The organism is Porphyrobacter sp. TH134, from assembly GCF_002855495.1.
Classification (GTDB): Bacteria; Pseudomonadota; Alphaproteobacteria; order Sphingomonadales; family Sphingomonadaceae; genus Erythrobacter.
This window is the reverse complement of sequence record NZ_PKRO01000008.1, coordinates 1-54,669: the sequence shown is the minus strand read 5'-3', so window position 1 is coordinate 54,669 and position 54,669 is coordinate 1. Positions and strand designations below refer to the sequence as shown.

60 protein-coding genes and 1 tRNA gene (1 of these 61 only partly in view) are annotated in these 54,669 nt (G+C 63.5%); 26 read left to right on the top strand and 35 right to left on the bottom strand.

Annotated elements, in window-relative coordinates; translation table 11 throughout:
* Positions 1-857 carry the 5' end (the start) of a glycoside hydrolase family 3 N-terminal domain-containing protein gene (locus C0V72_RS05660; protein ID WP_101792249.1) on the bottom strand. The gene continues 1,552 nt to the left of window position 1, outside the view, so only the first 857 of its 2,409 coding nucleotides appear in the window; its start codon is at positions 855-857; its stop codon lies beyond the left edge, outside the window.
* A 59-nt stretch (positions 858-916) separates the two neighbouring features.
* Between C0V72_RS05660 and C0V72_RS05655 the strand changes: the two genes are divergently transcribed.
* The 4 genes from C0V72_RS05655 (at position 917) to C0V72_RS05640 (ending at position 6,945) form a co-directional block, all read left to right on the top strand.
* On the top strand, positions 917-3,007 hold the full coding sequence (locus tag C0V72_RS05655) for an alpha-glucuronidase (protein ID WP_101792248.1): 2,091 nt from the start codon (positions 917-919) through the stop codon (positions 3,005-3,007).
* 67 nt (positions 3,008-3,074) lie between these two features.
* Complete coding sequence (locus tag C0V72_RS05650; protein WP_101792247.1) at positions 3,075-4,187, top strand: LacI family DNA-binding transcriptional regulator; 1,113 nt, start codon at positions 3,075-3,077, stop codon at positions 4,185-4,187.
* Entirely contained in the window at positions 4,184-5,968 is a 1,785-nt protein-coding gene (locus tag C0V72_RS05645; RefSeq protein ID WP_101792246.1) for an IlvD/Edd family dehydratase, read from the top strand. Before C0V72_RS05650 ends, C0V72_RS05645 begins: the two co-directional genes overlap by 4 nt.
* Positions 5,968-6,945, top strand: coding sequence for a glycoside hydrolase family 43 protein (locus C0V72_RS05640; RefSeq protein WP_101792245.1), 978 nt, complete (start codon positions 5,968-5,970; stop codon positions 6,943-6,945). The genes C0V72_RS05645 and C0V72_RS05640 overlap by 1 nt, the downstream gene beginning before the upstream one ends.
* On the opposite strand, the gene C0V72_RS05635 is transcribed toward C0V72_RS05640, so the two are convergent.
* From C0V72_RS05635 to C0V72_RS05615, 5 genes are all read right to left on the bottom strand, one after another.
* Positions 6,942-7,793 (bottom strand): aldose 1-epimerase, encoded by an 852-nt coding sequence (locus C0V72_RS05635; RefSeq protein WP_101792244.1) that lies wholly within the window; start codon positions 7,791-7,793, stop codon positions 6,942-6,944. The two genes, C0V72_RS05640 and C0V72_RS05635, sit on opposite strands and share 4 nt — an antisense overlap.
* A 207-nt stretch (positions 7,794-8,000) precedes the next feature.
* Positions 8,001-9,914: a sialate O-acetylesterase gene (locus C0V72_RS05630; RefSeq protein ID WP_101792243.1), complete on the bottom strand. Its 1,914-nt coding sequence runs from the start codon at positions 9,912-9,914 to the stop codon at positions 8,001-8,003.
* Positions 9,915-10,799 (bottom strand): SMP-30/gluconolactonase/LRE family protein, encoded by an 885-nt coding sequence (locus C0V72_RS05625; RefSeq protein ID WP_101792242.1) that lies wholly within the window; start codon positions 10,797-10,799, stop codon positions 9,915-9,917.
* Positions 10,790-11,548: an SDR family NAD(P)-dependent oxidoreductase gene (locus tag C0V72_RS05620; RefSeq protein WP_101792286.1), complete on the bottom strand. Its 759-nt coding sequence runs from the start codon at positions 11,546-11,548 to the stop codon at positions 10,790-10,792. The genes C0V72_RS05625 and C0V72_RS05620 overlap by 10 nt, the downstream gene beginning before the upstream one ends.
* A 102-nt stretch (positions 11,549-11,650) precedes the next feature.
* Positions 11,651-12,775 (bottom strand): fumarylacetoacetate hydrolase family protein, encoded by a 1,125-nt coding sequence (locus C0V72_RS05615; RefSeq protein ID WP_101792241.1) that lies wholly within the window; start codon positions 12,773-12,775, stop codon positions 11,651-11,653.
* A gap of 98 nt (positions 12,776-12,873) precedes the next feature.
* Here C0V72_RS05615 and C0V72_RS05610 point away from each other — a divergent pair, with 98 nt between their 5' ends.
* Entirely contained in the window at positions 12,874-14,523 is a 1,650-nt protein-coding gene (locus C0V72_RS05610; RefSeq protein ID WP_233999794.1) for a glycoside hydrolase family 43 protein, read from the top strand.
* A 9-nt stretch (positions 14,524-14,532) separates the two neighbouring features.
* Here the strand turns inward: C0V72_RS05610 and C0V72_RS05605 are convergent, their stop codons facing one another.
* From C0V72_RS05605 to leuC, 11 genes are all read right to left on the bottom strand, one after another.
* On the bottom strand, positions 14,533-15,660 hold the full coding sequence (locus tag C0V72_RS05605; RefSeq protein ID WP_101792240.1) for a hypothetical protein: 1,128 nt from the start codon (positions 15,658-15,660) through the stop codon (positions 14,533-14,535).
* 19 nt (positions 15,661-15,679) lie between these two features.
* On the bottom strand, positions 15,680-16,711 hold the full coding sequence (locus C0V72_RS05600) for a glycoside hydrolase family 5 protein (protein WP_233999793.1): 1,032 nt from the start codon (positions 16,709-16,711) through the stop codon (positions 15,680-15,682).
* Between the two features lie 56 nt (positions 16,712-16,767).
* Positions 16,768-19,281 carry a glycoside hydrolase family 3 protein gene (locus C0V72_RS05595; protein ID WP_101792239.1) on the bottom strand — a complete coding sequence of 838 codons (2,514 nt, stop codon included), beginning with the start codon at positions 19,279-19,281 and terminating at the stop codon, positions 16,768-16,770.
* A 258-nt stretch (positions 19,282-19,539) separates the two neighbouring features.
* Positions 19,540-20,334, bottom strand: a complete 795-nt coding sequence (locus C0V72_RS05590) for an NUDIX hydrolase (RefSeq protein WP_101792238.1) — start codon at positions 20,332-20,334, stop codon at positions 19,540-19,542.
* Between the two features lie 390 nt (positions 20,335-20,724).
* Positions 20,725-21,054 carry a Grx4 family monothiol glutaredoxin gene (gene grxD / locus C0V72_RS05585; RefSeq protein WP_101792237.1) on the bottom strand — a complete coding sequence of 110 codons (330 nt, stop codon included), beginning with the start codon at positions 21,052-21,054 and terminating at the stop codon, positions 20,725-20,727.
* 42 nt (positions 21,055-21,096) lie between these two features.
* Positions 21,097-21,330, bottom strand: coding sequence for a BolA/IbaG family iron-sulfur metabolism protein (locus C0V72_RS05580; RefSeq protein WP_101792236.1), 234 nt, complete (start codon positions 21,328-21,330; stop codon positions 21,097-21,099).
* A 3-nt stretch (positions 21,331-21,333) separates the two neighbouring features.
* Positions 21,334-21,657, bottom strand: coding sequence for a DUF1476 domain-containing protein (locus C0V72_RS05575; protein ID WP_101792235.1), 324 nt, complete (start codon positions 21,655-21,657; stop codon positions 21,334-21,336).
* Positions 21,658-21,755: 98 nt separating this feature from the next.
* On the bottom strand, positions 21,756-22,754 hold the full coding sequence (locus C0V72_RS05570; protein ID WP_101792283.1) for an NADPH:quinone oxidoreductase family protein: 999 nt from the start codon (positions 22,752-22,754) through the stop codon (positions 21,756-21,758).
* Between the two features lie 25 nt (positions 22,755-22,779).
* Positions 22,780-23,382 carry a 3-isopropylmalate dehydratase small subunit gene (gene leuD, locus C0V72_RS05565; RefSeq protein ID WP_101792234.1) on the bottom strand — a complete coding sequence of 201 codons (603 nt, stop codon included), beginning with the start codon at positions 23,380-23,382 and terminating at the stop codon, positions 22,780-22,782.
* Between the two features lie 12 nt (positions 23,383-23,394).
* A complete protein-coding gene (locus C0V72_RS05560; protein ID WP_101792233.1) occupies positions 23,395-23,571 on the bottom strand; it encodes an LPXTG cell wall anchor domain-containing protein in 177 nt (58 codons plus the stop codon).
* Positions 23,572-23,615: 44 nt separating this feature from the next.
* Positions 23,616-25,046, bottom strand: coding sequence for a 3-isopropylmalate dehydratase large subunit (leuC, locus tag C0V72_RS05555; protein WP_101792282.1), 1,431 nt, complete (start codon positions 25,044-25,046; stop codon positions 23,616-23,618).
* A 129-nt stretch (positions 25,047-25,175) separates the two neighbouring features.
* On the opposite strand from leuC, the gene C0V72_RS05550 reads away from it, so the two are divergent.
* Positions 25,176-25,592, top strand: coding sequence for an acyl-CoA thioesterase (locus C0V72_RS05550; protein ID WP_101792232.1), 417 nt, complete (start codon positions 25,176-25,178; stop codon positions 25,590-25,592).
* A gap of 22 nt (positions 25,593-25,614) precedes the next feature.
* Here the strand turns inward: C0V72_RS05550 and C0V72_RS05545 are convergent, their stop codons facing one another.
* On the bottom strand, positions 25,615-26,709 hold the full coding sequence (locus C0V72_RS05545; RefSeq protein WP_101792231.1) for a hypothetical protein: 1,095 nt from the start codon (positions 26,707-26,709) through the stop codon (positions 25,615-25,617).
* Positions 26,710-26,972: 263 nt separating this feature from the next.
* On the opposite strand from C0V72_RS05545, the gene C0V72_RS05540 reads away from it, so the two are divergent.
* The 3 genes from C0V72_RS05540 to C0V72_RS05530 all read left to right on the top strand — a co-directional run bounded on the left by C0V72_RS05540 (position 26,973) and on the right by C0V72_RS05530 (position 29,835).
* Positions 26,973-27,758, top strand: a complete 786-nt coding sequence (locus C0V72_RS05540; RefSeq protein ID WP_101792230.1) for a fatty acid desaturase — start codon at positions 26,973-26,975, stop codon at positions 27,756-27,758.
* Positions 27,755-28,258, top strand: coding sequence for a sterol desaturase family protein (locus C0V72_RS05535; protein WP_101792229.1), 504 nt, complete (start codon positions 27,755-27,757; stop codon positions 28,256-28,258). Before C0V72_RS05540 ends, C0V72_RS05535 begins: the two co-directional genes overlap by 4 nt.
* Positions 28,259-28,611: 353 nt before the next feature.
* On the top strand, positions 28,612-29,835 hold the full coding sequence (locus C0V72_RS05530) for a right-handed parallel beta-helix repeat-containing protein (protein WP_172438921.1): 1,224 nt from the start codon (positions 28,612-28,614) through the stop codon (positions 29,833-29,835).
* On the opposite strand, the gene C0V72_RS05525 is transcribed toward C0V72_RS05530, so the two are convergent.
* The 10 genes from C0V72_RS05525 to C0V72_RS05485 form a co-directional block, all read right to left on the bottom strand.
* A complete protein-coding gene (locus C0V72_RS05525) occupies positions 29,801-30,211 on the bottom strand; it encodes a SufE family protein (RefSeq protein ID WP_101792227.1) in 411 nt (136 codons plus the stop codon). The genes C0V72_RS05530 and C0V72_RS05525 overlap by 35 nt on opposite strands.
* 43 nt (positions 30,212-30,254) lie before the next feature.
* Positions 30,255-30,431 (bottom strand): hypothetical protein, encoded by a 177-nt coding sequence (locus C0V72_RS16355; protein ID WP_172438920.1) that lies wholly within the window; start codon positions 30,429-30,431, stop codon positions 30,255-30,257.
* A complete protein-coding gene (locus tag C0V72_RS05520) occupies positions 30,428-30,679 on the bottom strand; it encodes a hypothetical protein (RefSeq protein ID WP_101792226.1) in 252 nt (83 codons plus the stop codon). The genes C0V72_RS16355 and C0V72_RS05520 overlap by 4 nt, the downstream gene beginning before the upstream one ends.
* Positions 30,676-30,999, bottom strand: coding sequence for a hypothetical protein (locus C0V72_RS05515; protein WP_101792225.1), 324 nt, complete (start codon positions 30,997-30,999; stop codon positions 30,676-30,678). Before C0V72_RS05515 ends, C0V72_RS05520 begins: the two co-directional genes overlap by 4 nt.
* On the bottom strand, positions 30,999-31,355 hold the full coding sequence (locus C0V72_RS05510; protein WP_101792224.1) for a hypothetical protein: 357 nt from the start codon (positions 31,353-31,355) through the stop codon (positions 30,999-31,001). The genes C0V72_RS05515 and C0V72_RS05510 overlap by 1 nt, the downstream gene beginning before the upstream one ends.
* Positions 31,355-31,663 (bottom strand): hypothetical protein, encoded by a 309-nt coding sequence (locus C0V72_RS05505; RefSeq protein WP_101792223.1) that lies wholly within the window; start codon positions 31,661-31,663, stop codon positions 31,355-31,357. The genes C0V72_RS05510 and C0V72_RS05505 overlap by 1 nt, the downstream gene beginning before the upstream one ends.
* A gap of 31 nt (positions 31,664-31,694) precedes the next feature.
* Positions 31,695-32,072 carry an envelope stress response membrane protein PspC gene (gene pspC, locus C0V72_RS05500; RefSeq protein ID WP_101792222.1) on the bottom strand — a complete coding sequence of 126 codons (378 nt, stop codon included), beginning with the start codon at positions 32,070-32,072 and terminating at the stop codon, positions 31,695-31,697.
* The gene (gene pspB / locus C0V72_RS05495) at positions 32,069-32,377 is read right to left on the bottom strand and encodes an envelope stress response membrane protein PspB (protein ID WP_101792221.1); all 309 of its coding nucleotides are present in this window, start codon (positions 32,375-32,377) and stop codon (positions 32,069-32,071) included. The genes pspC and pspB overlap by 4 nt, the downstream gene beginning before the upstream one ends.
* A gap of 3 nt (positions 32,378-32,380) precedes the next feature.
* A complete protein-coding gene (pspA, locus tag C0V72_RS05490) occupies positions 32,381-33,226 on the bottom strand; it encodes a phage shock protein PspA (protein WP_442792555.1) in 846 nt (281 codons plus the stop codon).
* A 130-nt stretch (positions 33,227-33,356) separates the two neighbouring features.
* The gene (locus C0V72_RS05485) at positions 33,357-33,542 is read right to left on the bottom strand and encodes a hypothetical protein (protein ID WP_101792220.1); all 186 of its coding nucleotides are present in this window, start codon (positions 33,540-33,542) and stop codon (positions 33,357-33,359) included.
* A gap of 158 nt (positions 33,543-33,700) precedes the next feature.
* On the opposite strand from C0V72_RS05485, the gene pspF reads away from it, so the two are divergent.
* Entirely contained in the window at positions 33,701-34,756 is a 1,056-nt protein-coding gene (gene pspF / locus C0V72_RS05480; RefSeq protein ID WP_101792219.1) for a phage shock protein operon transcriptional activator, read from the top strand.
* Positions 34,757-34,777: 21 nt separating this feature from the next.
* On the opposite strand, the gene C0V72_RS05475 is transcribed toward pspF, so the two are convergent.
* On the bottom strand, positions 34,778-34,960 hold the full coding sequence (locus tag C0V72_RS05475; protein ID WP_101792218.1) for a hypothetical protein: 183 nt from the start codon (positions 34,958-34,960) through the stop codon (positions 34,778-34,780).
* 20 nt (positions 34,961-34,980) lie between these two features.
* Between C0V72_RS05475 and C0V72_RS05470 the strand changes: the two genes are divergently transcribed.
* From C0V72_RS05470 to rbfA, 7 genes are all read left to right on the top strand, one after another.
* Entirely contained in the window at positions 34,981-35,454 is a 474-nt protein-coding gene (locus C0V72_RS05470; protein WP_101792217.1) for a PilZ domain-containing protein, read from the top strand.
* A gap of 162 nt (positions 35,455-35,616) precedes the next feature.
* On the top strand, positions 35,617-36,183 hold the full coding sequence (gene rimP, locus C0V72_RS05465) for a ribosome maturation protein RimP (RefSeq protein ID WP_101792216.1): 567 nt from the start codon (positions 35,617-35,619) through the stop codon (positions 36,181-36,183).
* Positions 36,180-37,820 carry a transcription termination factor NusA gene (nusA, locus tag C0V72_RS05460; protein ID WP_101792215.1) on the top strand — a complete coding sequence of 547 codons (1,641 nt, stop codon included), beginning with the start codon at positions 36,180-36,182 and terminating at the stop codon, positions 37,818-37,820. Before rimP ends, nusA begins: the two co-directional genes overlap by 4 nt.
* Entirely contained in the window at positions 37,801-38,580 is a 780-nt protein-coding gene (locus C0V72_RS05455) for a DUF448 domain-containing protein (RefSeq protein ID WP_101792214.1), read from the top strand. Before nusA ends, C0V72_RS05455 begins: the two co-directional genes overlap by 20 nt.
* A 9-nt stretch (positions 38,581-38,589) precedes the next feature.
* Positions 38,590-41,160 carry a translation initiation factor IF-2 gene (gene infB, locus C0V72_RS05450; RefSeq protein WP_101792213.1) on the top strand — a complete coding sequence of 857 codons (2,571 nt, stop codon included), beginning with the start codon at positions 38,590-38,592 and terminating at the stop codon, positions 41,158-41,160.
* A complete protein-coding gene (locus tag C0V72_RS05445; RefSeq protein ID WP_101792212.1) occupies positions 41,157-41,600 on the top strand; it encodes a PaaI family thioesterase in 444 nt (147 codons plus the stop codon). Before infB ends, C0V72_RS05445 begins: the two co-directional genes overlap by 4 nt.
* Complete coding sequence (gene rbfA / locus C0V72_RS05440) at positions 41,600-42,004, top strand: 30S ribosome-binding factor RbfA (RefSeq protein ID WP_101792211.1); 405 nt, start codon at positions 41,600-41,602, stop codon at positions 42,002-42,004. The genes C0V72_RS05445 and rbfA overlap by 1 nt, the downstream gene beginning before the upstream one ends.
* Positions 42,005-42,007: 3 nt before the next feature.
* Here the strand turns inward: rbfA and C0V72_RS05435 are convergent, their stop codons facing one another.
* Positions 42,008-42,604: a YceI family protein gene (locus C0V72_RS05435; protein WP_101792210.1), complete on the bottom strand. Its 597-nt coding sequence runs from the start codon at positions 42,602-42,604 to the stop codon at positions 42,008-42,010.
* A gap of 80 nt (positions 42,605-42,684) precedes the next feature.
* On the opposite strand from C0V72_RS05435, the gene C0V72_RS05430 reads away from it, so the two are divergent.
* The 5 genes from C0V72_RS05430 (at position 42,685) to C0V72_RS05410 (ending at position 47,879) form a co-directional block, all read left to right on the top strand.
* The gene (locus tag C0V72_RS05430; protein ID WP_101792209.1) at positions 42,685-43,260 is read left to right on the top strand and encodes a thymidine kinase; all 576 of its coding nucleotides are present in this window, start codon (positions 42,685-42,687) and stop codon (positions 43,258-43,260) included.
* Positions 43,257-44,249: a tRNA pseudouridine(55) synthase TruB gene (truB, locus tag C0V72_RS05425; protein ID WP_101792208.1), complete on the top strand. Its 993-nt coding sequence runs from the start codon at positions 43,257-43,259 to the stop codon at positions 44,247-44,249. Before C0V72_RS05430 ends, truB begins: the two co-directional genes overlap by 4 nt.
* A gap of 14 nt (positions 44,250-44,263) precedes the next feature.
* A complete protein-coding gene (rpsO, locus tag C0V72_RS05420; protein WP_086608857.1) occupies positions 44,264-44,533 on the top strand; it encodes a 30S ribosomal protein S15 in 270 nt (89 codons plus the stop codon).
* Between the two features lie 173 nt (positions 44,534-44,706).
* Positions 44,707-47,013 carry a polyribonucleotide nucleotidyltransferase gene (gene pnp, locus C0V72_RS05415; RefSeq protein ID WP_101792207.1) on the top strand — a complete coding sequence of 769 codons (2,307 nt, stop codon included), beginning with the start codon at positions 44,707-44,709 and terminating at the stop codon, positions 47,011-47,013.
* Between the two features lie 170 nt (positions 47,014-47,183).
* On the top strand, positions 47,184-47,879 hold the full coding sequence (locus C0V72_RS05410) for a spermidine synthase (protein WP_101792206.1): 696 nt from the start codon (positions 47,184-47,186) through the stop codon (positions 47,877-47,879).
* Here C0V72_RS05410 and C0V72_RS05405 read toward each other — a convergent pair.
* Together C0V72_RS05405 and C0V72_RS05400 are read right to left on the bottom strand one after the other, a co-directional pair.
* Positions 47,867-48,826 carry a DUF481 domain-containing protein gene (locus tag C0V72_RS05405; RefSeq protein ID WP_101792205.1) on the bottom strand — a complete coding sequence of 320 codons (960 nt, stop codon included), beginning with the start codon at positions 48,824-48,826 and terminating at the stop codon, positions 47,867-47,869. The two genes, C0V72_RS05410 and C0V72_RS05405, sit on opposite strands and share 13 nt — an antisense overlap.
* Before the next feature lie 102 nt (positions 48,827-48,928).
* Complete coding sequence (locus C0V72_RS05400; RefSeq protein ID WP_101792204.1) at positions 48,929-49,657, bottom strand: GcrA family cell cycle regulator; 729 nt, start codon at positions 49,655-49,657, stop codon at positions 48,929-48,931.
* A 139-nt stretch (positions 49,658-49,796) separates the two neighbouring features.
* Between C0V72_RS05400 and C0V72_RS05395 the strand changes: the two genes are divergently transcribed.
* Positions 49,797-50,645: an ABC transporter permease gene (locus tag C0V72_RS05395; protein WP_101792280.1), complete on the top strand. Its 849-nt coding sequence runs from the start codon at positions 49,797-49,799 to the stop codon at positions 50,643-50,645.
* A gap of 58 nt (positions 50,646-50,703) precedes the next feature.
* Here C0V72_RS05395 and hspQ read toward each other — a convergent pair whose 3' ends face one another.
* Positions 50,704-51,084, bottom strand: coding sequence for a heat shock protein HspQ (hspQ, locus tag C0V72_RS05390; protein ID WP_101792203.1), 381 nt, complete (start codon positions 51,082-51,084; stop codon positions 50,704-50,706).
* A 181-nt stretch (positions 51,085-51,265) separates the two neighbouring features.
* Between hspQ and C0V72_RS05385 the strand changes: the two genes are divergently transcribed.
* Together C0V72_RS05385 and C0V72_RS05380 are read left to right on the top strand one after the other, a co-directional pair.
* Positions 51,266-51,355: transfer RNA gene (locus C0V72_RS05385), tRNA-Ser, on the top strand.
* A gap of 157 nt (positions 51,356-51,512) precedes the next feature.
* Complete coding sequence (locus C0V72_RS05380; protein WP_101792202.1) at positions 51,513-52,799, top strand: tyrosine-type recombinase/integrase; 1,287 nt, start codon at positions 51,513-51,515, stop codon at positions 52,797-52,799.
* Here C0V72_RS05380 and C0V72_RS05375 read toward each other — a convergent pair.
* The gene (locus tag C0V72_RS05375; RefSeq protein WP_143704533.1) at positions 52,796-52,993 is read right to left on the bottom strand and encodes a DUF5818 domain-containing protein; all 198 of its coding nucleotides are present in this window, start codon (positions 52,991-52,993) and stop codon (positions 52,796-52,798) included. The genes C0V72_RS05380 and C0V72_RS05375 overlap by 4 nt on opposite strands.
* Before the next feature lie 17 nt (positions 52,994-53,010).
* Positions 53,011-53,673, bottom strand: coding sequence for a lytic transglycosylase domain-containing protein (locus tag C0V72_RS05370; RefSeq protein ID WP_101792200.1), 663 nt, complete (start codon positions 53,671-53,673; stop codon positions 53,011-53,013).
* A 123-nt stretch (positions 53,674-53,796) separates the two neighbouring features.
* On the opposite strand from C0V72_RS05370, the gene C0V72_RS05365 reads away from it, so the two are divergent.
* Positions 53,797-54,639, top strand: a complete 843-nt coding sequence (locus C0V72_RS05365; protein ID WP_233999792.1) for a DUF7146 domain-containing protein — start codon at positions 53,797-53,799, stop codon at positions 54,637-54,639.
* The last annotated feature ends 30 nt before the right edge of the window (positions 54,640-54,669 follow it).

Sequence of the window (54,669 nt, the reverse complement as noted above, 5' to 3'; positions counted from 1 at the left end):
GGCGGGAAGAACATTTCGCGCAACGTGCGCTCGCTGATCTGGGCGGGGCCCACGTTGGTGCCGCTTTCGGGCTGGCCGTGGCCGGTCATGTGCTTCAGCGTTGCCATCACCTTGCCCGGCGCCAGCTTGCGATCCGTGCCGGTGCCCATCAGCCCTTCGACCGAGGCGACGCCCATTTCGCCGACGAGGAACGGGTCTTCCCCGAACGTCTCCTCGATCCGGCCCCAGCGCGGGTCGCGCGCGACATCCACCACGGGAGAGAGCACCGAGTGGACGCCGCGCGCGTGGGTCTCGTCAGCTATAAGGGCATTGATCTCACGGATCAAAGAGGGGTCCCAGGTGCTGGCAAGACCGATGGCCTGCGGGAAAGCGGTCGCGTCCTTGGCGGCGAGACCGTGAAGCGATTCTTCGTGAAACAGGACAGGGATGCCGAGCCGGGTGTTCTGCATCGCCCAGCGCTGCGCATCGATCACATATTGGATGCTGGCTTCGATGCTGCGGCGCGGGACTGTGCGCGGGGAGGATGGCCCGGCGCGGTCGGACGGGCGGGCGATCTGGCCGATCCCGTGCGGGAATTTGGCCGCGGCCTTGGCAGGATCGAAATCATCGCCTGCGCCCTGGATCTGGCCCTTGCTGTCCCAGATGGTGATGATCTGCGCGACCTTTTCGTCCAGCGTCATGCGCGCCAGCAGGTCTTCGACGCGTTGTTCGGTCGGCAGCTTGGCGTTCCAGTATGGCGCGTCCTTCATCGCCCGCTCAATCGCCACCGGTTGCGCCAGCACCGCCGGCGCTGCGACCATGCCGAACGCCGCCAGACATACGCCAGCCGCCAGCGCGGCCCGCTTGATCCCCTTCATGTGATGTCCCTCTCCTGCCACGGCGGCTTGACTGACCGCCTCTTTGTGGTAGCGCTACCATGATGAGAGGGAAAGGCATTGTCAACCGGCTTGCTGCGATTGCAGCTGCGCTGCTTGTGGCGGGGCCGCTGCATGCCGAGGACGGCTATGCCCTGTGGTTGCGACACGCGCCGCCGGAGGGTGAGGGGCGATCGCGGCTGGCCAGATTGGGCGGGCTGATTGTCGCCAATAACCCGGACCACCCGACTGTCGCGCTGGCGATGCGCGAACTTGATGACGGACTGGCCCAGCTGCGGGGCGGGGCAGCGGCGGCAGACGGGGCTGCTACCGGCATTCGCTTCGATTGCCACGATCCCGCAGTGGCGCGTGGCGGGGCGTTCCGGGTCATGGCGGACAAGGCCAGCCTGCGCATCGCGGCTGGTGAGCCGGTGGGATGCCTCTACGCCGCTTATGCTATCCTGCGCGAATTGGGGCAGGGCGTTGATCCTGCGAAGCTCGCCCTTGATGAAGCGCCCGCCATGCCGCTCAGGATGCTCAACCACTGGGACAACCCTGATGGCCATGTGGAACGCGGCTATTCTGGGCGGTCGATCTTCGATTGGTGGCACCTGCCCGAAAAGCTCGGTCCCCGGATGATCGATTATGCCCGCGCCAATGCGTCGCTGGGCATCAACGCGGTGGTGGTGAACAACGTCAACGCCCGCGCCTTTATGCTGGAGCCGCGCTATATCGCGAAGCTTGCGCGGCTGGCCGATGCATGGCGGCCCTATGGCATCCGGGTGTTCCTGTCCGCCCGCTTCAGTGCGCCCAAGGACATCGGTGGGCTAGCCACGGCGGACCCGCTCGACCCGCAGGTGCAAGCGTGGTGGCGCGCCAAAGCTGATGAAATCTATGCCGCCATCCCCGATTTCGGCGGGTTCCTCGTCAAGGCCAACTCCGAAGGCCAGCCCGGCCCGCAGGACTATGGCCGCACCCATGCCGACGGCGCGAATATGCTCGCCGCCGCGCTGGGCATGCGTGGCACGGTGATCTGGCGCGCTTTCGTCTACCAAGCTGAAGACACCACCGACCGCACGATGCAGGCCTATGCCGAGTTCCAGCCGCTGGATGGGCAGTTCGCTGACAATGTCATCGTGCAGATCAAGAACGGCCCGCTCGATTTCCAGCCGCGCGAGCCGTTCCACCCCCTGTTCGGAGCCATGCCCAAGACGCGCCTGATGCTGGAGACGCAGATCACCCGCGAATATCTGGGGCAGGCGACCGGCATCGCGTACCTTGCGCCCTTGTGGAAAGAGGTGCTGGATGCCGACACCGGGCGGGGCGGCCCAAAGCCAAAAACCGTTGCGCAGATCGTCAGCCCGGTGGGCATGGCGGGGGTCGCCAACACCGGAAGCGACCGCAATTGGACCGGCACGCATTTCGATCAGGCCAACTGGTACGCCTTCGGGCGGCTGGCGTGGAATCCTTCGCTGACCAGCGAAGACATCGCCCGCGAATGGACCGCGCAGACCTTCACCCGCGACACGGAAACGGTCAGGCGCATTGCCGCGATGATGCTGGGGAGCCGCGATCTTGTAGCCCAATACACCGCGCCGCTCGGTCTTGCGCACCTGATGGGGACCGGCCACCACTATGGCCCCTCGCCATGGGTGTGCGATCTCGAACGGCCCGACTGGAACCCCTGCTATTACCACCGTGCCGACAAGGACGGGATCGGCTTCGACCGCACGGCCAAGGGTTCGGGCGCGCTCGCTCAATATGCGCCGAGTATCGCTGCACAATGGGCCGATGCGGCGACAATCGACGAAAAGTACCTCCTGTGGTTCCACCGCGTCCGCTGGGACCATCGCATCAAGGGCGGCGACACGCTTTGGGAACGCCTCGCCGCTGAATACGCCTGGGCCGAAATCGGGTTGCGGGGGCGCATTCAGAGCTGGGAGGGCTTGCGCCCCCACATCGATGCCGAACGCCACGCCGCCATCGCCGCTGACATGGCACGGGAGCTGAAAGACGCGCGTTGGTGGCGCGACGCATCGATGGCCTATTGGCAATCGGTGAACGGCCTGCCGCTGCCTGCCGGCGCGCGGCCGATCCCCGAAAGCCTCGAAGCCTATCGGGCGCGGACCTTCCCGGAAGCGCCGGGCCAATGAGTGGGCCAATGATAGCGCATTTCATCGCGCTTGCTGACACTCGGGCGCACGCAGTATGGCGGCGCCTATGAACAAGCACGCCGAACCCGCCGCCCCCAGCCGCAAACGCGCCGCCCGGCGCAGCAATGCCGCGCCCACGATCACCGACGTCGCCCGCGAGGCGGCCTGTTCGCCGATGACCGTCAGCCGCGTCATCAATGGCGAGGAGAATGTGCGCGAGGACACCAAGCAAAAGGTGCTGAGCGCGATTGCAAAGCTCAACTACGTCCCCAACCGCGCGGCCCGCTCGCTCGCGGCGGGATCGCAGCTGCGCATCGCTCTGCTGTTCGACAACCCTTCCGCCTCCTACCTCAGCGAATTCCTGATGGGCGCGCTGGAAGAGGCCAGTCGCCGCGACATCTATCTGGTGGTGCAGGCCTGCGAGAACACGGCCGAGGCGCAAAAGGTGATCCGCAAGCTGCTCGATGGCGGGATCGAGGGTTTCATTCTGCCGCCACCGCTGTGCGATGACCAGAGCGTGCTTGACCTGATCCGTTCATCCGGCGGCATTGCGGTCGCGGTCGGTCCGGGGCGGGCGAGCGGTAGCCACGGCGCGGTGCTGATCGACGAGTTTCAGGCCGCTTACGACATGACGAAGCACATCATCGGCCTTGGCCATGAACGCATCGGCTTCATCATCGGCAACCCTGAACAGGTGGCCTCCGGGCGGCGTCTGCTGGGATATCGTTCGGCGATGAAGGATGCCGGGCTGGCGATTGACGAAGGCCTGATTGCGCAGGGACAATTCACCTATCGTTCGGGCATGGTCGCAGCGGAAAAGCTGCTCAGCGCGGCCCACACGCCAACGGCGATCTTTGCCTCCAACGATGACATGGCCGCCGCCACCGTCGCCATGGCGCACCGGCGGCATCTGGATGTGCCGAACGACATCACCGTGTGCGGTTTCGACGATACCGAACTTGCCAGCTCGATCTGGCCGGAACTGACCACCATCCGCCAGCCGATCCGCGAAATGACCGCCGAGGCGGTGGCGATGATCGCGCGGGTGCACAAGCAGAAGCCGCGTGCGAGCCGCGCCAAGGCCGAACAGCTGACGCTGGCCTACCAGCTGATCCGCCGCAATTCCGATGCGGGGCCCAGCCTTGCGTCCTCCTTCAGCAAACCCCCCGGGAGCCCATGACCAAACAAGCCTCACCCCGCCGCCTGCGCTCGCGCGACTGGTTCGACAACCGCGAACGCATGGACATGACGGCGCTCTATCTCGAACGTTTCATGAATTACGGGGTGACGCCCGAGGAGCTGCGAAGCGGCAAGCCGATCATCGGCATTGCGCAATCCGGCAGCGACCTTTCCCCCTGCAACCGCATCCACGTCGATCTGGCCAAGCGCACCCGCGATGGCATCCGCGATGCGGGCGGCATTCCCATCGAATTTCCCGTCCACCCGATCTTCGAGAACTGCCGCAGGCCGACGGCGGCGCTGGACCGCAACCTGCTCTATCTCGGGCTGGTGGAACTGCTGAACGGCTATCCGCTGGACGGCGTGGTGCTGACCACGGGGTGCGACAAGACCACGCCGAGCCAGATCATGGCGGCGAGCACGGTGGATATTCCCGCGATCGTGCTGAGCGGCGGCCCGATGCTCGACGGATGGCATGAAGGCGAGCTGGTCGGCAGTGGCACGGTGATCTGGCGCAGCCGCAGGAAGCTCGCTGCGGGCGAGATCGACGAGGACGAGTTCCTGGACCGCGCCACCAGCAGCGCGCCGTCTGCGGGCCACTGCAATTCGATGGGCACCGCCAGCACGATGAACGCGGTGGCGGAGGCGCTGGGCCTGTCGCTCACCGGTTGCGCGGCGATCCCCGCGCCCTATCGCGAGCGCGGGCAGATGGCCTATCGCACCGGGCGTCGGATCGTAGAGATGGTGCTCGAAGATCTGAAACCATCGGACATCCTGACGCGCGAAGCGTTCGAGAACGCAATTGCCTGCGTCAGCGTTATCGGCGGCAGCTCCAACGCGCAGCCGCACATCATGGCGATGGCCGCGCACGCCGGGGTGAGGCTCGAAACCGATGTGTGGCAGGGGCATGGCTACGACCTGCCGCTGCTCGTCAACATGCAGCCTGCCGGGCAATATCTGGGCGAGCGCTTCCACCGTGCGGGCGGTGTGCCTGCGGCCTTGTGGGAATTGCTCAACGCTGGGAAGCTGCACGGCAATGTCGTCACCTGCACCGGCAAGATGATGGCGGAAAACCTCGCGGGCGCGGAAACCCGCGATCGCGAGATGATCCGGCCTTTCGCCGACCCGCTGATCGACAAGGCGGGCTTCATGGTACTGTCGGGCAACCTGTTCGATTTCGCGATCCTCAAGACATCCGTGATCGGCCCCGCCTTCCGCGCGCGCTACCTCTCGCGTCCCGGCTCCGAAGGCGTGTTCGAGGCGCGCGCCATCGTGTTCGACGGGTCGGACGATTACCACCACCGCATCAACGATCCCGCGCTCGCGATCGACGAGGACTGCATTCTCGTCATCCGCGGCTCGGGCGTGATCGGGTGGCCGGGGAGCGCCGAGGTGGTCAATATGCAGCCGCCAGACGCGATGATCCGCGCCGGCAAGCCGTGGCTGCCGACTCTGGGCGACGGGCGCCAATCGGGGACGAGCGACAGCCCCTCGATCCTTAACGTCAGCCCCGAAAGCGCAGTTGGCGGGGGCCTCAGCTGGCTGCGGACGGGCGACATCATCCGTGTCGATCTCAACGCAAGGCGCTGCGATGCGCTGGTCGACGAAGCAGAGATCGCGCGCCGCCGCGCGGAGGAGACCTGCCCGCCGGTCCCCGAAAGCCAGACCCCGTGGGAGGAACTCTACCGCGAAAAGACCGGGCAGCTGGCCGAAGGCGGCGTGATGGACTTTGCGCTCAAGTACCGCGGTACGGCCCGCAAGCTGCCACGGCATAATCACTGATGCGCTGGCTTGCCTTCACCGTGCTGCTGGCGGTGAGCCCACTGGCAGCCGAAGAACCCGTGCCCGGATCGAACCCGATTATCCGCGACCGCTTCACCGCCGACCCCGCGCCGCTGGTGATCGGCGACACGCTGTGGCTCTACACCAGCCACGACGAAGTGGCGGACGGCGAAATGTTCAATATGAAGGAATGGCTCGCCTACTCGACCACCGACATGCGCGAATGGACGTTTCATGGGTCGGTGATGAACATCAAGGGCTTTGCGTGGGCATCGCACGATGCGTGGGCGGTGCAGGTGATCGAAAAGCACGGGCGGTACTGGCTGTACGCCCCCGTTGAACATGACGCGACCAAGCCGGGCAAGGCGATTGGCGTTGCAGTGTCGGACCGACCGGAAGGCCCCTTCGTGGACGCCAAGGGCGCAGCGCTCATCAGCAACGACATGACCCCCAAAGGCACGCACAGCTGGGAAGATATCGATCCCACCGTCTTCACTGACGATGAGGGCACCACCTGGATCGCTTGGGGCAACCGCCAATGCTATATCGCCAAGCTCGGCGACGACATGATCAGCATCGACGGGCCGATTACCGAAATCACTCCGCCGCATTTTGAGGAAGGCCCGTGGCTGCACAAGCGAGGCGGGCTCTACTACCTCACCTATGCCTCATTAGACCGCAGCGATCACAAGGATGAGCGTGTGTCCTATGCCACCGCCACCACGCCGCTGGGGCCGTGGACATACCGGGGCGAACTGACCGGATCAGGGGAGGGCAGCTTTACTATCCACCCGGGCATCGCTGAGTTCAAAGGCCAGTGGTATCTGTTCCTCCACAACGCGGCGCTCACCATCGGCGACCGGAAAGGCGCGCTGGGGCGGCGGGCGGTGACGGTGGAACACCTTAGCTACGATGCGGACGGATTGATGCGGCCGGTGATCCAGACGGCCGCAGGCATCACCGCGCCCCCGCCTTAGGCGACCCCGATCCGCAACGTCAGACTGGCCGTTTCGCCCGGTTCGATCAGCTGCATTCCGCCGGTATTGGCGGCATCGGGCAGGTGGTTGACCGGTTCGAGACACAAGATGTCAGGATCGGCCGGCGCGTAAAGGTGCAAGTGCCCCGCGCCTTCGGCCGCAAGCATGATCGTGCCCATGTCATCGCTGACCAGCGCCGCGCCGTGCCAGCCGGTGAAGCAATGATCGATCAGCGCATCCGGCACCGCCGCGCCGCCATCAGCCGCAAAGTCCGCGAAGTGCGACGGCGCCAGATGCTCTCCGGTCGGGATCATGTCTGCCCCCACGGCCACAATCGGGCCTGACCGGAACGCGATCCGGCTTTCCGGTCGGCGGCGCAGATAGGGGTGCAAGCCCAGCCCGGCAGGCATCAGCCGGTTGGAATCATTGGTGAGCGAGAGCGTGATGGCGCAGCCCGTGTCCGATAGCTGGATGACCGTCCGCGCCACATAGGCCCACGGCCAACCACCGGCCGCCTCGTCATGGCGGTGGATCAACACGCAGGTGTTGCGCAGGCACCCGGCGACCTCCCATTCCGATTGCCACCCGTGGCCGTGGATCGCATGACGTTCGGGCGGGAAATTGGGGGGCAGCCACACCATTGCGTTATCCCACGCGAACCGTCCGGCCGCGATCCGGTTGCACCACGGCACCATCGGGAAACACGCCGCGGCGAGCGGATCAATGACGCCATCAGGCATGGCCCGCAGCACTGGCACGCCGCCGCAATCCAGCGCACCGATCAGCCCGCCCGCATGGGGCAGCACCCGCGCGCGCCATGCGCCATGTTCGAGTTTAATCTCCGACATTGCCCCAAAAAATCCTATGCAATCAGACTGTCAGAGCGTGTTCGGCAAGGCACGATCGGCATCGCTGCGGCTGCGCCATACACCCCCTGATGCTTGTATGGCGGGCAGTCCCTAGAGGCGTCTGGGGCCCGTCGGAAGTGAAAATCGGCACTCTGCCCACTACCAGTGCGCCGGCTCTTCCGGGCGAAAAGCGGCGGTGCGTCAGCTTCAAGGCGCGATATCGAGGCCAAAGCCGGGGATAGGCATCCCGCCGCCATCGACCAGATTGACCACCGGCGCATCGGCCCAGGCATAACGCACGCGGGTGGGCGCCATGCCCTGCGGCACGGGGATTACCATCCGGCTGCCAGCAAGGCTGGCAAGCGCAAAGCGGCACGTTTCCATCCCCGCCTCGCACAGCTCCACGCCAAGCGGGTAGGGGCCGCCCTGCGCCTGCAATGCGCCTTCGATCCCGGTGAAGCTGACGGTGACCATGTCGCCATTCCGCACCGCGCCTTCCGGCATCGGCAGGGCGCGGCCATTGAAGGCTTCGGCCAGCCGCTTGCCCAGATCGTTCTTGTTGGCGGGGTGAATATCGGTTGGCTCGCCAATGTCGATTGCTGTGACCAGCGCGGCGTTGGAATCGGCGACGACCGCGAGGCGTTGTTCGTCGCGCAATTGCGCCCAACCGGATTCGCCCGGCGCTGCGCGGCGCTCTCCCCAATCGGCCAGTTGCACCACCAGCATCCGTGTTTGCGGCCCGAACTGGCGGCGCCATCCGGCAAACAGCGTCGCCAGCTTCTGGTCATAGGCCGGCTGGCCTGCATCGGATTCCCCCTGATACCAAGCGACGCCGGCCAGTGTCATGCGGCCCAGCGGGGCGATCATCGCATTGTGCATGACGCCAAGGCCTGCATTGGCATCCCAGGGTGCGCGCGGCGGAACATCGGTAACGGCGGTGGCCGCATATTCCCAATTCGTGCCCAGCGGCACCCGGTCACCATTTGCCGCCGTGAAGGCAAGCCGCTCCGGCCCGGCGAAGAACCCGCCGGTATCCCACATGTTGTTGGCCGCGATCAGGATTTCGTTCTTCCCCGCCTTCAGATGCGCAGGCGGCACGCGGTAGGTGCGTTCCACCCCCCAACCGAAGGTGTAGCCGACCGGATGGCCATTGACGAAGGTCAGGTCCATGTCATCGATCGCGCCGATTGCCAGGCTGCCTTCACCCGCCGCCTGTTCAGGCGTAAGCGTGACGACCGTGCGCAGCCAGACATTGGCACGCGGGTTTGTGTCGAGCCCGGTGCCGGTCCATTCGTTCCACAGCGTGAACTTGGGGGTCGGCTTCCAGTCGAGCAGCGCAGAGTTCTTCCAAGGCTCGCGCCCGCTATCTTTCGCGCGCCACCAGTCGAACCATTGCGGCACAAAGGCTTGGGCCGCGGCATAGGGATCGCGGGCATAAAGGCCCAACTGATCGAGCGCGGCCTGCCCGTGCAGTGCCAGCACGCCTTCGGGGTCAAGCCATGCCCGCGCGGCGCTGCCGCCCCAGTTCGAATGGATCAGGCCGATGGGCGTTGCCGGGTCTTTCCTGCGCAGCGCTTTTGCCATGTAAAAGCAGGCGGCGGAAAAATCGGCCACGCTGGTGCTGGTGGCGGGCCGCCAGGTGACCGGGCCCCCAAATTGGACTTGCGGCAAAGGCGCGGTGGTTTTCGGCACCATCAGCAGCCGGATGCTGTCATCAGGCGCGAGGCGCAGCTGGTTTTCGGCATCCAGCGCGCGGGTGACTGACAGTTCCATGTTGGATTGCCCGGCGCACAAAAAGACATTGCCGATCAGAATGTTGTTGTAGGTTGTTGTGCCCGTTTCGTCACTGATGGTGAGCGTCACCGGAGCTGCGCTGCCAGACTGCGCGGGCAGGGTGATGGAAAAGACGCCCGATCCGTCCGCAACCGCGCCAGACCCGGTCTTGCCCAGTCTTGCTGCCACCTTGACCCCGGGCTGCGTGCGCCCCGAGACGGTCAGCGGCTGGCCTGCTTGCAGCACCATATTGTCCCCGAACCCGGCATCGAGCACCGGGTTGGACAGTGCTGCGGCTGGCCAGAGCATGGCAAGTCCTGCCGCCAGGCCTTTGGTTGCGCGCATCATTTACCCCAATCTCGCCAGCGGCTGGACAAAGCCTGCAACCGGGGCGTCAAACGCAAACAGACTGCCTGCCTGCGGCATTTGCGCCATGTCCTGTTGGGTCATATTCTTGGTGGCCGAGGTGACATAGCCGGTTTTGAGGTCTGCCCCCCCAAACGCCAGCTTGGTAATATCGCGGGCTGGCATGGGGACTGCGGCGACCAGCTTTCCGTCAGGTGAAAACCGCGCAACGGTGCTGCCGTGGTACAGCCCGGTCCAGACATGATCCTCGGCATCGACCACCGGCCCATCGGGGTAGGCGGCGGGAAACAGGGCTGCGGTATCCGCAAACAGCCGCGCCTCGCCGACACCGGCGGGCGACAGATCGGCTACCATGATTTTTTGTGCGATGGTGTCGGTGAAGTAGATCCGGTCGCCTGCCGCATTGACCGCCGGGCCGTTGGTGATCGCGATGCCCGCTGGGCCAGCCGGGCGAACCTCGCCGCGGTCGAATACGTAGAACCGGCCCGATGCTGCGCTTTCGGCATCGTCCATCGAACCGAACCACACCCGGCCCCAAGGGTCGGTGCAGGCATCGTTGAGCCGGTTGGAGGCGGGCTCTCCGGGAACGGTGCAAAGTTTTGTAAAGGTGTCGGTTTCAGGAGCGAAGGTATAGAGCCCGTCCTTCAACCCGCACAATAGCAAGCCATTGTCGGCCGGGATCGCCCAGCCAATCTGCTCGGGCGCGTCGGCAAACCGGTTGCTGCCGGTGGCAGGGTCAAAGTGCCACAACCGCCGCCGCTTGATATCGACAAACCACACCACCGCGCGGCTCGCATCCCACAGCACGCCTTCGCCGAGCAGACAGTCGGCAGCCAGCACCGCGCTGACCGGCACGCTTATCTCCATCCAGCATCAACCCAGTAATTGTGGCCCGTGCAAAACCGCGAATCGTCGGCCGCCAGAAACAGCGCCATCGCGGCAATATCAGCGGGCTGGATGCGCCCATCAAGGCATTGCGCGGCAACGATTTCCGCCTCACCATCGGGTGAATACCATTTCATCTGCCGCGGGGTCTGGACGTTGCCGGGGACGATCGCATTGACGCGGATATTGTCGCGCCCCAACTCGCGCGCCAGGCTGCGGGTCAGACCCTCGATCGCGGCCTTGGCCGTCTGGTAGATTACCAGATCCATCAGGCCCAGGTGCCAGCTGATCGATCCCATGTTGACAATCGACCCGCCACCGCTGTCCCGCATTGCCGGAATAATCGCCTTGGCCGCAAAGAACTGGTGCTTGAGGTTGACCGCCATCCGCTCGTCCCAATAGGCGGGTGTGATGTCCTCCAGCTTGTGGCGATCATCGCTGGCGGCGTTGTTGATCAGCACATCGCAGCCGCCCAGCCGATTGATCAGCTGGCCGATCTTGTCGACGTAATCGTCGCAATCCGTGATGTCGCAGGGCAGAAAATGCGGCGCGATTTCCGCATCGGCCAGCCGCCGGATCAGTTGCTCGCTCGCGCTTTGCTGGATGTCGACAAAGCCGACCGCCGCCCCTTGCCGGACGAAGGCTTCGACCATCGCTTCGCCGATTCCCGAGCCGCCTCCACTCACGATCACCCGGCGCCCGGTCAGGCTCGGGTAGATCGCGCTGTGCACGCTGGCACTGCTTGATTGCGCGTCCAAATTTAGTCCCCATCCCTTCTTGACGCTCCGGATGATCCCCAACCGGCGCGCCTTGTCAATTCAAGTTCCGTGCCGTCAAATCCGGTCGATCAGACCGCGTGCGGCCAGATTGCGGGCAAAGGCGGCGATCCCCATGGTCCAGGCCGGCGCATCGCGTGAGGTAGTGACCGTGTTGGTCAGGCTACCCAGCTTGCGCGATCGGATCGTGACCACATCGCCGACCTTGTGCGTAAAGCCCGCCCCGGGCGTGTCGCGGTCCTGCGTCGGCGCGAACAGCGTGCCGCAAAACAGCACGAAGCCATCGGGGTAGTGATGTTCTGACAGGCACTGCGCCACCAGATCGAGCGGATCGCGGCTGATCTGGCTCATATCGTTGCGCCCTTCGAGCAGGTAGCCTTCCGGCCCCTCGATCGTCAGTTCGACATCGGCTGTGCGCACATCGTCGATGGTGAAATTGTCGTCAAACAGGCGGATAAACGGCCCGATGGCGCAGCTGGCCGTGTTGTCCTTGGCCTTGGACAGCAACAAGGCCGAGCGGCCTTCGAAATCGCGCAGGTTCACGTCATTGCCCAGCGTCGCGCCGACCACTTCGCCGTCCGCATCGCAGACCAGCACGACCTCGGGTTCGGGGTTGTTCCAGTGCGAATCCGATCGCACGCCAACCGGCGCGCCGGTGCCGACTGCTGACAGGGTGGGGGCCTTGGAGAAAATCTCCGCGTCCGGCCCGATGGCGACTTCAAGATATTGCGACCACATGCCTTCTTTGATCAGCACGTCCTTGAGCTGCGCGGCGGCCGCGCTGCCGGGGACGACCGAACGAATGCCAGCGCCCACTTTGTCTTCAAGCTGCGTGCGGATCGCTGCGGCAGCCGTGGCGTCGCCGCGGGCGCGTTCTTCGATCACGCGCTCGATTGCCGAGAGCGCGAAGGTGACGCCGCTGGCCTTGATGGATTGGAGGTCAATCGGGGTGAGCAGCGACCAGCCTTCAGGCAAGCCATTGTCCACCGGGCCAAGCGCGGGCCCGCCCGTGAAGCTGCGCCGCGCGACAGCGCCGGCCACAGTGCTGGTGATGGCGGTCAGATCGTGGATCACGCCATTCACGATGCCGATCACGCACGGCCCGTCGGGCGATTGCGCCCGGCCGATGAAGTGGCCCTGGCGGTAATCCGCCGGCAGACTTTCCAGTATCCTTACGGCCATTTCTGGCTCTTGCCCTCCTGATTGATAGCGCTACCATAGGCACACAATCGCGGGCCGACAAGCCCCCAAAAGCAGGCGATAAGCGGGAGAAAATGGTGATGAAGCGCAAGATTGCAGGGATGGTGGGCGCACTTGCGCTGATGACGACGGCTGGAGCAGCAGCAGCGCGCGATAATGTCGCCGCGTTCGATTATCTCGCTTACGAATCGGCAGAAGCTGCGGCGGCGGTGCCGGGCGGCCAGTTTCGCAATCCGGTGCTCCCCGGCTTCCATCCCGATCCTTCAATCGTGCGGGTGGGGGATGATTTCTACGCTGTCACATCAACCTTCAGCTGGTTTCCGGGCCTGCCGATCCTGCACAGCACCGATCTGGTCAACTGGCGGCTGATCGGCAATGCGATCGACCGCCCGGCACAGCTCGATTTTTCAGGGCTCGGCACCAATCGCGGGCTGTTCGCGCCAGCGATCACGCATCATGATGGCAAATTCTGGATCGTGAACACCTGCATCGAATGCGGCGGCAATTTCGTCATCACCGCCACCGACCCCGCCGGGCCGTGGAGCGATCCGGCGTGGCTCGATTTTGGGGGGATCGACCCATCGCTGTTCTTCGATGCCGATGGAACAGCGTGGATCGTCTACAATGATGCGCCTCGGGGCGAGCCGCGGTACGAAGGCCACCGCGCGCTGTGGATCCAGCAATTTGATCCGGTGGCGCAGAAGGTTCTGCCAAACCGCACCTTGCTGGTCGACGGCGGGGTCGACCCGTCCGCCAACCCGATCTGGGCCGAGGGGCCGCATATCTACAAGATTGGCGAGTGGTATTACCTGCTGACCGCCGAAGGGGGCACCGCCGACCAGCATTCGCAAACGATCTACCGCGCGCGCGCTGTGACCGGGCCGTTCACGCCGGGGCCGTTCAACCCGATCCTGACCCAGCGCGATCTACCCGCCGATCGCCCTGACCGGATCGAGGCGACGGGCCATGCGGACATCGTCCAGCTGGACGATGGCTCATGGTGGGGCGTGTTCCTGGCCACCCGGCCGTTTGCGGGCCAATCGACGCTGCTGGGGCGCGAGACGTTCCTGTTGCCGCTGCGCTGGGTCGATGGCTGGCCGCGCTTCCTTGATCGTCAGGAAGCGGTGCCGATGGTGCTGGACAAGCCCAAGTTGCCGGCATCGCCTGCGTCCGAATGGAACAGCTGGCGCGACGAATTTGACGGCGCGCTCTCGGATGAATGGATCGGGCTGCGCACCCCGGGGCAGACACCGCAATGGACCACAGCAGCCGGCGCGTTGCAGGTTGTCGCAGGCCCTGCTGCGGCGGGCAGCCTTGGCACGCCGGCCTTTGTTGGCCGCCGGTTGCGGCACACCCGCGCGGAGATTTCCACCCGGCTCACCTTCACGCCCGAGCGCAGCGGCGATTTTGCCGGGCTGCTCGCCTTCATGGACGAGAGCCATTTTCTGGCTGCGGGCAAAGAGCGCGGCCGGCTGGTGGTGCGGCTGCGCACGGCGGCAGAGCAGGGCAGCAGCGGCGTTGTGGTCGCCGAGGCTCCGCTGACGACCGATGTGCCGATTGAACTGAAGCTCGCGCTGGATGGTGGCAGCGCGCAGGTGTCGTGGCGGGCGCAGGGCACGGCGGCATGGCAAGCGGTGGGCGGCCCGATCAATGTCGAGCCGCTCGCATCGGTTTATGCCGGGCTGTTTACCGGGCTGGTGGTCGGGCCTTACGCCTTTTTGCCGGGCTAGTGCGCGGGCTCAGTTGGTCTTGAAGACATAGACCGGCCCGACCTCGATGGTCTGCGCTGCGCCCGCAAAGTGCAGCGTAACCGTGGCATCGCCCGCACCGAACCCGCGGGCAGCCGTGAAGGGCAGGTTCACCATCTGCCAGCGATCGCCGATCTTGAAGACCTTGTCGCCGAAGCCCTCGTAAGGCGGCGTTGCGCTTTGGATGCGGGCATAGATCACGCCCTTGCCGTCGTCGGTCTTGGCGCTGATCGTGCGCGCGACCACGGCGACCGTGAATGTATCGCCTTCGTTGATCGCGGGGATGATCGGGATCGCCGTGGTCAGATCCCAGCGATTGGCACCCGCCTGCGGAGCGATGAAGCGGGTTGCCTTTTGCAGCCAGATTTCCGGGATATCGATCCCCTGCCAGCTGCCGCCCGATCCGCCATGCGCCCAGGCGCGGTTGGTGGGATCATTGATCAATTGCCCTGCGCTGCGCAAAGCGTCGGGCATTTCGATGGTGGCGGGGTCTTTCAGGTCGGGCTGCGTAGCCGCGGCGGCGACCGCCGTCTTGGCGACGATGGTCGGTGAGCCTTTGACCACGATGACCTGTCCGATCTCGACCTGCTGCCGGGCGCCGGCCAATTGCAGCGCGACGATGGCATCAGCCTTGCGGATGCGCTTGTCGGCGCGGGCGGTGACTTCGTGCCATTCCCACACTGATCCCACCATCACAGTGGTATCGCCAAACCCGCCATAGGGCGCGGCGTTTTCCTGAATGCGCACGCCGATCACCCCCTTGCCGTCCGGCCTTTCGGTGCTGACCACGCGGGCATAGAAGCCGACGGTGACCTGATCGCCCGAGGTGATGTCGGCCAGCAAGGGCACGTTGGCCGCCACGGTGTAGGCAAATGCGCCCTTGGCCGTGATGTCGAACACCCGCGCCGCGCCGCCGCCGGGGATATCGGCCGCCTGCCTTCCGCTGGTTTCGTAATTCTCGCCAAAGCTGGCCCAATCAATCCGGGTGGGATCGTTGATGAGGTCGCCCGGCACCTGTTCGTCAAAGGCGGCGAGTTCGGGGGGCAGCTGGGCAGCGGCAGGGCAGGCGAGGGCCAGAAGCGCGGCCCCGGCGACAAGCGTGATACGGCGGCTGTTCATGGTTGTCTGATCCTTGCTCTCAGTCCTGTTCCTTCAGCCCCAGCGCGCCGAGCATCCCGGGCAGCCAGCGGCCTTTGGCGGAATCGTAAAAGGGGAAGGTGTTGGTGTAGGCCCAGGTGCACACCCCGATGCCGGTGGGGGCGAAGGCATCGGTGATCATGCGGTGATATTTCACCCGATCGGCGAGCGGAATGTGGCGATCAAACGCGCCGACTTCGCCCATGAAGGGGGTCTTGCCGGTGCGGGCCATATAGGTCTGGATGCTGGCCACATCCCTGGCGAGCTGCGCTGCATCCTGCGTGGTCGGAAAGGCGCGGCCCACGGGCGGAATATCGGGCGCCGTCCATTCAGCCCCCTGATGGGTATAGGTGAAGGGGTCGTAATAGTGGAACGTCGGGTGGATGTTCGGATCTTCAGGCAGCGCCAGGGTTTCCAGCGACTTGATCCCGCTCCAGTTCTCACCCCCGATAATCACCGCGCGGGTCGGATGCAGCGCCCGCACTTCCTTCAGCGCCGGGGCGAGCGTTTCGAGCAGGTTGGTGTGATTGAAGTTCTTGTGCGGTTCATTCTCCAGCTCGAACCACAAGCTGTCCTCGGGATATCCGGCAAAGCGCGCCGCGATCTGCTTCCATACCCCGCCGTGCCATGCGGCAACACCCAAGGGGTCATCATGGATCGGATCGAAATGGTGGCTGTTGAGGATCACGTTGAGATCCTCCGCCAGCGCCCAGTCGACGATCTGCTGCACCCGGGCCATCCATTTGGCATCGACGGTGTAAGGCGGCTTGTCGCTCGACTTGTTGTGCCAGCGTACGGGGATACGGACAGTGTCGAAACCGGCCGCCTTGATCCGTTCGAAATCCGCCTTTCGCGCCGGAGCACCGCCCCACGCGCCCTCGGTTTCGGGCTCCAGCGTGTTGCCCATGTTGATGCAGGTGCCCACCGGCAGCGGTTTGGTGACGGCAGGCGTCTGCTGGGCACTAGCGGTGCTGATCGGAGCCATCGTCATGGCGGCAACGGGCAGCAGTGCGGCGAGCATTGAGCGTTTCATCGGTCTCTCCCTTGGTGCGGCCTTTGCGGCCTGCGTTTCGTGCATTCGTCAGCGCGTCAGCCGCATGGCAACACCTGTTCGGCATCGCTGCCAATCCGGACTTCGGCGATGGCGTAATCGGCTGCCCCTTGCGTTTCGAGGACGAAGGGCCGGGTCAGGCTGGCGACGTCCGCGCCGGCATCGCGCAGGCATTTCAAAGGTAAGCCGTAACGCACATATCCATCGCTCACGGGCAGGGTCACAGCGGCAAATCCTTCGCTGCCCGGCCCGATTGCGCCGATCCGCGCGGCATCAGGGGCATCCCACACCCGCATCGTCACCAGCAGCATGACATCGCCATTGGTCTCGCGTGCGATATCGACCGGATCGAGATTGCCAAGCTGCACGCTGACTGTGCCATCCGCGACGGCAAAGCGCCGTGCGCCTTCCTGCACCTTGTAGTTTTCAGCCGTCACCCGCACCCGTCCGCCAAACGCCTCAGCGGGGAGGGTGGTGATGCGGGTTTCAAGCTCCGCCCCGCCGCCGCTCGCCACCCACAACGACCAGCGCGCCGCCGGATTGCCTGCGGCAAACCACGTCCGGCTGTCTCCGCCGACCGCGTTCGCATCCAATTCCGGCAGCGCTGCCCATGCGCCGGCAGGGGCGGCGTAATCAAGGCCGAAGCCGAAGGGGAACAGAATGCCGTCCTCCATCTGCGCCGCGCGCGGCCAATTGGCGGGGAGCTTTCCGGCAAAGTCATGGCGCGGCTGGCCGGCGCTATCGCCCACCAGCACATCGGCGATGCCTGCGCCCTCGCTGCCCGGCAGCCACGCGACCACAAAGGCATCGGCAGCGTTGAGCGCCGGGTTCACATACAGCGGACGGCCCGTGATCATCACTGCGACCACCGGGATGCCTTCGGCCTGAAGCCGCTTCATCGTCGCATAGGGCGCGGTCAGTTCGGGATCGAGCACCAGCGCAGCGCGGTCCCCCTGAAACTCGGCATAGGGCGTCTCGCCAAACACCACCACGGCGGCATCGGGCTTGTCGGCATAGCTGCCATCGGGTGAGAGAACAGCGCTGCCGCCGCCTGCGGTGACCGCTTGCTGCAAGCCCGCCCAGATCGAGGTCGCGCCGGGGAAGTGGCTGTTGTCCACACCGGTGCCCTGCCAGCTTAGCGTCCAGCCGCCCGATTGGCGTGCGATGTCATCCGCGCCATCACCTGCCACCAGCAGCCGCTGGCCCGGTGCAAGCGGCAGCACGCCCTGGTTCTTGAGCAGCACCAGCGATTTGCGCACCGCTTCGCGCGCCACCGCGCGATGTTCGGGCGCGCCGAGCAATTCATATTGTCCCGAGTAAGGCCGGTCAGATGGCTTGCCCGCGTCAAACAGCCCAAGCCGCGCCTTGACCCGCAGGATCCGCGCCACCGCCTCGTCGATCCGCGCCATCGGCACATCGCCCGATTTCGCGCGGGCCAGCAGGTCTTCGTATATCGGCTTCCACGTGTCGGGCGCCATGTACATGTCGACCCCCACCATCAGCGCCTGCGGGCACACCTCGTTGGTGCAGCCCGCCACCTGCCCGTGGGCGTTCCAGTCCGACACCACGAAGCCGCCAAAGTCCATCCGGTCTTTCAGCACGCCGGTGACCAGCGAGTGATTGCCGGTCATCTTGACACCCTGCCAGCTGGAAAAGCTGACCATCACGGTCGAGACACCTTCGGCAATCGCAGGGCCATAGGGCTTGCCGTGAATATCCCTCAGCTCGGTCTCGCTGATCGAGCTGTCGCCTTGGTCCACGCCCTTGTCGGTGCCGCCATCGGCGAGGAAATGCTTGGTCGAGGCGATCACGTAAGGCCCGGCCAGCAGATTGTCCCCCGCCGGTGGACCCTGAAGCCCGCGCACCATTGCGCCGACATAGGATGCGACGAGGTCGGGATCGGAGGAATAGCCTTCGTAGGCGCGGCCCCAGCGGAAATCGCGCGGTACGGCAACGGTGGGCGCAAAGGTCCATTCCTGCCCGGTGACGCGGATTTCCTTGGCAGTGACCGCGCCGATCCGTTCGATCAGCGCCGGATCGCGCATCGCGCCAAGCCCGATGTTATGCGGGAAAATCGTCGCGCCGATGATGTTGGAATGGCCGTGCACCGCGTCGGTGCCCCAGATGATCGGCACGCCCACGCCGCCATCGCTCCGGTCGACCGAGGCAAGGTAGAACGCGTCCGCCGCCTTCAGCCAATCGGGTGCGGGCGACAGGTCGTTGCCATTGGGGCCGGAATTGCCGCCAACGAGGATCGAGCCCAACTTGTACTTGCGCACATCATCAGGCGTGACGCAGCACAGATCGGCCTGCACCAGCTGACCAATCTTTTCTTCCGTCGTCATGCGCGCGATGAGGGCGGCAATGCGCGCCTCATGCTCAGGGCGGATTGGGACGGGGTAGGTATAGGCGGGCCAAATCTCGGGATTGGCCGTTCCGGGCGCGGACGTCGGAGCCTCGGTCGTTTCAGCCGATGCGATTGACGCAATGCTCGCAGCACCAAGCAGCGCTGCGATCAGGCAAGCTCGCCTGTGGGCCAATTGGCCTGTCATATCCCTCTCCCCTGGCAGTAATCTCTGCCATGCCCTGCGTCTCTGCTAACGCTAACATTGATGTTGGGAAATCTGCGCAGGTAAGTCAATCCGGGGCGTGGGCGGCAATGTGATGCCTGCACGTATTTACGATCATCACGCTGATTTGCTGATGAAAGATAGCACAAGAATACGACTGCATGGCAAGTGACGCCACTATGATAGCGATACCATTTGCTGCTGAAGAGTGCTGGAGCGCGATTCGCCCGGCTTCACCCGTCAACCGCGGGCAACGTTTTCCAGCAATTCGCCTGTCACCGGATACCCTGCATCGGCAAGGATGGTCAGCCACGGTTTGCCGTCCTGATCGACAACTTGCGGCATGATCGTGCGCACGGGAATAGCCTTGGCCTGCGCGCGGGCTTCCTCGAAGCTGGCGAACAGGGCGAGGCGTTCGAGATTGCGGCGGGTGGGGAAGATCAGCTTGATCTCGCCCCGCTCCGCTGCATCGAGCGCGCCTTGCGCGGTCGTCCAGAACAGGTGGGTGTTTTCGGCATGATCGATCGACACGTCGACAGCGCCGGTGCCGAGATTGGCGAGATAGAAGCGCGTGTCATAGACGCGGGTGATGTTTTCGTTCTTGGGGAACCAACGGGCAAAGGGTGTGATCTGGCCAAGGTCAAGCCGCCACCCGAACGCCGTGAGCACCGGGGCCAGCGCGCCAGCCTCGTTGAGCATCTCGCGGGCGGCAGCAGCGCGTTCGGCGGTAATGGCGCCTGCCAGACCAAGCGCGAGGCCGGTTTCCTCCAGCGTCTCGCGCACCGCGGCGATTTGATGCGCGGCTTCGTCTGGCGTGAGGCCGAATTCAGCCGCGGTCTGCTCGGCTAATGCATAGTCCGCCGGATCGACCCGTCCGCCGGGAAAAACCGCCATCCCGCCGGCAAAGGTCATGTTACGCGACCGCACGGTCATCAACACCTCGGGCGCGTCTCCGTCCGGGGCATTGCGGAAGATGATGATGGTTGCTGCGGGAATGCCCTGAGGGCCAGAATCGCGAGTGCTGTCACTGGTCATGGTGGCAAAGGATGGCGCTGCGGCACGCGCTTGCCAAGAGCCAAGGCCAATTACTGCCGGTTTGATCAGGTGTGTCGGGATGCTTTACAGGTGACCGCTTGTGTTCGGTCGGGAGAGACGAAAAAACGGCTTAAATCCGTGCTTTCTCAAGTTTGGCACGCACCATGCATTAGATGGTGTAGTCCCAATGGTTATTGTCAATGGGCGCGATCCTTCCTGGTCTCCGGGTCGCGCCTCTCCCGAAAAAAAGCGCTCCGCACTGGTCCTGCGGAGCGCTTTTTTATTTGCCGGTTGGCCCGCCATTTGCTGCGGGCGAAACATTGGGCAGTCCGCAGGCGACAATGGCCAAAGCCGCGATACGCCTGCACCTACACCGCTAAAACAGCAGCTTCAGGCGACCTTGGCCACGCCGCTTTCGTTCAGCATCTGCTGCAATTCGCCTGCCTCGAACATCTCGGTCATGATGTCGCTGCCGCCAAGAAACTCGCCCTTCACATACAATTGCGGGATGGTCGGCCAGTCGGAATAGTTTTTGATGCCCTGCCGGATTTCCATGTCCTGCAACACGTCAACGGTTTCGTAAGCGACGCCGCAATGGTCGAGAATGGCGATGGCGCGCGCGGAAAAGCCGCATTGCGGGAACAGCGGCGTGCCTTTCATGAACAGCACCACGTCATTGCTGGTGACGAGGTCGGAAATGCGGGAATTAACGTCGGTCATGGTGCGGTGCGCCCCTGATGCGTGAGGTTGAATGTTGCTTTATTACGTGGGGACCACGGTGGTGACTTGCAAGGCATGCAGTTCCCCGCCCATCCGCCCGCCGAATGCGGCATAGACCAGCTTGTGCTGGGCGACACGGCTCAGGCCGGCGAACTGAGGGGCGGTGACGGTTGCAGCCCAGTGATCATTGTCGCCGGCAAGATCGGTCAGCTCAACCGTTGCACCGGGAAGCGCGGTGCGTATCGCTTCTTCGATTGCAGTCGCGGTCATCGGCATGGTTTACACCCCGCCGAGCAGTTGGCGGCGGGCTTCGACGTTCATTTCTTCAAGCTTGGCGCGAATATCAGCCTCGCTGATATCGGTTTGCGCTGCGGTCAGATCGCCAAGCAGCTTGCGCACCACGTCCTCATCACCCGACTCTTCGAAGTCGGCCTGCACCACCGCCTTGCGGTAGGCATCAGCCTCCTCGGGCGTCAGCTTCATCAATCCGGCGGCCCATTCGCCAAGCAGGCGGTTGCGGCGCGCGGCGATGCGGAAGGCGGTTTCGTTGTCCAGCGCAAACTTGGCTTCTTCAGCGCGTTCGCGGTCCTTGAAATCGGTCATTCTAGTGTCCCTTCGGGTACGATCCGGCCAAGACGTTAGAGGTGGGCGGGCGCGGCTTCAAGGGCGAAGCCGCGCCCCCCGATCACAATAAGGAGACACTATCCCATCGTCACAACCAGCTTGCCGACCGCCTCGCGCGCTTCGAGCTTGGCAATGGCATCGCCGGCGCGCTCAAGCGGGAATGTTTCGCTGACCAATGGGTCGATCTTGCCCGCAGCCATCAGATCGAACAGTTCGTTTACTTGTGCGTGGAAGCCTTCGGGATCGCGCGCGGTGAAAGCGCCCCAGAACACGCCGCAGATGTCGCAGGACTTCAGCAGGGTGAGATTGAGCGGCATCTTGGCGATCCCGGCGGGGAAGCCGACCACCAGGAAGCGGCCCTCCCACGCGATGGCGCGCAGGGCAGGCTCGGAATATTGCCCGCCGACAATGTCATAGACGATGTTCGCGCCGTTCGGGCCGCAGGCCTGCTTGAAGGCTTCGGCGAGCGCCTTGGAGGCATCCTTGTCCATGGCGTCGCGCGGGTAGATCACGACCTCGTCGGCCCCGGCCTTCTTCGCAACTTCGCCCTTGGCTTCCGAAGACACCGCCGCGACCACGCGCGCGCCAAAAGCCTTGGCGAGCTCGATCGCCGAAAGCCCCACGCCGCCCGCCGCGCCCAAGATCAGCACGGTGTCGCCTGCCTTGACATGGCCGCGATCCTTCAGCCCGTGGATGGTGGTGCCGTAGGTCATCAGCAGCGATGCGGCTTTCTCGAACGGCACGCCGCCGGGTACCTTGAACATCCGGCCTGCGGGGACGACGACCTTTTCCGCAAGGCCGCCATTGCCGATCCCGGCGAGCACGCGGTCACCCACCGCGAAGCCTTCGACACCCTCGCCAACCGCTTCGATCACGCCGCTGATCTCGCCACCGGGCGAGAAGGGGCGCTGCGGCTTGAACTGGTACATGTCGCGGATGATGAGGCCATCGGGATAATTGATCGCGCAGGCCTTCACCGCAACCAGCACTTCGCCCGCGCCGGGGACGGGGGTATCGACCTCGTCGAGCGTCAGGGTTTCAGGCCCGCCGGTCTGGTGGGTGCGAATGGCTTTCATCATGTCCTCTCCCGGTATTGTAAGTCTATGCGGCCTCAGTGCCGCGCATCAGCCACGGCTGGGCGGCGGTGCGGCTGGCCTCGAAACTGCCGATCGCCTCGCCGCGCGCCATCGTGAGGCCCACCTCGTCGAGGCCGTTGAGCAGACAATGCTTGCGGAACGGATCGATCTCGAACGTGAAGCGATCCTGATAAGGGGTGGTCACGGTCTGGCTTTCGAGATCGACCGTGATCGTCTGCCCTTCGCGCGCGACTTCAAGCAGCCGGTCGACAGCGTCCTGCGGCAACACCACGGGCAGGATGCCGTTCTTGACCGCATTGCCCGAATGGATGTCGGAAAAGCTCGGTGCGATCACCACGCGGATGCCGAGATCGAGCATCGCCCAGGCCGCATGCTCGCGGCTGGAACCGCACCCATAATTGTCGCCCGCGATCAGGATCGGCGCGCCCTTGTAGGCAGGATCGTCGAAGACATTGCCCGGTTCTGCCCGCAGTACTTCGAAGGCGCCCGCGCCGAGGCCTTCGCGGCTGATGGTCTTGAGCCATTTGGCCGGGATGATGATGTCGGTGTCGACATTCTTGAGACCAAGCGGGATGGCGCGGCCTTCGACGCGGGTAAGGGGCTGCATGGGCGGTAGTCCTTAATCTGTCTGCGGCGGCTCGCCCGAGGGGATCGGGCCGGATTGGGCCTGATTGTTCGGCTTCTTCTTGCGCTTGCCCGCATAGAGCAGCGCGGCAGCGATGGCTGCCGATCCGATGGCACCTGCCGCGGCAATCGCAGCGTTGCGGGCGGTGTTATTCTTGGGCTTGTCGGTCATGGGCTTTCCATGCGCTTCACTTGGCGGTTGTTCAAGGGTTGGCGTCAGACAAGCGCACGCACATCGGCGAGACGCCCGGTCACAGCGGCAGCCGCCGCCATCGCAGGCGAGACAAGATGCGTGCGCGCGCCCGGGCCTTGGCGGCCGACGAAGTTGCGGTTGCTGGTCGAAGCGCAGCGTTCGCCCGGGGGGACTTTGTCGGGGTTCATGCCGAGACAGGCCGAACAGCCCGGCTCGCGCCATTCGAAGCCCGCTTCGGTGAAAATCCGGTCGAGACCCTCTTCCTCGGCCATGGCCTTCACCAGGCCCGATCCGGGCACGACGATCGCCCAGCGCACGTTGTCGGCCTTGCGGCGCCCCTTCAGGATCGCAGCGGCGGCGCGCAGGTCTTCGATGCGGCTGTTGGTGCAGCTGCCGATGAAGACGTTCTCGATGGAGACGTCCGTCATCGCCATGCCGGGGGTGAGGCCCATGTAGTCGAGTGATTTCTGCGCAGCGACGCGCTTTGCTTCGTCGGCGAAGTCTTCAGGCGAAGGCACACGCCCGCCAATCGCCACGACGTCCTCGGGGCTGGTGCCCCAGGTGACGCTGGGTTCGACATCGGCGGCGTTGATCGTGACGGATTTGGCGAACACCGCGCCTTCATCCGTATGGAGCGTGCGCCAGTAGGCGACCGCCGCGTCCCATTCCGCGCCCTTGGGCGCCATCGGACGGCCCTTGAGATAGGCAAAGGTGATGTCGTCGGGCGCGATCAGCCCTGCACGTGCGCCCGCCTCGATGCTCATGTTGCAAACCGTGAGGCGTTCCTCGACAGTCATACGCTGGAACACGGCGCCGCGATACTCGATCACGTAACCCGACCCGCCTGCCGCCCCGATCCGGCCGATAATGTGCAGGATCAGGTCTTTGGCGCTGATGCCGGGACCAATATCGCCATCCACGCGCACTTCCATCGGTCTGGATTGCTGGAGCAGCAGCGTTTGGGTTGCCAGCACATGCTCGACCTCACTGGTGCCGATACCGAAAGCCAGCGCGCCCAATCCGCCGTGGCAGGCGGTGTGGGAATCGCCGCACACGATGGTGGTGCCGGGCAGCGAAAAGCCCTGTTCCGGGCCCACGACATGGACGATCCCCTGCTCCTTCGCGGTCGCCGGGATGTAACGGATGCCAAAGGCAGGCGCGTTGACTTCGAGAGCGGCGAGCTGGGCTGCGCTTTCGACATCGACAATCGGCACAGGCTTGCCCGCCGCGTCCAGGCGGGGCGTGGTCGGCAGGTTGTGATCGGGCACCGCCAGCGTCAGCTCGGGTCTGCGCACCGGGCGCCCGGCAACCTTGAGCGCTTCAAACGCCTGCGGGCTGGTGACTTCATGCACCAGATGGCGATCAATATAGATCAGCGCGGTCCCATCATCACGCGTCTCAACAACATGCGCGTCCCAGATCTTTTCGTAGAGCGTGCGAGGGCGGCTGGCCATGATCGGGTCCATTATCCGGAGGGTGAAAGTGCGGCCCAATAGTCACGATTGCCGAGCCGTGGCAAGATTGCGGCATTTCACCGAGACGCGTTGGTGGAAATTGTCATAATCTTGCGCTAGCTTACAATCATGTCAGCAAACGAATCCCCTGCCGCGGCCTTTCTTCATCCGATCATCGTCCAGCCGGGCGACATCGACTTCATGGGGCACGTGAACAACGCGCGCTATCTGAACTGGGTGCAGGATGCCGTGCTGGCGCATTGGCGCGGGATCGCACCGGCCGAAGACGTGGCCAGCAAGGCGTGGGTCGCGCTGAAGCACGAAATCACCTACCGCAAACCCGCCTTTCTTGAAGACGATGTGATCGCCCAGACCGTGCTGGAACGCTTCAACGGTGCGCGGGCGTTCTATTCCACGCTGATCAAACGCGGCGAGGAAGTGCTGGCCGAAGTGCAATCATCCTGGTGCTGCATTGACGCTGAGACCCTGCGCCCGGCCCGCATCGGCGAACATCTGCGCGCGTTCTTCTTTCCGCAAGCGGAGTAATGCCGCGCGGCGGCGTGGGTCTTTACCGCGCCACGGCGCTGACGGGCGGCGCGAGGGCCTGGGGCGGTTCGGTCAGGGCAGGGCCATCCAGAAGATCGCCAAAAGACACGGGCTGCGCGGTCAGGGTGGGGTGCGGCGAATAGCCGTCGTGCCAGTATTTCGCCTCGATAATGTCGCGCGCGATGCTCATTCCGAAGAACCGCCGGGGATGTTGCGATCGGTTGTCCGGCCCAGCATGCAGCAAGTCGCTCCGATAGAGGATCACTGTGCCTTTGCGCGGCGCCACCTGAACCGGGCGGAACAGGGCGGCGAGCGTCTTGCGCCGGCGATACAGCTTCCACAGCGTCACAGGGCCAATGTCGCGCAGGCTGAACTGGGAATTCTTTCCCAGCGCAAACCGCAAGATATTGGGCTGGTGCTGGTCCCATTTAACCGAGAACACCCGATCAAGAAATTCGCCCGGCGCCAGCCGCGCCGGCGTGTCCTGGCGCATCCGCCACAGTTTTTTCAGGTTGTAGATCGCAATGCGGGCATTGGTTTTTGTGCGGAACAACTCCATCAATTCATAGGCTTGGCCGCCATGCGTATTGGCAGCGCCGCCATACATATGGGTGCCCGGTACAAACACCGTCCCGCCCTGTTGATCTGAAACATCTTCGACCGCAGCAAACAGGCTGATGACACCTGACGGGTCGCGATGAATATATTGATGGGACGAGCCCCAATAGCTGGTGAAGGTCGCGATTTCGAGCAGCGGACGCGACCGGCCGCAAAACTCTGACAGAATACCCTCAAGGCGCTGGGTCAAAGTGCCTGCAAAGCGCATCACCGGCGGGGTCGACGGCAGCGAGCAAAAGTCGCGGCGCACGTAAAGATTGTCTGTTTCGCTGGCGAAGGATGACCGGTGGCGGGCAGGATCGTTTACAGTCTGGCGCATCAGCTCAAGGCCGAAATCCGCTTCCTCATCCGATAGGAGATTGGTCAGAATAACCAGACCGTAACGATCCATCATCCCTGCGGCCTCGCGGATGCACGGCTCGGTCAGTTTGCCCTTTGCATCAACGACAGCCGGCACTTCAAACATCGCGGTGTCATGGGAAATCTTCAGTTCATTCATACTATTGCGCCCTGCATCGCACCGCGTGGCTGGGCTGGCCTGCTGAACGCGGGTACAGGCGTGCAGGTCAGTTTCGCACATTACGGGCCGGGTTATCGCGTTGCCACATAAGCTTAACGATCAAGTTAACCCGGCGCTTCGCGGCCCGAAGCCCGGGTTGGCTCTGCCGCGAGCGCAAGCCGCGCCTGTGCAAACGCATTTGCCACCGCGCTTCCAGCTTCTATACGCAACCACATGACTGCTGCCTGCGTATCCTTTCCACGATGACCGCGAATTTCGTCCTTCCTGATCGTTCGGTGCAGCGCGTGGTTGGCCTTGCGCTTGGGCTTGCTATCGCTGGAAGCTGGCTGGCGATCCACGCCTATGCGATGTTCGTTTTTGAGCTGACGTGGAGCAACCTGCCCTTCGCGCTGGCCATGGCGATGGTGCAATGCTGGCTGTCAGTTGGCGTGTTCATCGTTTGCCATGATGCGATGCATGGCAGTCTTGTGCCGGGCCGTCCGCGGCTGAACGGCGTGATCGGGGCAGTGTTGCTGGCGCTTTACGCAGGCTTTGCCTGGCGGCAATTGCGCGATGCGCATTTTGCCCATCACAAGCTGGCAGGCCGCGCGGGCGATCCTGATTTCGACGAACATCACCCGGATAATTTCTGGCGGTGGTATGGCACCTTTTTTCGGCGCTATTTCGGCTGGCGGTCGATCCTGTTCGTCCACACCGTCGTAGGGATTTACTGGCTGGTGCTGGATATCCCGATGGCGCAGATCGTGCTGCTTTACGGATTGCCTGCCTTGGGCTCTTCGCTCCAATTATTTTACTTCGGCACCTTCCGTCCGCACTGCCATGAAACCGGCCCCGGTGCGGCTGAGTTTGCTGACCGCCATAACACCCGCAGCGAGGATTTCGGCACTCTCGCCAGTCTCGCCTCGTGTTTTCATTTCGGCTATCATCTCGAACATCACCGGCGCCCCGATGTGCCGTGGTGGGGTTTGCCAGGCGCGCGCCGGGCAGGGGTGGGCCAGGTTGAACAGACAGCAAAGGTGCCCGCATGAGCTGGCTTGAAGTGTTCCTGACCGTCATGTCCTCGTTGATCGGGATGGAAGTGTTCGCCTGGGTAGCGCACAAGTATATCATGCATGGCTGGGGCTGGGGATGGCACCGCGATCATCACGAGCCGCACAATAACGTGCTGGAAAAGAACGACTTGTTCGCCGTCGTCTTTGGCTCGATCAACGCCGCGATGTATATCTACGGCGCGCTGTATTGGGACTGGCTGTGGTGGTTTGCGGTGGGGATCACCTTGTACGGCGTGATCTACACGCTGATCCATGACGGGCTGGTGCACCAGCGTTACTGGAAGTGGGTGCCGCGCAAGGGCTATGCCAAGCGGCTGGTGCAAGCACACAAGCTGCACCATGCGACCATCGGGAAAGAAGGCGGGGTAAGCTTCGGCTTTGTCTTCGCGCGCGATCCGGCCAAGCTTAAGGCAGAGCTAAAGCGTCAGAAGGAAGCCGGGCTGGCGGTTGTGCGACCCGGAGGCGATATCGCCTGATGTCAGCAGGGCGAGCAGGGGCGCTCGGCGTTGCCGCGGCTGCCCTTGCCTATGTGGTGTTCAGCGCCGGGACGCGCCCTCCACCGCCGCCTGAAGGAACGATTGATACCATCCCGCTTCCGTCCTGTACGAAAGATGTCCGGCTTTCCGGCCGGGTGTTCCATGTTGATCCGGTGCGCGGGAGTATCGCTGGTGATGGCAGTGCCGCGCGCCCGTGGCGTGACCTGCGTTCACTGGTTTCAGGCGGCCTGATCGGGGAATATCGGCGACGCTTGTGGCGGGCGGATCGGTACGCTGCCAGCGTGACCGGGCGGGCGCCCGTTACGCGTCTTGCAGAACGCCGGGGCGCGGTCGTGCGCAGCGGCGATACCCTGCTTTTGGCCGATGGCGACTATGGTTTGGTTGATCTGTCAGGATTGGCCAACGCTGGATTTGTGACAATTGCCGCTGCACCGTCAGCAAATGTGCGTCTGTCCGGGCTCAATCTGTCTGGCGCTTCGCATTTCGTGCTGCGCGGTTTGCGTATTGTTGGCGATGCCCCTGCCTCGCAAGCAGGCTTTCTTGCCACCACTTACGCGCCCGGTCCGCATCGCGCTGATAACATCCTGCTGGATAACGTCGAGATTGGCTGGACGACACGCCTCGCTGAAGCTGACCCAGCTGATTTTTCGGCCAGGGCGCCGTCAGGATTGCAGTTTGGCGGCGATTGTCTGACTTTGACCAACAGCCACCTCCATGATCTGGAAAGCGGGTTGAATATCTATCGCGCCCGCAAGGTGCTGGTGGCGGGGAATGCCGTCACGGGTGTTTCGGTTGATGGTATCCAGTTTTCCGGCCGCGATCTGACCATCCGCGACAATGCGATCTTCGGCCAGCGGCCCGTTCCAGGCCGGCTGCATCCCGATTGCATGCAGGGACAGTTGCCCGAGCGCCAATCGTCCGGCCCGGTAATGATCGAGCGCAACTTGTGCCTGCGTGCGCCCATTCGCGAGCCATCGCAGCAGAGAACGGATCGGTTCGGCTGGCAAGGCATCGTTATCTTTGATGGCCATTGGCGCGACGTGACGATCCGCTGCAACATTGTCTTGCCTGCCAATCAGCATGGCATCGCGCTGTACGGGGCCACAAACTCCCTCATTGAACACAACACCGTTTTCGGAAATGCAGGCGGGCGCCCAAGCTGGATTGCTGCGCTTCCGGCAAAGGATGGGCGCCCATCGGCGGGTGTGCGCATTCGCGAAAACCGGGCGAGTGCCTATCTGAACGCAGTCATCGGTGCGCCGTTGCCGCCAGATGCCATGCTTGACGCGCTCAAGGTCAAGCGGGGCGACCGCGCCCTCGTGACAACCTTGATGCAGCCGCTGGACGGTGTCGTGCTGGAGCGGAACACCTGGGCGCCACCGCAGCGCGTTCCCGGTCCGCTAACGCGCGATCCGCGATTTATCTGGGAGCCGGCCGGCTCTCTGCCTGAGGCAAACAGCGTGGCCGAGGCCCTTCGGCAGTACCCGCTTCCTCCAGCGTGTACCGAGCCGGAAGGCGCAGTCAGCCTGCCGCCAGCCGCGCTGCGTGTTCCTTGACCAGTGCGATCATGTTGGGCACGCCCTGGGTGCGATTGCTCGACAATTGGTTTTTCAGATCAAACGGGGCAAGCGTGCCCATCACGTCGATCTGCGCGACTTCGGCCGCCGGACGGTCCTGCACCGCAGCTATGACAAGCGCAACAATGCCCTTGGTGATCGCAGCGTTGCTGTCTGCAAGGAAATGCAGCGCTGTGCTGTCCGAACCGGCAGGATAGACCCACACCGCCGCTGAACAGCCGCGCACCAAGGTGGCATCGGTTTTCAACACCTCGGGCATCGGTTCCAGTTCGCGGCCCAGCTCGATCAGCAAGCCGTAGCGATCATCGCCTTCGAGGAATTCATACTCTTCGAGAATATCGGACAGGGTGCGCATATCCGCCGCGTTACGCATGCGGACGGCGAAACGGAAGGGGGTTTTAGCCGCTCAACCCGCCCGGCCGGGTGAAGGCGTGCCAGATCACATAAAACCAGCCGAAGAATCCGTGGACGATCGCCCAGATGATCGACTTGTGCAGGCTCCAGCTGATCGCCACCGCGATCGCGCTGCCAAGCCCGATGCCGGCCTGTGTGGCGGTGTTGCGTGCGGCGCTCATAGCTCGACCCCGCTGGCGATGGCTTCCAGCTTGCGGATACGTTCCTTGAGGTCGGACAGCTCGATCCGGGCTGTACCAAGACCGGATCGTTCGTCCACACCATGGTGTGCGGGCGTACGGCTCAGCTCCTCGCGCTTCAGTTCGAGCCAACCCTGCCAGGCCCGCAGCAGCGCAGCAGCAACGATCACAAGGCCGATCACACTGCCGCCGGTCAGCACCAGCGTGGGATCGAGAAGGGGCGTCATCATTCGCTCTGTTCCTTCTTGGGCGCGAGCGGCGGCACAGGCACAGCCCGCAATGCTTCGATTTCGGCCGCGATCCGCGCCTGTTCGCGGGCATCGCTGCTGTTCGCGTCGGTGGCGATGCGTTCGAGCACCTTCACCCGGTCCTTCAATTCGGTCAGTTCGCGCCGCGCGGCTTCCAGTTCGGCGCGGCCGTCCGCTTCATTGCGCGGGTCCAACCGCTCGGTGACGTCTACCCTGGTATTGCTGCCAGCGCGCAGCCGGATGGATTCGACCACCCCCCAGATGACGATGGCGACCAGCGCGACGATGGCCCAGCTGGTCATTACGCCTTCTGCCGGTCGGTAAGGTTCGACAGCGCCCGGTCGCGCAGCGCATCGATTTCGGCGCCAAGGTGATAGCCGCCGTCCGTGACGATGCGCTCGACATTGGCAAGCCGGTCCTTGATCGCCCCAAGCTCTGCGCGCAGTTCGGCATTTTCCTGCGTCAGCAGCGTTACGCGCTGGGCGGTCTGCTTGTCCGAACCGGGCTTCAGGGACTGGCCCCACATGCCTTCCAGCGGATAGCCGTTCTTGATCTTCATGCGGGTGGTCTGGAACGAGGCGAGGATTCCGCCCGCGCCCAGGGTGAAGGCGCCGGCAATGATCCAGCCGAGAAAGGGGAGAAAGTCAGCGGGTTCCATCACACGCGCTCCTTCTCTTCAAGGCCGAGCGTCACGCCGGCGTCGCCGTCAACCCGTCGCGTGTCGCGCAGGGCTTCGATCTGGGTGGCAATGTCATAACCGCGGTCGGTAACGATGCGTTCGAGCACCTGCACCCGATCTTCGAGCCGCTGGATATGGGTCGCATATTGCGCTGCCTTTTCGGCGGTATGCTCCGCCGTGCTCTCGACTTGGAGCTTGGCAATTTTCTGCTGATGCGACGTCCAAATCCCCAGCAAGGGTATTCCGAAGATCATCACAACCGCTGCCAGTCCGATCAATTCGCCCATTGTCTTGGTCCCTGTTGCGTGTGCGTTGGTCTTAGCGCAGCCGCTCGATTTCGGCGGTCAAGCGCGGATTGCTGCTGACGTAATGGGCTTCCACCGCCGCCAGCCGGCGATCAACGTCGCGAAAACTGGCGCGGATTTCGCGGGCGGTGCGCTTGGGGCTTTGGCGGACGCCCTGCCAGTACTTCTGCTCGCTTTCGTCGCGGTAAAGGTGCGGCGGCTTCTTGTTGAGCAGGAACCCGGCGATGAAGTAGGCGATGATGAGCGGACCGCCCGACATGAAGGTCAGGCCTACCGCCGCCAATCGGATCCAGAATACATGAATCCCGGTGTAATCGGCGATACCGGAACACACGCCCATCAGTTTGGCATTGTGCTTGTCGCGGTACAGCGTGGTGCGAGGGCTGTTCATGCGCGGGTTCCTTTCTTCTCGGCGATCAGCGCTTCGAGTTCGCGCAGTTGCAGGTTGTCTTTCTCGTGATCGGCGATGAGGCGTCGGGCAGGGGTGAAGCCCGGATCGTCAGTGGCCACCAGACGCTCGACCGTATCCATCCGCTCATCAAGGCGCTTAGCGAGGTTGTAGAGCTCTTCGAGCAGCACCTCGTCATCACTGGTGATCGTGGCGGCGGTCTTCCACTTGGTGATGTAGTGCATGATCACCCAGGGCAGGCCGATGAAGATTGCCGGGACGACAAATATCTCGCTTCCGAAATCCATGGCTTATTCTCCCCGTTGCGGCGCGTCTTTGCCGAGCGCCTTCTTCATGGCTTCCAATTCATCATCAATCGCGTCCGAACCGGCGAGCGCTGCAATTTCATCGGCGAGCGACGGGGTCTTGCCTTCTGCGATCTGCAAGGCGTCGGCGCGGCCTTCGGCGTAATCGACCCGGCGTTCCAGTTGGTCGAACCGGGCGAGCGCTTCGTCGGTGCGTTCCGTGCTCATCAGCGTGCGCAGCTTGACGCGGTTCTCGGCGCTTTCGAGGCGCGCGGCGATCGCGGTCTGGCGGCTGCGGGCTTCACGCAGACGGTGCTGCAACTTGGCGATGTCTTCCTCGTAAGCGCGCAAGGCATCATCAAGCACCGCGATTTCGCTTTTCAGCTGGTCGGCCATGTCGCTGGCCTTCTTCTTTTCGACCAGCGCCGCGCGGGCGAGGTCTTCGCGGTCCTTGCTCAGCGCCAGCTGCGCCTTTTCGCCCCAGTCGGCCTGGAGCCGGTCCAGCTTCATGCAGTGGCGGTGCATTTCCTTCTGGTCGGCAATCGTGCGCGCCGCGCTGGCGCGAACTTCGACCAGCGTTTCCTCCATTTCGAGGATGATCATCCGGATCATCTTCGACGGGTCATCGGCCTTGTCGAGCATCTCGTTGAAATTGGCCGCGATAATATCGCGGGTGCGGCTGAAAATGCCCATGAAGGCTACTCCATCGAGAAACGAATTGACCCGGTCGAGCGGCGCGACTCGGTCGCTCTGCGGGTTGTCAGTGGTGCGCCGAGACTGCGCCGTCCCCGGGTTGCGACGCAAGGCTTCGATTTCTTCATCGAGCCGCGACAGCCGGGACGCAGACAGCAAACGCGAAGGTTGGGCCGGAGCATCGCTGTTCGCAGCGGCGCGTGTGGGTTGCGCGTCGCCGGCAGCGTTGGCAGGGGGGACATCCTGCTTGGGGCGCTCCGGCCCGAGGGGGTCAAAGGGATCGCCCACGTCAGGCAATCTCGGTCATCGCGCCAGCTTCGCTGGCGGGATAGGCAATCGGGGAGGCATGGGCCGCGCCCGGCTGGATCTGCGAGGACAGTGCGATCATCATCGTCATGGCGGCGATGCTGGCAATCGCGGCATGTCCGAGCTTGGAGCTCCAGAAGCTGCTGTTGGCGGCGTTGCGGTTGATCATTGTGGGCCTCCGAGATGGTGTCCGTGGTGTTGCCGTGTATCCTGCAACGGCTGTGCCAAACTCGCGGAATGGCAGAAATCTGCCATTTTTGATGCAGGATCGCTTCTGGCGATTGGCCTCTATTGCCAAGCATTGGGGATTTTCACTATAGTTTGGAAATGAAGCTCGAAAGCCAGTTCATCGGCCAATCCGGCGCCTTTCTGGACGCGGTCGAGCGTGCCAGCCGGGCTGCGGCGATGAACCGCCCGGTGCTGGTGATTGGCGAGCGCGGGACGGGCAAGGAACTGATCGCCGAACGTCTGCACCGCCTCTCGACCCGCTGGGACGAGCCGCTGGTCACCATGAACTGTGCAGCGCTCCCCGAAACGCTGATCGAAGCCGAATTGTTCGGGCACGAAGCCGGCGCCTTTACCGGTGCGACCAAGACCCGCACGGGGCGGTTCGAGGAAGCGGACCGCGGCACGCTGTTTCTCGACGAGTTGGGCACCTTGTCGATGGGCGCGCAGGAACGGCTGCTGCGCGCGGTCGAATATGGCGAGATTACCCGCATCGGCGCCTCGCGCCCGATCCGTGTCGATGTGCGGATTGTGGCGGCGACCAATGATGATCTGCCTGCCCTGGCGGCCGCGGGCGAATTCCGCGCCGACCTGCTCGACCGCCTCAGTTTCGAGGTGATTACCCTGCCGCCCTTGCGTGTGCGTGAGGGGGATATTGGCGTGCTGGCCGAATATTTCGGGCGGCGCATGGCAGCCGAACTCGATTGGGAGCGCTGGCCGGGCTTTGCTCCGCACGTGATGGATGCGCTGGAGGATCACCCCTGGCCCGGCAATGTGCGCGAGTTGCGCAATGTGGTGGAGCGTGCAGTCTATCGCTGGGCCGATGCGGAAAAAGCGATTGCCCATGTCCAATTCGACCCCTTCGACAGCCCGTGGCGTCCGCGCCCTCCAGAACACCGCCGCACCGGCGCATCAGCTGCGTCCGGCCATGCTCCTGCAACTGTCGCGCCGTCGCTGCCGGCTGCCGGTTTCGACAGCATCGAGGATCTGCGCTCGGCCGTTGATGCACACGAACGAGCGATCCTTGCTCATGCGCTCGGCAAGCACCGCTGGAACCAGCGTCAGACGGCCCGCGCGCTTGGCCTGACCTACGATCAGTTGCGCCACTGTATCCGCAAGCACGCCTTGATGGAGGGGCAGGACGGATTGCCGTCCTAACAGATCCGTAAGCCTTTTTGATTATTGCGTGGCGGCATTCCGAAACGGCGATACGATCATGGCATTGCTTTGCAGAAGTTTCATTGCTGGGCTTGGCAGCCGATGCGGCGCGCTGCGGCTAACGACTGCCAAATTGAGGCGAGGCTGATATGCGGCCACGGCTTTCGCGCAGTTTTCCGGCATTTCCGAGATCTGCTGATGCATCCCTAGGCGAGCGTGCCTTCATGACCGGGGCAGAGGCGGCGCAGGTAGCCGGCGCGCCGGTGGATGATCGCGTGCGGGGCGGGCAGGAAAGGCCGGATACGAAGTCGAACGGTCACATACCGGCTGCGATGCCGGTCGGCCGGCGCTCGGCCCCGCGGCTCAGGCTTAGTTTGCCCGCGCAATTGGTCGCGGTTGATAAGGCGCACACATGCATCCTGTTAAACCTGTCACGCTCTGGCGCTCAGGTGGCGATCCTTGATTCGGTGCGGGTGGGCGAGGGGGCCATGTTGCGGTGCGGGGTGATCAATCACTTTGTGCTGGTTACCCGGAGCGAATTCGGGCTCAATGCGCTGGTTTTCGATGAGCCACTGACGGATGAGATCGTGCTTGAAACCCGTCGCTATCACGAAACCTTCGAAGAGCGCGAACGCCGCGCCATGATCGAGACGGCCCGCAAGTGGGTGACCGGCGATGATGATGGCCGACTGATCTGATTGGTCAGTAGGGCTGACGGATTGTTCGCTCTTGCCAAATCCGGTGCCAGCGACTAACTGCTCCGCCAATCCCGGCATTGTGACGACAAGGTTTGGATGCTGGCGCCTTCGGGGGCCGGCCCGCAAACCTGTTTCTGCAATCCCGATTCGAACGGAGCATGAATGGCTGATATCGCGCGCCTGACCCAGTTGATCGAACCCGAGGCAGCCGCCCTGGGTTTTGAACTGGTGCGCGTGGCGATGCTTCCGTCCGAAGCTGGTGATGGCGGCATGGCCTTGCAGATCATGGCTGAAGACCCCGCGACCGGGCAGTTGGTGATTGACCAGTGCGCGGCCCTTTCGCGCAGGGTTTCAGACGTCATCGACGCTGCTGAAGAAGCGGGCGAGGTGCTTATCGAAGGTGCCTACCACCTTGAAGTCAGCTCGCCCGGCATCGACCGTCCGCTCACCCGCGACAAGGACTTCGCCAACTGGGCGGGGCACGAAGTGCGCGTGGTCATGGACAAGAGCTTCGAAGGTCAGCGCGTCAACAAAGGCGTGCTTGGCGGGCTTGAGGATGGTATGATCCTCGTCAAGGAAGTGAAGGCGGGCGATGTGCGCCTGCCTCGCGCGCAAATCCACACGGCCAAGCTCGTCCTTACCGACGCGCTGATTGCCGCCACCCGCCCGCTGGATGCCAGCGGTGCTGACGAACTCATCGAAGAAGATACAGAGAAGGCAGACGACTGATGAGTGCCATTTCCGCCAACAAGGCCGAACTGCTTGCGATCGCCAACGCGGTTGCCTCGGAAAAGATGATCGACAAGTCGATCGTCATCGAGGCGATGGAAGAAGCGATCCAGAAATCCGCGCGTAACCGCTACGGCGCGGAAAACGACATCCGCGCCAAGCTCGATCCGCTGACCGGCGATCTGACGCTGTGGCGCGTGGTCGAAGTGGTCGAGGAAGTTGAAGACTACTTCAAGCAGGTCGATCTGAAGCAGGGCGAAAAGCTCCAGCCGGGCGCCAAGGTGGGTGACTTCATCGTCGATCCGCTGCCGCCGGTCGATCTCGGCCGCATCGATGCGCAGTCCGCCAAGCAGGTGATCTTCCAGAAGGTCCGCGATGCCGAGCGTGAGCGTCAGTACGAAGAGTTCAAGGACCGTCAGGGCGAAGTCATCACCGGCGTCATCAAGTCGGTCGAATTCGGCCACGTGATCGTCAACTTGGGCCGCGCCGAGGGTGTGATCCGCCGCGATCAGCAGATCCCCCGCGAAGCCGCCCGCACCGGCGAGCGCGTGCGAGCGCTCATCGCCAAGGTGGAACGCAACAATCGCGGCCCGCAGATCTTCCTCAGCCGCGCGCACCCCGACTTCATGAAGAAGCTGTTCGCGCAGGAAGTCCCCGAAATCTACGACAACATCATCGAGATCAAGGCCGCCGCCCGTGACCCGGGCAGCCGTGCCAAGATCGGCGTGATCAGCCGCGATTCCTCCATCGACCCGGTCGGCGCATGCGTCGGCATGAAGGGCAGCCGCGTGCAGGCCGTCGTGCAGGAATTGCAGGGCGAAAAGATCGACATCATCCCCTGGTCGGAAGACACCGCGACCTTCGTGGTCAACGCGCTCCAGCCCGCCACTGTCAGCCGCGTTGTTCTGGATGAAGACGATGGCCGTATCGAAGTGGTGGTGCCGGACGATCAGCTCAGCCTCGCCATCGGTCGCCGCGGCCAGAACGTGCGTCTGGCGAGCCAGCTCACCGGTCACCAGATTGATATCATGACCGAGGAAGAAGCCTCGGAAAAGCGGTCGAAGGAATTCGCCGAACGTTCCAAGATGTTCGAGGAAGAACTCGACGTCGACGAAACCCTCTCGCAGCTGCTGGTGGCCGAAGGCTTCGCCGAGCTGGTCGAAGTGGCTTACGTGGACTTGGGCGAACTCGCGACGATCGAAGGCTTTGACGAGGATCTCGCCGAAGAACTCCAAAGCCGTGCGTTGGAAGCGCTTGAACGGCAGGAAGCTGGCCATCGCGAAGTCCGCCGCGGGCTTGGCGTCGAAGATGCGCTGGCCGAAATCCCGCATCTGACTGAAGCGATGCTGGTCACGCTCGGCAAGGCGGGAATCAAGACGCTCGACGATCTGGCCGATCTGGCCACCGACGAGCTGATCGCCAAGAAGCGCGAAGCGCCGCGCCGCCGGAACAACACCGATGGCCCGCCGCAGCGCCGTCCGCAGCGCGAAACCGACAAGGGCGGTGTGCTGGGCGAATATGGCCTCAGCGAAGAGCAGGGCAACGAAATCATCATGGCCGCGCGTGCGCACTGGTTCGAAGACGAGGATTCGTCCGGGCCGACCGAGGAGGCCGCCCATGCGGACTCCACCCAATGAGCGCCTGACGTCCGACATCGCTGAGCCGGTGCTTTCCGCAGCTGCGGGGAGCGAGCGGCGCTGTATCCTGGCTGGCGAAAGCGCCCCGCGGGATGGCTTGGTGCGTCTGGCAATTTCGCCGGACGGCCTGGTGCTCCCCGATGTTGCTGCCAAGGCTCCGGGTCGCGGCGCTTGGATCGGGGTGGATCGCAGCGCGCTTGAAACTGCGTTGGCAGAGGGTCATCTCAGGAAGGCGCTGATGCGTGCCTTCAAGGGCGCGCCGCTGACCATCCCTGACGATCTTCCCGACCGGGTCCAAGCGGCGTTGGTGCGGCATTTGTGTGATCGGCTGGGGCTGGAACTGCGCAGCGGCAATATCGTGATGGGTTCGGCCCGGATCGAGGAACAGGCGCGCAGCGGCCGGATCGCGATCCTGCTGCACGCCTCGGACAGCAGCGAGGATGGGCGGCGCAAGCTCGATCAGGCGTGGCGGGTTGGCACCGATGCCGAAGGCTCTGGCCTGCGGGGGCAGACCTTGCCACTGGACCGCACCGCGCTGTCTGTGGCATTGGGCCGCGACAATGTGGTTCACCTGGGCGTTGCCGGGCATCCTGGCGACATGCGCGCGGCAGACCGCGTGCTTCAGGCGGTGTCCCGGCTGGTGCAATATGCCGGGGGTGACCGCGCGAGCGAGACCAAGGAAACAGGCCGGGACACTTCCGGCGACACCGATCAGCCGCACGGCCGATCGGCGATTATTGATGAATACGTGAAGGACTAACGAGCTATAATGAGCGACGACAACGACAACCAGCGCACTCGCAAACCCCTGGGCCTCAAGCGCTCGGTGGATGCGGGCGAGGTCAAGCAGACCTTCAGCCATGGCCGCACCAACAAGGTGGTGGTCGAGGTGAAGCGTCGCCGTGTGCTCGGCAAGCCTGGCACGGAAGCGGCCGCACCGCCGCCGCCTACGCCCGCCCCGCCGCCGCCCGCTCCGGCGCCTGTGGCTGAAGCGCCGCGTCCGGCCGCCCCGCCGCCGCGCGCTGTCCGTCCCGCGCCAGCTGGCGAAACGCCGCAAGAGCGCGTGAAGCGGCTTCAGCTCGAAGCCGAGGAAGAGCGGCTGCGGATGGCTGAAGAAGCGCGCAAGCGCGAAGATGAGGAACGCCAGCGTGCCGAAGAGGAAGAGCGCCGCCGGGCGGAGGAAAACCGCCGGGCCCAGGAAGAGGCCGAGCGTCAGCGCGCTGAGGTTGCTTCTGCGCCGGAGCCCGCTGCTGCCGAACCTGCGCCCGCGCCAGCCGAAACGTCAGCGGCGGAAGAAGCGCCTGTCGCCCCGGCTGCCAAGACTGACGCTGTTCCGGCTGCCCGTCGGTTCACGCCGGTCGAGCGGCCCGAGCCCAAGCGGCCCGTGGAGGTCAAAGCCAAGAAGAAGGATGACAAGCGCGCCGCCCCGATTGACGAAGGCAAGGACGCTCGCCGTTCAGGCAAGCTGACTGTCACGCGCGCCTTGAACGAGGACGAAGGCCGCCGTGCGCGCAGCCTCGCCGCATTGAAGCGTGCGCGTGAAAAGGAACGCCGCGGTCAGGGCGGCCCGTCGAAGCCGCGCGAAAAGCAGGTCCGCGATGTGGTCGTGCCAGAAGCGATCACCGTCAGCGAACTCGCCAACCGTATGGCCGAGAAGGGCGCGGATCTGGTCAAGGCGCTGTTCAATCTGGGCATGATGGTCACGGTCAACCAGACCATCGATCAGGATACGGCGGAACTGCTGGTCGAGGAATTCGGCCACAACATCACCCGCGTGTCCGCCAGCGATGTCGATATCGACAACAGCGAGGACATGGATCCTGAAGACACGCTGGTGGAGCGTCCGCCAGTGGTCACGATCATGGGCCACGTCGATCACGGGAAGACCAGCCTGCTGGATGCTCTGCGCGGCACGGATGTCGTGAAAGGCGAGGCCGGGGGTATCACCCAGCACATCGGCGCCTACCAGATCACCACCAAGGGCAAGCAGAAGATCACCTTCCTCGATACGCCCGGCCACGCGGCCTTCACCGAAATGCGGATGCGCGGTGCCAATGTCACCGACATCGTCATTCTGGTGGTCGCAGGCGATGACGGGCTGATGCCGCAGACGATCGAGGCGATCAACCACACCAAGGCCGCCGGCGTGCCGATGATCGTGGCGATCACCAAGTCGGACAAGGCGGAGTTCAACCCGCAAAAGATCCGCGAACGTCTGCTCGAACACGAAATCGTGGTCGAGGCGATGTCGGGCGACGTGCAGGATGTCGAGGTTTCGGCCAAGACGGGTGCGGGCCTCGACCAGCTGATCGAGGCGATCGGACTTCAGGCCGAACTGCTCGAGTTGAAGGCCCGGCCTGACCGCGATGCCGAGGCGACCGTGATCGAAGCCCAGCTCGACAAGGGCCGCGGGCCGGTTGCGACCGTGCTGGTGACCCGCGGGACGCTGAAGCGCGGCGATACCTTCGTGGTCGGCACGCAGAGCGGTAAGGTGCGTGCGATCGTCGACGACAAGGGTCAGCAGCTCAAGGAAGCTGGCCCGTCGATGCCGGTCGAAGTGCTCGGCCTTGGCGGCGTGCCTTCGGCAGGGGACCATCTCACCGTGGTCGAAAACGAACAGCGCGCCCGCGAAGTTGCGAAGTATCGTCAGGAAATCGCGACGGAAAAGCGCACAGCGCTGGCCCCGACCAATTTCGACACGATGTTCAGCAGCCTGTCCTCCAACGTCATCGAATTCCCGGTGGTGGTGCGTGCGGACGTGCAGGGCAGCGTCGAAGCGATCGTCAATGCGCTCCACAATCTCTCGAACGACGAGATCAAGGTGCGGGTGCTGAGCGCGGGCGTGGGCGCGATCACGGAAAGCGATGTGACGCTGGCCGGGGCCTCGAAGGCGCCGATCATCGGCTTCAACGTGCGTCCCAATGCCAAGGCGCGCGACCTGCTCAAGCGGGACAATGTGCGGATGATGTATTACGACGTCATTTATCACCTGACCGATGCCATCGCCAAGGAAATGGCCGGCGAGCTTGGGCCGGAGCGGATCGAAACCGTGGTCGGGCGTGCCGAGGTCAAGCAGGTGTTCCCGGCGGGCAAGAAGGACAAGGCGGCTGGTCTGCTGGTGCTGGAAGGCGCGATTCGCAAGGGCCTGTTCGCCCGTCTCACACGTCAGGACGTCATTGTCTCGGCGACCAAGATCCACTCGCTGCGACGCTTCAAGGACGATGTCGACGAAGTGCGCACCGGTCTGGAATGTGGCGTGGTGTTGCAGGACACCAACGACATCAAGGCCGGCGACATGCTCGAAGTCTTCTCGGTCGAGGAGCGTGAGCGGACCCTGTGAGCCTTCACGACGCACACTACCCAGACGATGCCGGGCAGTCGCCGCATACGGCGCTGCTCGGCTCGCAATTCGTGAGCTGGGATGCAGACACCCAGACCGCGACCATGCGCTTTACCGTAAAGCGCGAAATGACCACCTGGCGCGGCGGCGTGCAGGGGGGCCTGGTTGCAGGCTGTCTCGATGATGTGATGGGCTATGCCTATGTCGCGGCGACCGGCGGCGAGATGGCGCCGCTCAATCTCGACATTGCGATGAGCCTTATTCGTCTGATCCCCGAAGGCGCCACGATCATCGGCAAGGGCCGGGTGGTGAAGGGCGGCCGGCGCGTCGTCTTCCTCGAAGGCGAATTGCTGGCAGAGGATGGGACGCTGTACGCGCGCTCGACCTCGACCGCGATTCCGACCCCGCGTCCGACGCCGACCAGCACGGGGATGGAATAATGGCCAAAGCCCCTTTCACCGCCGAACAGCAATCGGTCCGTGTCCTCAAGGTAGGCGAGCGGGTGCGGCATATCCTGTCGGAACTGCTCGCGCGCGGCGAGGTGCATGACGATGTCGTGCGCGCAGCGCATATCTCGGTCACCGAGGTGCGCATGACCCCCGATCTGCGCCATGCGACCGCTTACGTGAAGCCGCTGATGGGCGCGGGCGAGGACGAGGTGGTCCTTGCCCTGCGCCAGAACACTGCCTTCCTCCAACGCGAAGTCGCCCAGCGGCTCGGCCTGAAATTCGCGCCCAAGCTCAAGTTCCGCAAGGATGAAAGCTTTGCCGAGGCCGACCGGATCGAAGCCCTGCTGCGCGATCCCAAGGTTGTCCGCGATCTTGGCGATGACGAGGAAGAATAGCGCCTAACGTGGGATCATTCGCGCCTTCAGCGTAATGTCCACCTTGTTGCCCACGATCAGCTGATACGCCTTCATCCCGAACTGCCGCCGGTCGATGGTGGTGGTACCGTTGAAGCTCACCGGCTTTCCGGCCTGCGCGATCGGATCGGCATCGAAGGTCACCGCCAGTGTCGCCGGACGGGTGACGCCGCGGGCGGTCAACTCGCCGCTAACGGTCCCGCGCGTCGTGCTCGAAAGTTTGAGCGAGCGGCCTATGAACCGGATCGAGGGATATTTTTCCACCCAGAAGAACTTGTCGCTCCTCAACCGGGCGAGCGTGACGCTGTCAGGCGCCTCAATGGCGGTCGCATCGAAGGTCACATTGATCACCGCCTGTTCCGGTGCGCCCGGCACGATCGTAACCGCGCCCTGCATCCGCGGAAAGCGCGCCGATTTGCTGGCAAGGCCGAAGAACGGCACCTTGGCCGAGACGGAGCTGGCCGTCGTGTCCAGCGTATAGCGTAGCGGTACGCTCGCCGAGTTACCGCTGAGACAGGCAAGGGCAATAATGGCCAGTAGCGGCCGCAGGATTATCCGGATGCAGGCAGCGGGGGTGGTCATTGTCTTTTCACTACGCTTCAGCCGGGCAAAAGGTTCACCCCTGTCTCGCTCTGAGAGCGGTGAACAGCTAGTCGGGCGCTATGGCCAAGCTGTACTTCTACTACGCCAGCATGAACGCCGGCAAAAGCTCGCATCTCTTGCAGGCGGATTTCAACTACCGCGAGCGCGGGATGGCGACGATGCTTTGGACAGCTGCGCTTGACAGCCGTTCGGACGGGCAGGTGAAAAGCCGCATCGGGCTGGAGAGCGAGGCACACAAGTTTGCGCCCGGCACCGACCTCTGGGCAGCGATCAGCGCGGCGCATAAGGTGCAACCGCTCGATTGCGTGATGGTGGACGAGGCGCAGTTCCTCACCGCCGATCAAGTGTGGCAATTGGCGCGACTGGCCGACGAGGGCGGCATTCCGGTGCTGTGTTACGGCTTGCGCACCGATTTTCAGGGGGAGCTGTTCCCGGGATCGGCGGTGCTGCTGGGGATTGCCGATGCCTTGGTGGAACTGAAGGCGGTGTGCCACTGCGGTCGCAAGGCGACGATGAACCTGCGCGTCGATGCCAGCGGCGCGGCGGTGCGGCAGGGCCAGCAGACCGAGATCGGCGGAAATGATCGCTATGTGGCGCTGTGCCGCCGGCATTTCTCTGAGGCTCTGAGCGGATGAGTGCGCCGCTTTCCGGATGGTTGATCCTCGACAAGCCGAAGGGCATGGGCAGCACGCAAGGCGTGAGCGCCGTCAAGCGCGTGCTGCGCCAGAACGGCTATGCCAAGACCAAGGTCGGGCACGGCGGGACGCTCGATCCGTTGGCGCAAGGCGTGCTGCCGATTGCCTTGGGGGAGGCGACCAAGCTCGCCGGACGGATGCTGGATAGCGACAAGATCTATGTATTCACGGTGCAGTTCGGCGCGGAGACATCGACCCTCGATACCGAGGGTGAAGTGGTGGCGACCAGCGATGTGCGCCCTGCGCTCGCGGATGTTGAAGCGGTGCTGGCGCGCTTCACTGGTCCCATCGAGCAGGTGCCGCCTGCCTATTCCGCGCTGAAAGTCGGCGGCCAGCGCGCCTATGATCTTGCCCGGGCGGGGGAGGTGGTGGAACTGAAGGCGAGGGCGGTGACCATTCACTCTCTTCTCCTCCGTCATGCTGAACTTGTTTCAGCATCCATCTCTCCGCAGGCACCGGCGGAGCGCGACGGGGGATGGACCCTGAAACAAGTTCAGGGTGACGAATTACTGAATGAGATCACCCTCACCGCCCACGTCTCCAAAGGCACCTATATCCGCAGCCTTGCGCGCGACATCGCCTATGCGCTTGGCACTTGCGGACACGTCACCTATCTGCACCGCACCAAGGCTGGCCCGTTCACGCAGGCACAGGCGATTTCGCTGGACTTGTTGGACGAAACCGCTAAGGGCCGAGGCCTTGAACACCTCCTCCTGCCGTTAGAGGCAGGGCTGGACGACATCCCGGCCCTCCACCTCGATCAGACAAGCGCGCAGGCGGTCCGACAGGGCCGGATGCTGTCTGACATGCCCCAATCATCTGGGCTTTATCTCGCGAAACTGGGCGCTGTCCCGGTCGCGCTGATGGAAATCACGGATGGGACGGCCACCGTCGTCCGGGGGTTCAACCTTCCCGATGTCGCTGAGTAAGAAAGAGACGTACTATGTCGGTGACCGCCGAAGTTAAGCAGACCATCATTGCTGACAATGCCCGTGATCCCAAGGACACCGGCAGCCCCGAAGTGCAGGTTGCGATCCTCACGCAGCGCATCCGTAACCTGACCGAGCACTTCAAGGATCACCACAAGGACAACCACTCGCGCCGCGGCCTCTTGATGATGGTGAACAAGCGTCGCACGCTGCTCGCCTATCTCAAGAAGAAGGATGTCGAGCGCTACAACGCGCTGATCCAGAAGCTGGGTCTGCGTAAGTAAGAGTTTTGCGGAAGGGCGGCTCAAGGGCCGCCTTTCTTGCATTTGGGGCTAGCAGGCATCCGGCTTGCTACCTTGGGGCCGAACCAGCGCCCCGCACCGGACCGGGACGGTTCTTTCCCCGGCACATGAGGCCCCGCCCGGCAATATGGCCGCGCGGGTCAGAAGGAAAACCAATGTTCGACACGAAAACCGTATCGCTGGAGTGGGGCGGAAAGACCCTCACTCTGGAAACCGGGCGTATTGCCCGTCAGGCCGATGGCGCCGTTCTGGCCACCTATGGCGAAACCGTGGTGCTGTGCGCCGTGACCGCCGCCAAGTCGGTGAAAGAAGGGCAGGACTTCTTCCCGCTCACCGTCCACTATCAGGAAAAGTTCTCGGCTGCCGGCCGTATCCCCGGCGGCTTCTTCAAGCGTGAACGCGGCGCGACCGAGAAGGAAACGCTCACCAGCCGCCTGATCGACCGTCCGATCCGCCCGCTGTTCCCCGAAGGTTTCTACAACGAAATCAACGTTATCGCGCAGGTCCTGTCGTTCGACGGCGAGACTGAGGCCGATATCGTCGCGATGATCGCGGCCTCGGCTGCACTCACCATCTCGGGCGTGCCCTTCATGGGCCCGATCGGCGCTGCACGCGTCGGCTACATTGATGGCGAATATGTCCTCAACCCGAAGCAGGACAAGGCGCTTGCCGAAGGCCAGCTCGACCTCGTCGTTGCCGCCACGCAAGGCGCGGTGATGATGGTCGAATCCGAAGCCAAGGAACTGACCGAGGAAGTGATGCTCGGCGCCGTCATGTTCGCACATGATGAAATCCGCAACGTCATCGGCGCGATCGTGGAATTGGCCGAGAAGGCCGCCAAGGATCCGTGGGATGTCGACACCAGCGACAACACCGCCGACATGAAGGCCAAGCTCAAGGACCTCATCGGCGGCGACATCGCGGCGGCCTACAAGGTCACCGACAAGTCGCAGCGCTCGAACCTGCTCAACGAAGCCCGGGCCAAGGCCAAGGCGGCGTTCGCGGATGAAGGCGGCCAGACCCAGATGGTCGCTGGCAAGCTGATGAAGAAGCTCGAAGCCGAAATCGTGCGCACCGCGATCCTCAAGGATGGCCAGCGCATCGACGGCCGCAAGCTCGATCAGGTGCGTCCGATCGAAGCCATCGTCGGCTTCCTGCCGCGCACGCATGGTTCGTCGCTGTTCACCCGCGGCGAAACCCAGGCGATCTGCACCACCACCTTGGGCACCAAGGACAGCGAGCAGATGATCGACGGGCTCGAAGGCCTGAGCTATTCGAGCTTCATGCTGCACTACAACTTCCCGCCCTATTCGGTCGGTGAAGTGGGCCGCTTCGGCGCGCCGGGTCGCCGCGAAGTCGGTCACGGCAAGCTCGCCTGGCGCGCGCTGAACCCCGTGCTGCCGAGCAAGGAAGACTTCCCTTACACCATCCGCGTGCTGTCGGACATCACCGAGTCGAACGGCTCGTCCTCGATGGCGACTGTGTGCGGCGGCTGTCTGTCGATGATGGACGCGGGCGTGCCCGTGAAGGCTCCGGTTTCGGGCATCGCCATGGGTCTGATCCTCGAAGGTGACGAATTCGCCGTCCTGTCGGACATTCTGGGCGATGAAGACCACCTCGGCGACATGGACTTCAAGGTTGCTGGGACCGAAAACGGCATCACCACGATGCAGATGGACATCAAGGTTGCCGGCATCACGCAGGAAATCATGGCCAAGGCGCTGGAGCAGGCCAAGGCCGGCCGTCAGCACATCCTTGGTGAGATGGCCAAGGCGCTGACCGGTGCCCGCACCGAAGTCAGCAAGCACGCGCCGCGCATCGAGACGATCCAGATCGACAAGTCGAAGATCCGTGACGTGATCGGCACCGGCGGCAAGGTGATCCGCGAGATCGTCGCCGAAACCGGCGCCAAGGTCGACATCGATGATGAAGGCGTGATCAAGATCTCGTCCAGCAACGTCGATGAGATCGAAGCGGCGAAGAAGTGGATCCTCGGCATCGTCGAGGAAGCCGAAGTCGGCAAGATCTACAACGGCAAGGTCGTCAACATCGTCGATTTCGGCGCCTTCGTGAACTTCATGGGCGGCAAGGACGGTCTCGTCCACGTCTCGGAAATGCGCAACGAGCGGGTTGAAAAGCCCACCGATGTCGTCTCCGAAGGCATGGAAGTGAAGGTCAAGGTGCTCGAAATCGACCCGCGCGGCAAGGTTCGCCTGTCGATGCGCGTTGTCGATCAGGAAACCGGCGCCGAGCTGGAGGACACCCGTCCGCCCCGCGAAGCGCGTGAACCGCGCGAAGGCGGCCGTGGCGGTGACCGCGGCGGTGATCGTCGCGGGCCCCGTGGCGGTGGTGACCGTGGTGGGCGCGGCGGCGATCGCGGCGGCCGCGGCGGTTCGGGCGGCGGCGACCGTGCCCCGCGCGACAGCGGCCCGGTTGGTCTGCCCGACTTCCTGAAGGATTGAGCGTACTCCTCCCCCTCCTCTTCAGAGGAGGGGGTAGAGGGTGGTGGCGCGGGCCGCAGAGTCGCGCTCCAAGGCACCACCCCGCTGCGACTAGGCCCGGCAAGTGCCGGACCAGGTCTCGCTGCCCCTCCTCTCAAGAGGAGGGGTTTTGCGTTTCGAAGGACTCACCGATGCTCCAACGCGAACTCATCGACACCACCCAGATCGAGGACGGCGTCACCCTCGAACTCTACACCCATGCCGGTCACTTCATGATCGTGATGGGGCGCAACGAGCTGATGAGCACCCGGATGCGGTTCTCCGAAGAACAACTCGCCGATCTCACCATCGACCGGCTGGGCAAGGACAATGCCCGCATCCTGATCGGCGGCTATGGCATGGGCTTCACCTACCGCGCGGCGGCGGCAAAGCTCGGAGCCAAGGCGCAGATTGTGGTCGCCGAGATTTCCGATGCGATCATCGATTGGGCCAAAGGGCCGATGGCAGCCTTGACCGGGGAAGGCCTCGCAGACCCGCGCCTCGACCTCAAGATCTGCGATGTTGCCGCGCTGATCGACGATGCAAACGATGGCACCTGCGCCAAGTTCGATGCGATCCTGCTCGATGTCGACAACGGCCCGGACGGGATCGTGCGCGATGCCAACAACCGCATCTATTCGCGCACCGGCCTTGCCAAGGCGCGTGATGCATTGAAGCCCGGCGGCATTCTGGCGGTCTGGTCAGCGGGGCCAGACCCGGCATTCCGCAAACGGCTTTACGATACGGGTCTGACCATCACCGAATGGAATGTGCGTTCCCGCCCGAATAACAAGGGCGCACACCACATCATCTGGTTTGCCCAGAAGACCTCGCCTCAGAAGTCGTAAATCAGCGTCACGCGGCTGAGCGTATCGGTCTGCACCGCGCCCGGTGGCGGGTTGCTGTCATATTCGAAGGCATAGGAAAACCGTGCCGACAGCTTGCTGCTGATGGTCGCATTGAGCCCGGTGATGAGATCAACCGACGTGTTGCGCGCATCGATAATGGCGACGGCTGTTCCGCCTGTTTCAGCCACGGCGTTGGTCGCCTGCGTCAGCTTCAGCCGGTCCGTTATGCTCCAGTCAAAATCAAGGCCAATCAAGCCTGCAATCCGGCTTTCATTGCGCCCGTCGGTAAATGCCGTGACGCGGTACGCTGGCCCGGCTTTCAGGGAAAGGCGCACATCGTCTTGCTGGAGCGCCTGATAGCCGATGCCGCCCGATACCGCATAGCGATCGGAAAAGCCCTGAAATTTGTCGCGTTCGTATTGCGCCAGCGCATAGACGTAGAAATTGTCGGAAACGTTGAAATTGGGCTCGTAACGGGCAAGGTATTGTTCGCGGGTGGTGACGCCGCCTGCGCGCTGGTAATCCACCCGCCCGGTCAGTTTATGGCGCCAATCAATGCCCTGCCGGTCAACCGTGAGCGCTGTGCTGAGGCCGGTATTGGTCGAGTTCCCGGTTGCCTGGAACGCGCCGAATTCGCCCTTGCCAGACCAGCCTTCCAGCAGCCCAGCGGATCGGATCTGCGCTTCCTTGGCTGCGGCCGCCTCCGCCCGCCGGACAGCGAGGCTGGTGTTGAAATTCGCGATGATCGCATCAACCTCATCGCTATCGGCCGGGTTGGTTGTGCGGGCCAGCTCGCTCACGACGCGCACCTTGCCTTCGTCGCCCGTCGCGATCGCCGCGTCGATCATAGCGCGGACGGGGGCGGGAAGTTCGGCTTGCGCGGTCTGCGGAACAGCCAGCGATCCAGCCGCAATGATTGCCAAGCGCCAAGTGGTGATGGCCCGCATGCTACCGCTCCCGTCCGTCCGGCTCCGCCATAAGGCCAGCGACCTGCAATGAGCAAGCCCTGAGGCGCTGCAACGTGCCGCCGGAAGGCCGAACAGCGGCGCTCAGCGCACGCGCGGGCCGCCAAACGGCAGCGGTGGCGGCGGACGGCGGACGCCGCGCGGCAACTGGGCCTGATAGGCCCGGCCGCAATGCTCGACGCAATAGGGGAAGCTCGGGTTCACCGGTTGCCCGCAGAAGTGGAAATCGGGTTCGCCCGGGTGGCCCATCGGCCAGCGGCAGACCTTCTCCGACAGATCGAGCAGAGTGGTCTTTCCGGCGATCTCGGCGCTCGGCTTGGCCGGCACCAGACGGCGCGGCGGAGCAGGCGGGATCGGCGCCTGCTGATCGCCCGGGCCTTGCCGCAGAAAGCCGCCGGGTCCGACCGAAACAATCTTTGGAAGATCGGAAGCGGGCCCGGGAATCGGCTGCGACGGGCTGGCATTGACCGGGCTGTCAGCGGTCACATCCACACGCGGGGCAGGGGCAGCCGGGCGGGGTGCGGGGCGCTCGGCAGGTTCGGCCGCAGCAGCGGCACGTTGGGTCTGATCGCTGCGCGGTTCAGCCGCAGTGCGCGGCGGCGGCGCTGCCGGCTTCTTGGCAGGAGCGGCGGCAGGCTTTTTCTTTTCGCCCGTTTTGACCGGCGACGGCCGGGCCTTCAAGCCCAGCCTGTGCGCCTTGCCGATCACCGCATTGCGGCTGACCCCGCCAAGTTCTGTGGCGATTTCGCTGGCGGTTGCGCCGCCTTCCCACATTTTCTTGAGCGTCCCGATGCGCTCGTCCGTCCAGCTCATATCGTTACCCTGTTCCTGTGTCCGGCGCCTGGCCGGGTGGCGGAATGCTTGTCAGAAACGTCTGTGCAGCCTAGGCCCGCAGGCTATGGCCGATCACGCTTCTGCAACTCCCTTGATTGATCCTGTACCCGTGACGGAAATGACCGTTGATGACAAGACCGGCGGGACCGTTCGGTTCACGCCGCGCGGCCAGCCCGTCATTACCGGGATCAATCGTGTTGGGCTCTTGGCGCTCTATATGAAGGAGGTGCGCCGGTTTCTCAAGGTGCAGACGCAAACGATCTGGGCGCCAGCCTTCACAACGCTGCTGTTTCTGGTGATTTTTACCGTCGCACTGGGGCGCGGCGGGCGCGAAGTGCTGGGTGTGCCCTTTGCGAGCTTTGTCGCACCGGGCCTGATCGTGATGGCGATGATGCAGAACGCCTTTGCCAATTCCAGCTTCTCGTTGCTGTCGGGCAAAATGCAGGGGACGATTATCGACTTGCTGATGCCGCCTTTGTCGCCGGGCGAGTTGATGAGTGGGATCATCGCTGCGGCAATGACGCGGGCGGTTCTGGTGGGTTTTGCGGTGGCGCTGGCGATCGCGCTGTGGCCCGGCGTCTCCTTCGGGCTGGCGCATCCCTGGGCGGTGATCTGGTTCGGCCTGATGGGCGCCTTGCTGCTGTCGGTCATCGGGCTGGCGACATCGATCTGGGCCGAGAAGTTCGATCACAATGCGGCCGTCACCAATTTCATCATCGCGCCGCTTTCGTTGCTGTCGGGCACGTTTTACGTGATCGATAATCTTGGCGCGGTGTTCCAGTGGATCAGCCGTCTTAACCCGTTCTTCTATGTGATTTCCGGCTTTCGCTACGGCTTCCTTGGGGCCAGCGATATCGGCGGTGATGGTGCGGTTGTCGCAGCAGCAGCAGGCCTGCTCGTGCTCAACGCGTTGCTGGCAGCGGCCGTATACGGGCTGCTGCGAAGCGGATGGAAGCTCAAGACCTGACCGGGTTTGCAGGCACGGCGGTTATCGCGACCGCTGCTTCAACAGCCCAATCGCGTTGTCAGTGTGTGAGCGATGCCCGCATCCGGTATCGCCCATCCTTGAAGCTGTCGAACAATTGGCGCACCGTGGGATGCTCAACCGGGCCACCTTGCGGATCGGCGATCAGGTTGCCCTGGCTGACATAGGCAACGTAGGACGAATCCTCGTTTTCCGCGAGCAGATGGTAGAACGGCTGTTCGCGGGCAGGGCGCAGGTCTTCGGGAATGGATTGATACCATTCTTCCGAATTGGCAAACACCGGATCAATATCGAACACCACGCCGCGAAAGGCAAACAGGCGGTGGCGCACCACATCGCCGATGCCAAAGCTGGCACGGGTCTGACGCGGAGCGATGATGGTCCGCCCGGCTTGGCTCGAAAAGAACTCTGCACGTTCCATAAGCGGCAATATGGGCCATTATTGGTGCAAAACAAGCGCAAGGATGGCAGCGTTTGACCGATATGCCCGCATTTTGTGCGCACGCGGGTCTTGGCAAGCGTGAAGGCTTGGTCTAACGGGCCGCTTCCTGTCGCCCGCCGCCCTTCGACCTGGCGGCCCATATCGGCGCATCAGGCCTCGCGGAGAGGTGGCAGAGTGGTCGAATGCGCCGCACTCGAAATGCGGTTTACCGGCAACGGTAACGTGGGTTCGAATCCCACCCTCTCCGCCAGTCACCCTTCCACAAGCGTCCAAAAAACGGCTGTTTTCCTTGATTTTTAGCCATTTCGTGCTAGAGATCGTTCTGCATTTGTTTCGATATTTCCGCATGCGTCCGCAAAGATTGGGGGCATTTTTGGGGGCATCGAAACGCAGTTTTGGGGGCACAGATGCTCAGCGAAATGGCAGTCCGGCAAGCGAAGGCAAAGGACAAGGATTACAAGCTCTCCGATTCTGAAGGGCTCTATCTATTCGTGGCCAAATCTGGCCGTCGAAGCTGGCGTCTCAAATATCGTTTTGCCGGAAAAGAGCGACGGCTGATCCTGGGTGCCTATCCCGAATTGTCGCTGAAGGAAGCGCGCGAGAGGAAGTGTGATGCTCGCAAGCTGCTTGCTGAAGGCAGGGATCCCGGTCTCGAAGCAAAGAAGGCAGCCATTGCGCGAGCCATGTCAGCGTCGAACACTTTCGAGGTTGTGGCGCGCAACTGGTTTGCACTTCAGGAAGATCGGTGGACGCCTGTCCATGCAAGGGACGTAATCTCTAGCTTGGAAAAGGAGGTGTTTCCATGGATCGGCGCCTTGCCCATCGCCGAGCTTGATGAGCCAATTGTGCTTTCCGTGCTCAGGAAGATTGAAAAGCGAGGGGCCATCGAGACGGCACATCGCGTACGCCAACGTATATCAGCAGTTTTCGTTCAGGCGATTGCTGAAGGGCTCGCGGCGAGGGATCCGGCCGCTGTAGTGGGCAAAGCTCTCAAGCCAGTGCCACGCGGACGCAAGCGGCCTGCAATTGTGAGCATCGAAGCGCTTCACGACATGATCCGCAAAACGGAGGCGGAACTGGCCTCGCCGCTCACAAAGCTCGCATCGCGTTTCGCGGCACTGACGGCTCAGAGGCTGGGGGCCATCAGATGCATGGCATGGGGCGAGTTCGAGAACATCGACTGGGATGGAGACGGGCTGTGCCCGGAGGCTCTTTGGCGTGTTCCGGCAGGTCACATGAAGCTGGCAAATGACTTGAAGCAGGACGAGAAGTTCGATCATCTGGTGCCACTTGCGCCAGAGACCGTTGCTGTCTTGCGGACGGCCAAGCAGCTCACCGGGCGGGGACCCCTTGTATTCCCGAGTAACCGTAGCGCCCGAGTTCCGATGAGCGAAAATACGCTAAGCTACTTCTACAACCGCTGCGGATATCAGGGCAGGCATGTGCCGCACGGCTGGCGGGCATCATTCTCCACGATCATGAATGAATGGGCCGAGAGGAACGGGACGGCGAGCGACAGGTTGGTGATAGATCTCATGCTTGCCCACATTCCAGAGGGAGTGTCGGGCTCTGAGGGTGCCTACAATCGAGCGGCGTTCCTTGAGCGTCGCCGCGAAATCGCCGAGGCGTGGGCGAAGATGTTGTTCGAAGGCTTTTCAGAGCCATCGAAGCTATTGGGGCTTCCCGCTCGCTAGGCGCACCCGATCCAATCGGCCTTGATGCGCTCGGCCGCTGTTGAAATGCCGTCGACGATGACGTTTTTGCCAACGAGGGTCTGGTCCACATCCAGCGCGTCGACGATCCAGGTCTGCGCATCAGAAGTCGTGAGAAGGAGGCTTCGCGCGCCCTTTGTCAGTCGGCCTGAAATGCGTTTCCGCTGGGTGCTCACCGTCAATTGTCCCTCTGTTAAAGCTTCCATCGTCGAAGCACATTGCGCACGTAGGCTGGCGTTTCGCCGTTCCGCGGAATGCCGCCAGCTCTGCTAACAGCTCCGGGCCCGGCGTTGTAGGCTGCCAAGGCGAGGTGCACCACTCCGAAACGATCCAGCATCTGCCGGAGATATCGGGCGGCACCGTCGATATTTGCAACAGGATCGAAGCGATTGGCCACGCCGAGCTCTCTGGCGGTGGCCGGCATCAGTTGTCCGAGGCCCGCTGCTCCGACACGGCTGACGGCCAACGGATTGTATCTGGACTCTGTCCAGACGAGCGCGTCGAGCAAGCCTGGGGGCAGGGCGTACTTTGCCTCGGCTGCATAGACGTGTGGCAAAAAGCTCGCTCTCCGAAAGCTCGTGGTTCCGGTTCCAGCGGCATGCTGATAGCGGCGCGAGAGGTCGTCGCGCGGTGCAGCGCCGATATCGAAATTGGCGGGCGTAGCCTCATTATGAGTGCGCCATAGTCCATGTTCGACCAGCTGGAACCCGTTGGAAGCCTCCGCGATGCGGACGCCGCTAACGGAATGTCCGGATACTTCCTGATCAGATGATCGCTCTTCTTCTTGCGCGCTGACCGGGAAGGTGAGCGCAGTTGTGATGCAGGCGCTGGCGAAGAACAGGATTTTTGGGGTCATTGCTCGATCCTCGATGGCCGACTCATCTTAGAACATATATAGAACATAGCGCGGAGGGAAATCGGTTGGCGCGCATGCAGAGTGGAGGCTGCGCGGGAGGGGCACATCAAACGGAGTGGGTCGATGCCCCAACAAATGAATGCTCATCAACTTGATCGCCGCGCACGCATGATCGTCGAAAGCCTCAATGGAACATGGCGTCAGAACAAGGGTATGTGCTGCTGCCCCGCACACGACGACCGTACCCCCTCGCTGAGCGTGACACTGGGTCGGAAAGCGATCCTGTTTCATTGCTTCGCAGGATGCTCGAACGAGGAGGTCATTGCGGCACTCGACCGCCAGGGTGTTCGCAGCCGCGACCTGTTCGATGGCTCTGGTGCCGTGGCCGCTGATCGACCGGAAAAAAGGGCCTTCAATTCCAACGCGCGGCGTTTGTGGCACTCGGCGACGGCGATCTCCGACAGTCCTGCCGAAGGATACCTCGCGCAGCGCGGGATTCTGCGTGCCTCTGATCAGCTCCGTTATCTCGAGCGCACGCCGCTCGGACCACGTGGTGCAGTCCAGTTCCTCCCGGCCATGTTGGCGGCCGTCACAACTGACATCGGCATAATAGCGGTGCACAGGACGTTTCTCGATACTGCGAGCGGCAAGTTGGCAGGTTTCGATCGGCCGAAGCGTGCGCTGGGAAGCCTTGGCTGTGGCGCCGTCAGACTTGCGTCGCCAGATGAGGGGCGTCTCGGCCTCGCGGAAGGTGTCGAAAGCGCCCTGTCAGCCATGCAACTGTTCAGCATCCCTTGCTGGGCAACGCTTGGGAACGAGCGCTTCGGCCTCGTTGCGATCCCCGAGAGAGTGCAGGAGCTTTACCTGTTCATCGACAACGATGCCGGAGGCGCTCTCGCTGTTGAAGGACAGTTCACAGGAGCCGTAAGGCGACATCCAGCTTTACGAGGTGTCGCCTTGGCCTGATCGATTTCCCGGCGGATGGTCTTCCGGGAG

Coding starts and splice junctions, on each gene's coding strand:
- pspB (WP_101792221.1), bottom strand. CDS start 32,377: ATGGATTTCGGAAGCGAGATATTTGTCGTCCCGGCAATCTTCATCGGC.
- C0V72_RS05655 (WP_101792248.1), top strand. CDS start 917: ATGATGAGAGGGAAAGGCATTGTCAACCGGCTTGCTGCGATTGCAGCT.
- C0V72_RS05625 (WP_101792242.1), bottom strand. CDS start 10,799: ATGGAGATAAGCGTGCCGGTCAGCGCGGTGCTGGCTGCCGACTGTCTG.
- C0V72_RS05575 (WP_101792235.1), bottom strand. CDS start 21,657: ATGACCGATTTCAAGGACCGCGAACGCGCTGAAGAAGCCAAGTTTGCG.
- C0V72_RS05510 (WP_101792224.1), bottom strand. CDS start 31,355: ATGGAACCCGCTGACTTTCTCCCCTTTCTCGGCTGGATCATTGCCGGC.
- C0V72_RS05650 (WP_101792247.1), top strand. CDS start 3,075: ATGAACAAGCACGCCGAACCCGCCGCCCCCAGCCGCAAACGCGCCGCC.
- C0V72_RS05365 (WP_233999792.1), top strand. CDS start 53,797: ATGCCCCAACAAATGAATGCTCATCAACTTGATCGCCGCGCACGCATG.
- C0V72_RS05605 (WP_101792240.1), bottom strand. CDS start 15,660: ATGAACAGCCGCCGTATCACGCTTGTCGCCGGGGCCGCGCTTCTGGCC.
- C0V72_RS05520 (WP_101792226.1), bottom strand. CDS start 30,679: ATGATGACGCCCCTTCTCGATCCCACGCTGGTGCTGACCGGCGGCAGT.
- C0V72_RS05470 (WP_101792217.1), top strand. CDS start 34,981: ATGACCGGGGCAGAGGCGGCGCAGGTAGCCGGCGCGCCGGTGGATGAT.
- leuC (WP_101792282.1), bottom strand. CDS start 25,046: ATGGCCAGCCGCCCTCGCACGCTCTACGAAAAGATCTGGGACGCGCAT.
- C0V72_RS05435 (WP_101792210.1), bottom strand. CDS start 42,604: ATGACCACCCCCGCTGCCTGCATCCGGATAATCCTGCGGCCGCTACTG.
- C0V72_RS05475 (WP_101792218.1), bottom strand. CDS start 34,960: ATGCATCAGCAGATCTCGGAAATGCCGGAAAACTGCGCGAAAGCCGTG.
- C0V72_RS05610 (WP_233999794.1), top strand. CDS start 12,874: ATGAAGCGCAAGATTGCAGGGATGGTGGGCGCACTTGCGCTGATGACG.
- C0V72_RS05400 (WP_101792204.1), bottom strand. CDS start 49,657: ATGAGCTGGACGGACGAGCGCATCGGGACGCTCAAGAAAATGTGGGAA.
- grxD (WP_101792237.1), bottom strand. CDS start 21,054: ATGACCGACGTTAATTCCCGCATTTCCGACCTCGTCACCAGCAATGAC.
- C0V72_RS05560 (WP_101792233.1), bottom strand. CDS start 23,571: ATGACCGACAAGCCCAAGAATAACACCGCCCGCAACGCTGCGATTGCC.
- pspF (WP_101792219.1), top strand. CDS start 33,701: ATGAAGCTCGAAAGCCAGTTCATCGGCCAATCCGGCGCCTTTCTGGAC.
- C0V72_RS05505 (WP_101792223.1), bottom strand. CDS start 31,663: ATGGGCGAATTGATCGGACTGGCAGCGGTTGTGATGATCTTCGGAATA.
- C0V72_RS05545 (WP_101792231.1), bottom strand. CDS start 26,709: ATGAATGAACTGAAGATTTCCCATGACACCGCGATGTTTGAAGTGCCG.
- C0V72_RS05380 (WP_101792202.1), top strand. CDS start 51,513: ATGCTCAGCGAAATGGCAGTCCGGCAAGCGAAGGCAAAGGACAAGGAT.
- rpsO (WP_086608857.1), top strand. CDS start 44,264: ATGTCGGTGACCGCCGAAGTTAAGCAGACCATCATTGCTGACAATGCC.
- truB (WP_101792208.1), top strand. CDS start 43,257: ATGAGTGCGCCGCTTTCCGGATGGTTGATCCTCGACAAGCCGAAGGGC.
- C0V72_RS05635 (WP_101792244.1), bottom strand. CDS start 7,793: ATGTCGGAGATTAAACTCGAACATGGCGCATGGCGCGCGCGGGTGCTG.
- C0V72_RS05405 (WP_101792205.1), bottom strand. CDS start 48,826: ATGCGGGCCATCACCACTTGGCGCTTGGCAATCATTGCGGCTGGATCG.
- pspC (WP_101792222.1), bottom strand. CDS start 32,072: ATGAACAGCCCTCGCACCACGCTGTACCGCGACAAGCACAATGCCAAA.
- C0V72_RS05640 (WP_101792245.1), top strand. CDS start 5,968: ATGCGCTGGCTTGCCTTCACCGTGCTGCTGGCGGTGAGCCCACTGGCA.
- C0V72_RS05600 (WP_233999793.1), bottom strand. CDS start 16,711: ATGAAACGCTCAATGCTCGCCGCACTGCTGCCCGTTGCCGCCATGACG.
- C0V72_RS05515 (WP_101792225.1), bottom strand. CDS start 30,999: ATGACCAGCTGGGCCATCGTCGCGCTGGTCGCCATCGTCATCTGGGGG.
- C0V72_RS05535 (WP_101792229.1), top strand. CDS start 27,755: ATGAGCTGGCTTGAAGTGTTCCTGACCGTCATGTCCTCGTTGATCGGG.
- rimP (WP_101792216.1), top strand. CDS start 35,617: ATGGCTGATATCGCGCGCCTGACCCAGTTGATCGAACCCGAGGCAGCC.
- C0V72_RS05570 (WP_101792283.1), bottom strand. CDS start 22,754: ATGAAAGCCATTCGCACCCACCAGACCGGCGGGCCTGAAACCCTGACG.
- C0V72_RS05595 (WP_101792239.1), bottom strand. CDS start 19,281: ATGACAGGCCAATTGGCCCACAGGCGAGCTTGCCTGATCGCAGCGCTG.
- C0V72_RS05395 (WP_101792280.1), top strand. CDS start 49,797: ATGACCGTTGATGACAAGACCGGCGGGACCGTTCGGTTCACGCCGCGC.
- C0V72_RS05370 (WP_101792200.1), bottom strand. CDS start 53,673: ATGACCCCAAAAATCCTGTTCTTCGCCAGCGCCTGCATCACAACTGCG.
- C0V72_RS05525 (WP_101792227.1), bottom strand. CDS start 30,211: ATGCGCACCCTGTCCGATATTCTCGAAGAGTATGAATTCCTCGAAGGC.
- pnp (WP_101792207.1), top strand. CDS start 44,707: ATGTTCGACACGAAAACCGTATCGCTGGAGTGGGGCGGAAAGACCCTC.
- rbfA (WP_101792211.1), top strand. CDS start 41,600: ATGGCCAAAGCCCCTTTCACCGCCGAACAGCAATCGGTCCGTGTCCTC.
- C0V72_RS05580 (WP_101792236.1), bottom strand. CDS start 21,330: ATGCCGATGACCGCGACTGCAATCGAAGAAGCGATACGCACCGCGCTT.
- C0V72_RS05430 (WP_101792209.1), top strand. CDS start 42,685: ATGGCCAAGCTGTACTTCTACTACGCCAGCATGAACGCCGGCAAAAGC.
- C0V72_RS05550 (WP_101792232.1), top strand. CDS start 25,176: ATGTCAGCAAACGAATCCCCTGCCGCGGCCTTTCTTCATCCGATCATC.
- hspQ (WP_101792203.1), bottom strand. CDS start 51,084: ATGGAACGTGCAGAGTTCTTTTCGAGCCAAGCCGGGCGGACCATCATC.
- leuD (WP_101792234.1), bottom strand. CDS start 23,382: ATGCAGCCCCTTACCCGCGTCGAAGGCCGCGCCATCCCGCTTGGTCTC.
- C0V72_RS05630 (WP_101792243.1), bottom strand. CDS start 9,914: ATGATGCGCGCAACCAAAGGCCTGGCGGCAGGACTTGCCATGCTCTGG.
- C0V72_RS05455 (WP_101792214.1), top strand. CDS start 37,801: ATGCGGACTCCACCCAATGAGCGCCTGACGTCCGACATCGCTGAGCCG.
- C0V72_RS16355 (WP_172438920.1), bottom strand. CDS start 30,431: ATGAGCGCCGCACGCAACACCGCCACACAGGCCGGCATCGGGCTTGGC.
- C0V72_RS05615 (WP_101792241.1), bottom strand. CDS start 12,775: ATGGCCGTAAGGATACTGGAAAGTCTGCCGGCGGATTACCGCCAGGGC.
- C0V72_RS05590 (WP_101792238.1), bottom strand. CDS start 20,334: ATGACCAGTGACAGCACTCGCGATTCTGGCCCTCAGGGCATTCCCGCA.
- C0V72_RS05645 (WP_101792246.1), top strand. CDS start 4,184: ATGACCAAACAAGCCTCACCCCGCCGCCTGCGCTCGCGCGACTGGTTC.
- infB (WP_101792213.1), top strand. CDS start 38,590: ATGAGCGACGACAACGACAACCAGCGCACTCGCAAACCCCTGGGCCTC.
- C0V72_RS05485 (WP_101792220.1), bottom strand. CDS start 33,542: ATGATCAACCGCAACGCCGCCAACAGCAGCTTCTGGAGCTCCAAGCTC.
- C0V72_RS05410 (WP_101792206.1), top strand. CDS start 47,184: ATGCTCCAACGCGAACTCATCGACACCACCCAGATCGAGGACGGCGTC.
- C0V72_RS05540 (WP_101792230.1), top strand. CDS start 26,973: ATGACCGCGAATTTCGTCCTTCCTGATCGTTCGGTGCAGCGCGTGGTT.